This window comes from Actinoplanes sp. CA-142083 (genome assembly GCF_050942195.1).
Lineage (GTDB): Bacteria > Actinomycetota > Actinomycetes > Mycobacteriales > Micromonosporaceae > Actinoplanes.
In genome coordinates this window covers 3,665,889-3,720,819 of the sequence record NZ_CP192076.1, presented here as the reverse complement: position 1 = coordinate 3,720,819, position 54,931 = coordinate 3,665,889, and the positions used below count along the sequence as shown (strand labels likewise).

55 protein-coding genes (1 of these 55 running past the window's edge) are annotated in these 54,931 nt (G+C 71.9%); 33 read left to right on the top strand and 22 right to left on the bottom strand.

Translation table 11 applies throughout. From position 1 onward, the window contains the following. Both ACQPZX_RS17005 and ACQPZX_RS17000 read right to left on the bottom strand, forming a co-directional pair. Positions 1-947, bottom strand: the 5' portion of a protein-coding gene (locus tag ACQPZX_RS17005) for a HAMP domain-containing sensor histidine kinase (protein WP_433381386.1). It extends 229 nt beyond the left edge of the window; only the first 947 of its 1,176 coding nucleotides appear in the window; its start codon is at positions 945-947; the stop codon falls past the left edge of the window. Then, positions 944-1,591, bottom strand: coding sequence for a response regulator transcription factor (locus ACQPZX_RS17000; protein ID WP_433381383.1), 648 nt, complete (start codon positions 1,589-1,591; stop codon positions 944-946). Before ACQPZX_RS17000 ends, ACQPZX_RS17005 begins: the two co-directional genes overlap by 4 nt. Before the next feature lie 86 nt (positions 1,592-1,677). Between ACQPZX_RS17000 and ACQPZX_RS16995 the strand changes: the two genes are divergently transcribed. The 7 genes from ACQPZX_RS16995 to ACQPZX_RS16965 all read left to right on the top strand — a co-directional run bounded on the left by ACQPZX_RS16995 (position 1,678) and on the right by ACQPZX_RS16965 (position 7,103). Continuing rightward, positions 1,678-2,304 (top strand): hypothetical protein, encoded by a 627-nt coding sequence (locus ACQPZX_RS16995; protein WP_433381380.1) that lies wholly within the window; start codon positions 1,678-1,680, stop codon positions 2,302-2,304. Next, positions 2,297-3,349, top strand: coding sequence for a peptidoglycan-binding protein (locus tag ACQPZX_RS16990; protein WP_433381377.1), 1,053 nt, complete (start codon positions 2,297-2,299; stop codon positions 3,347-3,349). The genes ACQPZX_RS16995 and ACQPZX_RS16990 overlap by 8 nt, the downstream gene beginning before the upstream one ends. Beyond that, the gene (locus ACQPZX_RS16985) at positions 3,346-4,008 is read left to right on the top strand and encodes an ABC transporter ATP-binding protein (protein ID WP_433381374.1); all 663 of its coding nucleotides are present in this window, start codon (positions 3,346-3,348) and stop codon (positions 4,006-4,008) included. Before ACQPZX_RS16990 ends, ACQPZX_RS16985 begins: the two co-directional genes overlap by 4 nt. Continuing rightward, complete coding sequence (locus tag ACQPZX_RS16980; protein ID WP_433381371.1) at positions 4,005-5,189, top strand: ABC transporter permease; 1,185 nt, start codon at positions 4,005-4,007, stop codon at positions 5,187-5,189. The genes ACQPZX_RS16985 and ACQPZX_RS16980 overlap by 4 nt, the downstream gene beginning before the upstream one ends. Before the next feature lie 28 nt (positions 5,190-5,217). Beyond that, positions 5,218-5,850, top strand: a complete 633-nt coding sequence (locus ACQPZX_RS16975) for a hypothetical protein (RefSeq protein ID WP_433381368.1) — start codon at positions 5,218-5,220, stop codon at positions 5,848-5,850. Positions 5,851-5,923: 73 nt separating this feature from the next. Beyond that, positions 5,924-6,358, top strand: coding sequence for a nitroreductase/quinone reductase family protein (locus ACQPZX_RS16970; RefSeq protein ID WP_433381365.1), 435 nt, complete (start codon positions 5,924-5,926; stop codon positions 6,356-6,358). A 145-nt stretch (positions 6,359-6,503) separates the two neighbouring features. After that, on the top strand, positions 6,504-7,103 hold the full coding sequence (locus tag ACQPZX_RS16965) for a hypothetical protein (RefSeq protein WP_433381362.1): 600 nt from the start codon (positions 6,504-6,506) through the stop codon (positions 7,101-7,103). 27 nt (positions 7,104-7,130) lie between these two features. Here ACQPZX_RS16965 and ACQPZX_RS16960 read toward each other — a convergent pair whose 3' ends face one another. Continuing rightward, the gene (locus ACQPZX_RS16960) at positions 7,131-8,918 is read right to left on the bottom strand and encodes an ABC transporter ATP-binding protein (RefSeq protein WP_433385283.1); all 1,788 of its coding nucleotides are present in this window, start codon (positions 8,916-8,918) and stop codon (positions 7,131-7,133) included. A 184-nt stretch (positions 8,919-9,102) separates the two neighbouring features. On the opposite strand from ACQPZX_RS16960, the gene ACQPZX_RS16955 reads away from it, so the two are divergent. The 6 genes from ACQPZX_RS16955 (at position 9,103) to ACQPZX_RS16930 (ending at position 12,319) form a co-directional block, all read left to right on the top strand. Continuing rightward, complete coding sequence (locus ACQPZX_RS16955; RefSeq protein WP_433381359.1) at positions 9,103-10,350, top strand: MFS transporter; 1,248 nt, start codon at positions 9,103-9,105, stop codon at positions 10,348-10,350. Between the two features lie 18 nt (positions 10,351-10,368). After that, positions 10,369-10,821: a DUF6518 family protein gene (locus ACQPZX_RS16950; RefSeq protein ID WP_433381356.1), complete on the top strand. Its 453-nt coding sequence runs from the start codon at positions 10,369-10,371 to the stop codon at positions 10,819-10,821. 9 nt (positions 10,822-10,830) lie between these two features. Beyond that, positions 10,831-11,208, top strand: a complete 378-nt coding sequence (locus ACQPZX_RS16945) for a nuclear transport factor 2 family protein (protein WP_433381353.1) — start codon at positions 10,831-10,833, stop codon at positions 11,206-11,208. 81 nt (positions 11,209-11,289) lie between these two features. Then, positions 11,290-11,670, top strand: coding sequence for a hypothetical protein (locus tag ACQPZX_RS16940; RefSeq protein ID WP_433381350.1), 381 nt, complete (start codon positions 11,290-11,292; stop codon positions 11,668-11,670). Then, a complete protein-coding gene (locus ACQPZX_RS16935; protein ID WP_433381347.1) occupies positions 11,667-11,867 on the top strand; it encodes a DUF6186 family protein in 201 nt (66 codons plus the stop codon). The genes ACQPZX_RS16940 and ACQPZX_RS16935 overlap by 4 nt, the downstream gene beginning before the upstream one ends. 53 nt (positions 11,868-11,920) lie before the next feature. Next, positions 11,921-12,319, top strand: coding sequence for a VOC family protein (locus tag ACQPZX_RS16930; RefSeq protein ID WP_433381344.1), 399 nt, complete (start codon positions 11,921-11,923; stop codon positions 12,317-12,319). An 11-nt stretch (positions 12,320-12,330) separates the two neighbouring features. Here the strand turns inward: ACQPZX_RS16930 and ACQPZX_RS16925 are convergent, their stop codons facing one another. Further along, a complete protein-coding gene (locus ACQPZX_RS16925) occupies positions 12,331-13,179 on the bottom strand; it encodes an NAD(P)-binding domain-containing protein (protein WP_433381341.1) in 849 nt (282 codons plus the stop codon). Positions 13,180-13,217: 38 nt separating this feature from the next. Here ACQPZX_RS16925 and ACQPZX_RS16920 point away from each other — a divergent pair, with 38 nt between their 5' ends. After that, the gene (locus tag ACQPZX_RS16920; RefSeq protein WP_433381338.1) at positions 13,218-13,952 is read left to right on the top strand and encodes an NUDIX hydrolase; all 735 of its coding nucleotides are present in this window, start codon (positions 13,218-13,220) and stop codon (positions 13,950-13,952) included. A 40-nt stretch (positions 13,953-13,992) separates the two neighbouring features. Here ACQPZX_RS16920 and ACQPZX_RS16915 read toward each other — a convergent pair whose 3' ends face one another. Next, on the bottom strand, positions 13,993-17,955 hold the full coding sequence (locus tag ACQPZX_RS16915) for a discoidin domain-containing protein (protein ID WP_433381335.1): 3,963 nt from the start codon (positions 17,953-17,955) through the stop codon (positions 13,993-13,995). Between the two features lie 120 nt (positions 17,956-18,075). On the opposite strand from ACQPZX_RS16915, the gene ACQPZX_RS16910 reads away from it, so the two are divergent. Next, positions 18,076-18,822 carry an alpha/beta fold hydrolase gene (locus tag ACQPZX_RS16910; RefSeq protein WP_433381332.1) on the top strand — a complete coding sequence of 249 codons (747 nt, stop codon included), beginning with the start codon at positions 18,076-18,078 and terminating at the stop codon, positions 18,820-18,822. On the opposite strand, the gene ACQPZX_RS16905 is transcribed toward ACQPZX_RS16910, so the two are convergent. Continuing rightward, entirely contained in the window at positions 18,794-19,330 is a 537-nt protein-coding gene (locus ACQPZX_RS16905; protein ID WP_433381329.1) for an RICIN domain-containing protein, read from the bottom strand. The two genes, ACQPZX_RS16910 and ACQPZX_RS16905, sit on opposite strands and share 29 nt — an antisense overlap. Before the next feature lie 128 nt (positions 19,331-19,458). Further along, on the bottom strand, positions 19,459-20,304 hold the full coding sequence (locus ACQPZX_RS16900) for a GNAT family N-acetyltransferase (RefSeq protein ID WP_433381326.1): 846 nt from the start codon (positions 20,302-20,304) through the stop codon (positions 19,459-19,461). A 250-nt stretch (positions 20,305-20,554) separates the two neighbouring features. Between ACQPZX_RS16900 and ACQPZX_RS16895 the strand changes: the two genes are divergently transcribed. Both ACQPZX_RS16895 and ACQPZX_RS16890 read left to right on the top strand, forming a co-directional pair. Next, positions 20,555-21,514, top strand: coding sequence for an RNA polymerase subunit sigma-70 (locus tag ACQPZX_RS16895; protein WP_433385280.1), 960 nt, complete (start codon positions 20,555-20,557; stop codon positions 21,512-21,514). A 22-nt stretch (positions 21,515-21,536) separates the two neighbouring features. Beyond that, on the top strand, positions 21,537-22,226 hold the full coding sequence (locus ACQPZX_RS16890; protein ID WP_433381323.1) for an SDR family NAD(P)-dependent oxidoreductase: 690 nt from the start codon (positions 21,537-21,539) through the stop codon (positions 22,224-22,226). On the opposite strand, the gene ACQPZX_RS16885 is transcribed toward ACQPZX_RS16890, so the two are convergent. Beyond that, positions 22,187-23,176, bottom strand: coding sequence for an alpha/beta fold hydrolase (locus tag ACQPZX_RS16885; RefSeq protein ID WP_433381320.1), 990 nt, complete (start codon positions 23,174-23,176; stop codon positions 22,187-22,189). The genes ACQPZX_RS16890 and ACQPZX_RS16885 overlap by 40 nt on opposite strands. Beyond that, complete coding sequence (locus ACQPZX_RS16880) at positions 23,173-23,712, bottom strand: sigma-70 family RNA polymerase sigma factor (RefSeq protein WP_433381317.1); 540 nt, start codon at positions 23,710-23,712, stop codon at positions 23,173-23,175. Before ACQPZX_RS16880 ends, ACQPZX_RS16885 begins: the two co-directional genes overlap by 4 nt. Before the next feature lie 227 nt (positions 23,713-23,939). Between ACQPZX_RS16880 and ACQPZX_RS16875 the strand changes: the two genes are divergently transcribed. The 3 genes from ACQPZX_RS16875 (at position 23,940) to ACQPZX_RS16865 (ending at position 25,751) form a co-directional block, all read left to right on the top strand. After that, positions 23,940-24,515: a dihydrofolate reductase family protein gene (locus ACQPZX_RS16875; RefSeq protein ID WP_433381314.1), complete on the top strand. Its 576-nt coding sequence runs from the start codon at positions 23,940-23,942 to the stop codon at positions 24,513-24,515. Positions 24,516-24,606: 91 nt separating this feature from the next. Continuing rightward, positions 24,607-25,152 (top strand): peptide deformylase, encoded by a 546-nt coding sequence (gene def / locus ACQPZX_RS16870; protein ID WP_433381311.1) that lies wholly within the window; start codon positions 24,607-24,609, stop codon positions 25,150-25,152. Next, positions 25,152-25,751, top strand: coding sequence for a TetR/AcrR family transcriptional regulator (locus ACQPZX_RS16865; protein ID WP_433381308.1), 600 nt, complete (start codon positions 25,152-25,154; stop codon positions 25,749-25,751). Before def ends, ACQPZX_RS16865 begins: the two co-directional genes overlap by 1 nt. A 54-nt stretch (positions 25,752-25,805) precedes the next feature. Here the strand turns inward: ACQPZX_RS16865 and ACQPZX_RS16860 are convergent, their stop codons facing one another. From ACQPZX_RS16860 to ACQPZX_RS16840, 5 genes are all read right to left on the bottom strand, one after another. Then, positions 25,806-26,246, bottom strand: a complete 441-nt coding sequence (locus ACQPZX_RS16860; RefSeq protein ID WP_433381306.1) for a hypothetical protein — start codon at positions 26,244-26,246, stop codon at positions 25,806-25,808. Further along, positions 26,243-26,476 carry a hypothetical protein gene (locus tag ACQPZX_RS16855; protein ID WP_433381304.1) on the bottom strand — a complete coding sequence of 78 codons (234 nt, stop codon included), beginning with the start codon at positions 26,474-26,476 and terminating at the stop codon, positions 26,243-26,245. Before ACQPZX_RS16855 ends, ACQPZX_RS16860 begins: the two co-directional genes overlap by 4 nt. Positions 26,477-26,577: 101 nt before the next feature. Then, entirely contained in the window at positions 26,578-29,292 is a 2,715-nt protein-coding gene (locus ACQPZX_RS16850; RefSeq protein WP_433381301.1) for an ATP-binding protein, read from the bottom strand. A gap of 66 nt (positions 29,293-29,358) precedes the next feature. Further along, entirely contained in the window at positions 29,359-29,709 is a 351-nt protein-coding gene (locus tag ACQPZX_RS16845) for a response regulator (protein ID WP_433381299.1), read from the bottom strand. A 49-nt stretch (positions 29,710-29,758) separates the two neighbouring features. Next, entirely contained in the window at positions 29,759-31,702 is a 1,944-nt protein-coding gene (locus tag ACQPZX_RS16840; RefSeq protein WP_433381296.1) for a GAF domain-containing protein, read from the bottom strand. A 159-nt stretch (positions 31,703-31,861) separates the two neighbouring features. Between ACQPZX_RS16840 and ACQPZX_RS16835 the strand changes: the two genes are divergently transcribed. Next, complete coding sequence (locus ACQPZX_RS16835; protein ID WP_433385277.1) at positions 31,862-32,794, top strand: calcium/sodium antiporter; 933 nt, start codon at positions 31,862-31,864, stop codon at positions 32,792-32,794. A 1-nt stretch (position 32,795) separates the two neighbouring features. Here ACQPZX_RS16835 and ACQPZX_RS16830 read toward each other — a convergent pair whose 3' ends face one another. Next, the gene (locus tag ACQPZX_RS16830; protein ID WP_433381293.1) at positions 32,796-33,104 is read right to left on the bottom strand and encodes a hypothetical protein; all 309 of its coding nucleotides are present in this window, start codon (positions 33,102-33,104) and stop codon (positions 32,796-32,798) included. Between the two features lie 120 nt (positions 33,105-33,224). Between ACQPZX_RS16830 and ACQPZX_RS16825 the strand changes: the two genes are divergently transcribed. Then, positions 33,225-33,881, top strand: coding sequence for a uridine kinase family protein (locus tag ACQPZX_RS16825; protein ID WP_433381290.1), 657 nt, complete (start codon positions 33,225-33,227; stop codon positions 33,879-33,881). Here ACQPZX_RS16825 and ACQPZX_RS16820 read toward each other — a convergent pair. Further along, positions 33,868-34,416, bottom strand: a complete 549-nt coding sequence (locus ACQPZX_RS16820) for a TetR/AcrR family transcriptional regulator (protein WP_433381287.1) — start codon at positions 34,414-34,416, stop codon at positions 33,868-33,870. The genes ACQPZX_RS16825 and ACQPZX_RS16820 overlap by 14 nt on opposite strands. A 94-nt stretch (positions 34,417-34,510) precedes the next feature. On the opposite strand from ACQPZX_RS16820, the gene ACQPZX_RS16815 reads away from it, so the two are divergent. The 3 genes from ACQPZX_RS16815 to helR all read left to right on the top strand — a co-directional run bounded on the left by ACQPZX_RS16815 (position 34,511) and on the right by helR (position 38,854). After that, positions 34,511-35,866, top strand: coding sequence for a dipeptidase (locus ACQPZX_RS16815; RefSeq protein WP_433381284.1), 1,356 nt, complete (start codon positions 34,511-34,513; stop codon positions 35,864-35,866). Between the two features lie 74 nt (positions 35,867-35,940). Continuing rightward, positions 35,941-36,423 carry a hypothetical protein gene (locus ACQPZX_RS16810; protein ID WP_433381281.1) on the top strand — a complete coding sequence of 161 codons (483 nt, stop codon included), beginning with the start codon at positions 35,941-35,943 and terminating at the stop codon, positions 36,421-36,423. A 298-nt stretch (positions 36,424-36,721) separates the two neighbouring features. Further along, on the top strand, positions 36,722-38,854 hold the full coding sequence (helR, locus tag ACQPZX_RS16805; protein WP_433381278.1) for an RNA polymerase recycling motor ATPase HelR: 2,133 nt from the start codon (positions 36,722-36,724) through the stop codon (positions 38,852-38,854). Here helR and ACQPZX_RS16800 read toward each other — a convergent pair. Both ACQPZX_RS16800 and ACQPZX_RS16795 read right to left on the bottom strand, forming a co-directional pair. After that, entirely contained in the window at positions 38,843-39,934 is a 1,092-nt protein-coding gene (locus ACQPZX_RS16800) for a Gfo/Idh/MocA family protein (protein ID WP_433381275.1), read from the bottom strand. The two genes, helR and ACQPZX_RS16800, sit on opposite strands and share 12 nt — an antisense overlap. Then, a complete protein-coding gene (locus ACQPZX_RS16795) occupies positions 39,904-40,605 on the bottom strand; it encodes a ThuA domain-containing protein (protein ID WP_433381272.1) in 702 nt (233 codons plus the stop codon). Before ACQPZX_RS16795 ends, ACQPZX_RS16800 begins: the two co-directional genes overlap by 31 nt. Before the next feature lie 106 nt (positions 40,606-40,711). Here ACQPZX_RS16795 and ACQPZX_RS16790 point away from each other — a divergent pair, with 106 nt between their 5' ends. Beyond that, entirely contained in the window at positions 40,712-42,622 is a 1,911-nt protein-coding gene (locus ACQPZX_RS16790; RefSeq protein ID WP_433381269.1) for a rhamnogalacturonan lyase, read from the top strand. A gap of 98 nt (positions 42,623-42,720) precedes the next feature. After that, positions 42,721-44,238 (top strand): hypothetical protein, encoded by a 1,518-nt coding sequence (locus tag ACQPZX_RS16785; RefSeq protein ID WP_433381266.1) that lies wholly within the window; start codon positions 42,721-42,723, stop codon positions 44,236-44,238. An 8-nt stretch (positions 44,239-44,246) separates the two neighbouring features. Here ACQPZX_RS16785 and ACQPZX_RS16780 read toward each other — a convergent pair whose 3' ends face one another. Continuing rightward, positions 44,247-44,744 (bottom strand): hypothetical protein, encoded by a 498-nt coding sequence (locus ACQPZX_RS16780; RefSeq protein WP_433381263.1) that lies wholly within the window; start codon positions 44,742-44,744, stop codon positions 44,247-44,249. Between the two features lie 52 nt (positions 44,745-44,796). Between ACQPZX_RS16780 and ACQPZX_RS16775 the strand changes: the two genes are divergently transcribed. From ACQPZX_RS16775 to ACQPZX_RS16765, 3 genes are all read left to right on the top strand, one after another. Further along, positions 44,797-45,777 carry a P1 family peptidase gene (locus ACQPZX_RS16775; protein ID WP_433381260.1) on the top strand — a complete coding sequence of 327 codons (981 nt, stop codon included), beginning with the start codon at positions 44,797-44,799 and terminating at the stop codon, positions 45,775-45,777. A 79-nt stretch (positions 45,778-45,856) separates the two neighbouring features. Then, the gene (locus ACQPZX_RS16770) at positions 45,857-46,978 is read left to right on the top strand and encodes a flavin-containing monooxygenase (protein ID WP_433381257.1); all 1,122 of its coding nucleotides are present in this window, start codon (positions 45,857-45,859) and stop codon (positions 46,976-46,978) included. Positions 46,979-47,470: 492 nt separating this feature from the next. Next, entirely contained in the window at positions 47,471-48,463 is a 993-nt protein-coding gene (locus ACQPZX_RS16765) for an alpha/beta hydrolase fold domain-containing protein (protein WP_433381254.1), read from the top strand. Here ACQPZX_RS16765 and ACQPZX_RS16760 read toward each other — a convergent pair. Beyond that, positions 48,453-49,526, bottom strand: a complete 1,074-nt coding sequence (locus tag ACQPZX_RS16760; protein WP_433381251.1) for a hypothetical protein — start codon at positions 49,524-49,526, stop codon at positions 48,453-48,455. The genes ACQPZX_RS16765 and ACQPZX_RS16760 overlap by 11 nt on opposite strands. Then, positions 49,523-49,843, bottom strand: a complete 321-nt coding sequence (locus ACQPZX_RS16755) for a PadR family transcriptional regulator (RefSeq protein ID WP_433381248.1) — start codon at positions 49,841-49,843, stop codon at positions 49,523-49,525. The genes ACQPZX_RS16760 and ACQPZX_RS16755 overlap by 4 nt, the downstream gene beginning before the upstream one ends. A gap of 71 nt (positions 49,844-49,914) precedes the next feature. Here ACQPZX_RS16755 and ACQPZX_RS16750 point away from each other — a divergent pair, with 71 nt between their 5' ends. Further along, complete coding sequence (locus ACQPZX_RS16750) at positions 49,915-50,811, top strand: SMP-30/gluconolactonase/LRE family protein (protein ID WP_433381245.1); 897 nt, start codon at positions 49,915-49,917, stop codon at positions 50,809-50,811. Between the two features lie 26 nt (positions 50,812-50,837). Continuing rightward, positions 50,838-51,602 (top strand): PIG-L deacetylase family protein, encoded by a 765-nt coding sequence (locus tag ACQPZX_RS16745; protein WP_433381242.1) that lies wholly within the window; start codon positions 50,838-50,840, stop codon positions 51,600-51,602. Here the strand turns inward: ACQPZX_RS16745 and ACQPZX_RS16740 are convergent. Next, on the bottom strand, positions 51,599-52,531 hold the full coding sequence (locus ACQPZX_RS16740; RefSeq protein ID WP_433381239.1) for an MBL fold metallo-hydrolase: 933 nt from the start codon (positions 52,529-52,531) through the stop codon (positions 51,599-51,601). The genes ACQPZX_RS16745 and ACQPZX_RS16740 overlap by 4 nt on opposite strands. A gap of 78 nt (positions 52,532-52,609) precedes the next feature. Here ACQPZX_RS16740 and ACQPZX_RS16735 point away from each other — a divergent pair, with 78 nt between their 5' ends. Further along, positions 52,610-54,400: a diguanylate cyclase domain-containing protein gene (locus ACQPZX_RS16735; protein WP_433381236.1), complete on the top strand. Its 1,791-nt coding sequence runs from the start codon at positions 52,610-52,612 to the stop codon at positions 54,398-54,400. The last annotated feature ends 531 nt before the right edge of the window (positions 54,401-54,931 follow it).

The following is a 54,931-nucleotide window of genomic DNA, read 5'->3' as shown; positions in this document are numbered from 1 at the left end:
TCCGCCTGGAGCCCGGTGCTGACCCAGACCGCACCGTCCGGCACGTTGTAGCGCAGCGCGTTGTCGACCAGGTTCGCCGCGAGCCGTTCCAGCAGGATCGGGTCGCCGCTGGTCGGTGCGGGCGCCAGCGCCGCGTGCACCCGCGGCGACGCGCGGCTGTCGCCGATGATGTCGATGGCGTCCTCGGTGACCGTGGCGAGGTCGACCTCCTCCCGGTCGACGTGGCCGCGGTCGGTGCGGGCGAGTGTGAGCAACGCGTCGATCAGCGCCTGCGCGTGCGCGACGGCGGCCCGGACGTCGCGGCCCATGCCGATCAGCTCCTCCGGGGTCGGCGCGGGCTTGGCCAGCACCACGTCCACGCTGGCGCGCATCACGGCCAGCGGGGTGCGCAGCTCGTGGCCGGCGTTGGCGATGAACCGCCGCTGACTCTCGAAGGCCGCCTCCAGCCGGTCCAGCATGTCGTCGAACGTGTCGGCCAGCTCCCGCAGCTCGTCGCGGGGGCCGGTCATCGCGAGCCGGTCGGTGAGCCGCTTGCCGGAGGCGTTCCGCGCCGCCTCGGTGATCTGGTGCACCGGGCGCAGCACCCGCCCGGCCACGATCCACCCCATGGCCGTGGCCAGCAGCGTGACGGCGAACAGCGTGCCGGCCGAGTACCGGAGCAGTTTGTCGAGGGTGGCCTCGCGCTGGGTGGTGGCGCCGGTCTCCAGGCCCTGCTCGTACGCGGCTTTGCATTTCTGAATCAGCGCGGGATCGGCCTCGGGATCGCCGGACGCCCGCGTGCAGCTGTCCGCGAACCCGGCCGGAACCGTGGTCTTGGGATCGGCCTGGGGAAAGTTCGCGGCCAGCAGGCCGTAGGTGAACGCCACCAGGATCACGCCGCAGGCCGCGAAGAGCCCGCTGTAAAGCAGCGTCAGGCGGGCCCGGACGGTCAGCCGGGGACGTCTCACATCCGGTACCCCCGTCCGACCACGGTCTCGATCAGCGGCGGCGTGCCGAGCTTGCGCCGCAACCGGGCCAGCGTCACCGACACGACGTTGCTGAACGGGTCGGCGTGCGCGTCCCACACGTGCTCCAGCAGCTCCTCGGCGCTGACCACCGCGCCGTCGGCGGCGATCAGCATCTCGAGCACCCCGAACTCCTTGCGGGTCAGCGACAGCGCGCGCCCGGCCCGGCTCGCCCGGTGCCGGGCCCGGTCGACGGTCAGGTCGCCGCGGCGCACCAGCGGCGGGGCGGAGGGCGCGCGGCGGGCCAGCGCCCGGACGCGGGCCACCAGCTCCGGGAACGCGAACGGCTTGCCCAGGTAGTCGTCGGCGCCCAGCTCGAGCCCGTCGACCCGGTCGTCGACCGACGTCGCCGCGGTGAGCAGCAGGATCCGGGCGTCCGCGCCGCCGGCCAGGGTGCGGCACACGTGGTCGCCGTGCACCACCGGCAGGTCGCGGTCCAGCACCACGACGTCGTAATCGGCGCCGGACGCGGCCGCCAGCGCGGCGGCGCCGTCGTGCACGACGTCCACCGCCATCCCCGCGTCGCGCAGCCCTTCGCCGACCCGCGCGGCCAGGGTGACGTGATCCTCGACCACCAGCACCCGCATGCCGACATTCTGCCCCCGGCGAGGTGACATCCGTCCAACATGGCGCGTAGCGCTGATGTCACCGCCGTCCCGATAGACCGATCCCCATGAGGAAAACTCTTCTGGTGGCCGCCGCGGTCAGTCTCGCCCTCGCGGCCTGCTCGAACGATCCCTCCACACCCACCGTCCCGCGGCTGCCCGGCGCCAGTGCAAGCGCGGCCCCACCGGGCGGAACCGACGAGAACCCCAACGCCGTCGCCGGGGACTCCAGCTCCGAGCGCCGCGCCAAGCTGCACGCCGCCGCCCAGTGCGTCCGCGAGCACGGCGCTCCCAACTACCAGGACCCGATCCTGACCTCGGACGGCTACGTCTACACCGACGAGGTGGCGCTGCGCAGCCTCGACGGCCCGCAACTGGACGCCTTGACAACGGCCTGCCAGCAGCTCATCCACGCGGCGAACTTCGCCATCCGCGACCAGGGACCTCCGCCGCCCGAGCTGATCCAGGCCGGCGTCCGGTCGGCCCAGTGCATGCGCCAGCACGGCCTGCCCAACTTCAAGGATCCGACCGTCGACAGCAACTTCGCGCCGGGCAAGGGCTTCGGCCTCGACCCCGAATCGGTGCCGCCGGGCGGCAAGGAGAACCCGACGCTGCGCCGGGCCATCGACGCGTGCCGGCAGGTCCTGGACGAGGAAGCCTCGCTGTCCAGCCTGGGAAACCTCGGCCATGCGTAGGCGGACGGTGCTCATCGGCGGGGCACTTCTGGCCGGATCGGCGGGCGCCGCGCTCGGCCTGCGCCGCGCTCCCGCCGCGCCGGCCGTGGCCGGGGTGCCGACCGGCACGGCGACCGTGCAGCGCACCGACCTGTCCACCACGACCGTCGTCCAGGGGTCCCTGGGCTACGCAGGCGCCTATCCGATCTACTGGCCGGGCGCCGGCGGCGTCGTGACCTGGCTGCCGCGGCCGGGCCAGGTGATCAGCCGCGGCGAACGGGTCCTCGCGGTGGACAACCGGCCGGTCCGGCTGCTCTACGGCGACCGGCCGGCATGGCGGGCGATGGCGCTCGGCGTCACCTCGGGGCCGGACGTGCGAGCCCTGGAGGCCAACCTGGTGGCGCTGGGCCACGCGGGTCCCACCGTCGACGGCCGCTTCACCCGGGCCACCGCCGCGGCCGTACGCCGATGGCAGCGCGCGACCCACCAGAGCGTCACCGGCCGGATCGAGCTCGGCGACGTCATCTTCCAGCCCGGCCGGCTGCGCGTCACCACCCTGGCCGCGCAGGTCGGCGGTCCGGTGGCCGGCGGGCCGCTGCTGTCCGCCACCTCCACCACCGTGGCGGTCACGCTCGCGATTCCGGTGACCGACAGCCACGTCGTCCACCTGCACGACGCCGTCACGGTCACCCTCCCGGCCGGCGAAACCGTGCCGGGCCGGGTCACCCAGCTGTCCACCGTCGCCACCGCGGCCAACCAGGAGGACATGGGCCGCGGCGAGCAGCTGCCCACGATCGCGGCCACGGTCACGCTCGCCCGCCAGGTCGCCGGGGCCGGCCTCGACCAGGCGCCGGTGGAGGTCCACGTCACCGACGCCTCGGCGAAGAACGTCCTGGCCGTCCCGATCACCGCCCTCGTCGCGCTGGCCGGCGGCGGTTACGGCGTCTATCTCCTGGACGGCGGCCGCCGGCTCGTCGGCGTCACGCCGGGCCTGTTTGCCGACACCCTCGTCGAGGTCTCGGGCGACGGCCTGCGCGAGGGCGCGATCGTGGAGGTCCCGGCATGATCACGCATGCTCTCGAGCTCTCCGCGGTCAGCAAGGTCTATCCGCCCCCGACCGCGGTCACCGCCCTCGACGGCATCGACCTCGTCGTCGAGTCCGGCGAGACGGTCGCCATCACCGGCGAGTCCGGCGCCGGCAAGTCCACGCTGCTGAGCATCCTCGGCACCCTCGAACGACCCACGGCCGGCACGGTCCGGATCGCCGGCACGGACACCTCGGCGCTGTCCGACGCGCAGCTCTCCGAGGTGCGCGCGACCCACCTCGGCTTCGTCTTCCAGCAGTTCTTCCTCCTCGAGCACCTCAGCGTGCTCGACAACGTCGCGACCGGCCTGCTGTATCGGGGGGTGCCGGCCCGGATCCGGCGCTCGCGGGCCGCCGAGGCGCTGGACGAGGTGGGTCTCGCGGGCCGCATCGGCCACCGCGCCGGTCAGCTCTCCGGCGGCGAGCGGCAGCGCGTCGCCATCGCCCGCGCGATCGTCGGGCGGCCGGCCGTGCTGCTGGCCGACGAGCCCACCGGCAACCTCGACTCGGCCACCGGCGCCGAGATCACGTCGCTGCTCTCCGGGCTGGCCGGCACCGTCGTGCTGATCACCCACAACCCCGACGTGGCCGCCGCGATGCGCCGCCGGGTGCACCTGCGCGACGGGCGGATCGTCCGATGAGCGCCCGGCTGCGCCTGCCCGACGCGGTCGCCGTGGCCACCGCCGGGCTGCGGGCCCGCCGTACGCGTACGTCATTGTCCGCTCTTGGCATCGCCATCGCCGTCGCCGCCGTCGTCGCCGTGCTCGGCATCGCCGAGTCGGCGAAGGCCGACCTGCTCACCCAGCTCGGCGAGCAGGGCAATCTGCTCACGGTCGCCTCGGCGGAATCGGTCAACGGCCGCACGGTCTCGCTGCCGGTCACCGCCGCGCCGATGATCGCCCGCATCCCACCGGTGCGCACGGTGACCGCCGTCGGATCGGTCGACAACATCGCCGTCCGCCGCAGCCGGGCCATCCCCAAGGAGCAGACCGGCGGCATGAACGTGCTGGCCACCCAGGCCTCGCTGCCGACGACCATGTCGGCGCACATGCTGCTCGGCCGCTTCCTCGACGCGACCGCCGAGCGCTATCCGGTGGTGGTGCTCGGGTACGAGGCGGCGAAGATCCTCGGCATCGCGTCGCTCGCCGTGCCGACCCCCATCCTGCTGGGCGACCACTGGTTCACCGTCGCCGGCGTGCTCGCGCCCGTCGCGGTCGCCCCCGAGATCGACGTCGCCGCGCTGATCAGCTTCGGACAGGCGGCCCAGGTCTTCGGCCGCACCGCCGGCCCGAGCCGCATCTATCTGCGCGCCGACCCCGACCAGGTCGCCGACGTGGCCGCCGTGCTCACCGCCACCACGGTCCCCGACGGGAAGGACGACGTGCAGGTACGCCACCCGTCCGACCTGCTGGTCGCCCGGATCGCCGCGAAGGGCGCGTTCGTCGGCCTGTTCCTCGGCCTGGGCGGGATCGCGCTGCTCATCGCCGGCGTCGGCGTCGCCAACATCATGGTGATCTCGGTGCTGGAACGCCGCGGCGAGATCGGCCTGCGCCGTGCGCTGGGCGCCCGCCGCGGGCACGTGGCCGCCCAGTTCCTGCTCGAGTCGACGCTCCTGACGGCGATCGGCGGCGTCCTCGGCGTCGGCCTCGGCGTCCTGGCGACCGCGATCGCGGCCCGGCTCGGCGGCGACCCGGTCGCCATCCCGCCGGAGGCGCCCCTGGCCGGCCTGGCGGCCGCCCTGCTCGTCGGCGCCTTGGCGGGGTGGTACCCGGCGCTGCGGGCCGCTCGGCTGTCCCCCGTGGAGGCGCTACGCACCCTCTGAATCCCGCCGGCCTGTACCCTGCCTCGCTGTGGGCATGCATTTCGGACTGCTGGCGGCCTCGGCGACCCAGCAACAACTCCTCGCCGAGCTGGAACGCCACACGGGCGATTTCCGGCTCGGCGACGAGGCGGCGGCTCCGTTCGAGGTGGGGCTGGCGAGCGACGACGACGGATGGGTGACGGCGATCGGCGAGCGGGACGGCCGGTCGTTCCTGCTCGACACGTCGTATGTCCTGTCCGACTCCCCCGACATGATCATTTCCATGTCCGAGCGGCTCGGCGTCGTGGTCGGCGGCGGCGCCGAGACAGTGTCCGGCTCCTACTACCTGACCGTGGCGCGCGACGGCGACCTGCTGCGTCACGTGTTCGTCCTGCATGCCGGCATGACCCGCGGCATGGCGATCGGCGATCCTCTTCCCACCGAAGCCGAGCACCCCGTCGAGGACCCGGACGGCGACGGCCTCTTCGCCGTTCTCCAGTGGCTGGATCTCGACGCCTCCGCATGGCTGGAGTCGGGTCCGGCCCACAGCCTGCGATACAGCGGAACGCGGAGGCCCGAGGGCGGCCGGGCCGAGCAGATCAGGTCGGAACACTACCGGCGGCACGCCCGGCCGGAGGGCGAGTGGCTCTCCGAGATCCAAGCCGTCGAACGCGAGGCCTAGACAACGCGCGGCCGATTCCTTTGGCGTACCGCGGCGGTCAGTACTCCGAGTCTCATCAGAGCCAAGGAGAGCCATGCCTGACGTGCCATCCGACGAGGAGTTCCGGAGCTACAACGAAGGCGTCATCACCGAGTTCCGCGCCAACCACGGCACCGTCAGCCGGCCGCCGTTCCCGATCCTGCTGCTGACCACGACCGGGGCGCGGACGGGACGGCAAACGACCGTGCCGCTCGGCTTCGGAGTCGACGACGAGGGCCGGGTGTTCGTGGTCGGCTCGAAGGCGGGCGCCCCCCACCATCCGTCCTGGTTCCACAACCTGCGAGCCAATCCGGCCGTGACGGTCGAGCTCGGCGGCAGCTCCTACCAGGCCCGGGCCGTCGTCACGACCGGCGAGCTACGCGAACGGCTCTACCGCAGGGTTTCCGACGGCACCTCCGCCTACGAGCAGAACACCAGTCGGGCCTTCCCGGTCATCCTTCTCGAAGGCGTGCCCTCGCCGCGCCGGTAGGGCGGCCGCTACTCTCCGCTCGGCGGGAAGGCGGCGGGAAGGCGGCAGGAAGGCGGCTGGGGATATGGATTCACGGCTTCGGGTTGCGGTCGATGCCAGCGTCGGATGGTACGAAGACCTCTGCGCCCTGCATGGGGTCGATTCGATGTTGGCTGACGGGCTGTGGAGCGCGCTCAGCACGCCGCCGCCGCTGCATTCGGACGCGGTGGTCGTCGAGCCCGCGGTGACCGCGGATCAGGTCCTCGCGCGCCTCGACGGCCGGGATCGCGGCGGGGTCAAGGACAGCTTCGCGACCATGGACCTCTCCGGTGCGGGCATGGAGCTGCTGTTCGCGGCCGCCTGGATCCACCGCGAGCCCGAGCAGGACCGGCGGCGACCGGAAGCGCCGACCAGCTGGGTCGCGGTGACCAGCGTCGGCGAGCTGGCCGAGTGGACCAGCCGGCACGACACCCGCGACGTTCTGTTGCCGCCGCTGCTGCGGCGCGCACATTTCCGCATCCTGGCCCGGTACGCCGGCGATCGCATCGTGGCCGGCGCGGTCGCCCGGCTGGGCAGCGGCGCCGTCGACGTTTCGAACGTGTACGCCGTACCCGGTCATCGTGTCGATTGGGCGGAGCTGGCGGACGCTGTCGGCGCGTTCTTCCCGGGGCGCCCGCTTGTCGGCTACGAGCGCGGCGAGGCGCTGGAGGCCGCGCTGGACGGCGGTTTCGCCCCGGTCGGCGATCTGCGCGTGTGGGTCCGGTAAGGCGTCCGTCAGCGGACAGCGACGGCATTACGCCTGGTAGCCCGAGGCCTGCAAGGTGAACAACTCGGCGTACCGCCCGCCGGCCGCCATCAGGTCGGCGTGCCGGCCGGCCTCGACCAGCGCGCCCTCGTGCATCACGTAGATCCGGTCGGCGTGGATGATGTTGGCCAGCCGGTGGGTGATCAGGATGGTGGTCTTGCGGCCCTGGCGGCCGCGCAGCGCCTGGAACAGCGCGTCCTCGGCGCGCGGGTCGAGCGCCGACGACGGCTCGTCCATGATCAGCAGGTCGGCGTCGCGGTAGAAGCCACGGGCCGCGGTGATCCGCTGCCATTGGCCGCCGGACAGGTCCTGGCCGTCCTTGAAGGTGCGGTCGAGGAGCGTGTCGTAGCCGTGCGGCAGCTCCATGATCATGTCGTGCGCGGCGGCCAGGCCGGCCGCCGTCTCGATGCGGGGGCTGTCCGCGTCGGCGCCGACGTCGCCCATCGCGATGTTGGTGGCGGCGCTGAACGGCCATTTGTGATGGTCCTGCAGCACCACCGCGATCTGCCGTTGGAGCACAGCGGCGTCCCAGTCGGCGAGCGGTCGGCCGTTCCAGGTGATCTGGCCGCCGGTTGGCCTGCGGAGCCCGGCGATCATCGCGGCCAGGGTGGACTTGCCCGAGCCGTTCTCGCCGACCAGCGCGATCGTCTGCCCGGCCCGCAGGGTCAGCGACAACTCGTCCACCGCCGGCCGGTCCCGGTCGGGGTACCTCAGCGACACCCGGTCCACACCCAGTTCCAGGAACCCGTCCGGGGCCGGACCCGAGGCCGCCACCCGGCGGAACGACGTGGCCGCGCCGAGGAACTTCACGTACTCGTTGAAGAACTGGCCGCTCGCGTACACCCGGTCGATCTGGAACGTCAGCAACGACAGCGCCCGCTGGGCGGCCTGCACCGCCACCACGCAGGTCGCCGCCGCGGCCAGGGGGATCTGCCCGTCCAGCAGCAGCACCCCGAGCAGCACATACACCCCGGTCAGCGCGATACCACCGACCGCCGCGCCGATGCTGGTGGTGGTCGTGACCCGCCGTGCCACCGCGAGCTCCACGGCGATCTGCGCGCCCATGACGCGGTCGTAGAGACCGAGAAGAAATTCCCGCAATCCGTACGAGCGCAGCTCGGCGGCCGATTTCCGCTCGGCCATCAGCGTCTGCAGGACCCATTGGCGACGGCGCCGGGTCGAGCTGGCCAGGTAGCTCTTGAACTTCTCATGGCCGGCCCGCAGCGCGGCGTACCCGGTCGGCACGGTCGCCACCAGCAGTGCGATCAGCAGCAGCGGGTTGATCGTCACCACCGCCACCGTGACCGCGAGCAGCGAAACCACCCCGGCGAACAGGTTCATGGTGTCCTGAACGAGCTCGATCGCGGCCTCGGTGCCCCGGGTCGCCCGCTCCATGCCCTCCGCGAACGCCTCGTCGTCGTACGCGGCCAGCTCGACCGCCGTGGTGTGCTCGAACAGCTGCCGCTCGACGGCCTGGTGGACCCTCGGCGTGAGCCCGTTCAACGCGTACCCGACGGCCATGCCCAGCCCACCACGGATCGCCGTCGCGGCAGCCAGAAAGACCAACGCCGGCAAGGCGGCTCTGACCCGGTCGGGCGTCGGGCCGCCCGCGAACAGCTCGATCAGCACACGCTGCGTCGCCAGCAGGCCGAACGCGGCCATCGCCCCCGAGACGAGGGTCGCCGCCGTCGCGGTGCCCGTGCGCCACCGGTCGGCACGCCACGCCACCCGCACCGCCTTGGCCACCAGGCCGGGCAGCGAGGTGAACACGCCCATCAGGCCGGTCTCGGCGCGGGCCCGCAGACCCGTCTCCCACCACGACGGCCGGAACTCCGGCAATACCGGATCCCGCAAAAGAACCACCCCCGGGCATTGACTTGTCCAATTACTCTGCCCCGCCGGCATCCCCAACACGTAGACCTTTCAACGGCCTACCAGACGGCGAGAGGGGTACACGGGGATGCTGGTGTCGTGGCGGCCTCTGGCCGGGTTGCTGGTCGCGCAGACCGGCGCGGTCACCGCCAACCGGATCCTGCTGGTCGCTCTGCCCTGGCTGGTGCTGACCGCGACCGGCAGCCCCGCGCAGACCGGGCTGGTCGCGTTCTGCCAGGTCCTGCCGTTCGTCGTGATCCAGGCCCTGACCGGCCCGATCCTCGACCGGGTCAGCCCGCGCCGGGTCAGCACCGCCGGCGACCTGACCTCCGCCGCCGCGATCGTGATCCTCACGCTGCCCGGCGACCGTCCGTTGTGGCTGCTCATGGCCGTCGCCGCCCTGATCGGCGCGGCCGACGGCCCGGCCACCGCGGCCAAGGCCATCCTGCTGCCGACCGCGACCACCACCGCCGGCCAGCCCCTCGAGCGCGGCGCCGGCCTGGCGACCGCCGCCGAGCGCACCGCCACCGCGGCCGGTCCCGCCCTCGCCGGGCTGCTGATCGCCGCGTACGGGGTCCACGCCGCCCTGTGGTCGGCGATCGCGACCCTGATCCTGGCCGCCGCGGTCCTGCCCGCGATGACCGAGGCCACCACCTATCCGCCGGCCACCGGCGACGCGTACGTGGCCCGCCTGCGCCACGGCGCGGCGTTCCTGCGCGGCGACTCCTCGCTGCGCGCGATCGTCACGATGATCGTCATCACCAACTTCGCCGACCAGGCGTTCCTCACGGTCCTGCTGCCGGTCTGGGCCCGCAGCACCGGCCACGGCGCCGCCCTGGTCGGCCTGGCCATCAGCGGCTTCGCCACCGCCTCGATCGGCACCGCGCTGGTGGCCGCCTGGATCGGCCACCGCCTGCCGCGACGGATCACCTACCTGGTCGGCTTCGTCACCAGCGGCGTCTCCCGCATCGTCGCGCTGGCCGCCGGCCTGCCGCCCGACATCGTCCTGATCGTCTTCACCATCGCCGGCCTCGGCTCCGGCCTGGTCAACCCGATCATCAGCACGCTCACCTACGAGCGGATTCCGCCCGAGCTGCTGGGCCGCGTGCAGACCCTGATCACCGCGTGGGCGTGGTCCGGCATCCCCTTCGGCGGCCTGGCCGGCGCCGCCATCCTCGCCGCCACCGGCCTCACCACGTCCCTGTGGGCCTGCAGCGTCGCGTATCTGATCGCCGTCGTCCGCCCCGGCTGGCGTGTCCAATGGCACACGCCCGCCGTGACACCCACCACCTTGCCCGCACCGCACCGCCACGAGCCCTGCACGGAGGCCGCCTGATGGTTGATCATGGATCCCATGCGCGGGCTCAGGCTGTTGGGGGCGGCCCTGGCCGGCCTGCACACGCGTTCGCTGCCGCGCGGCGCCCTCCTGGGCCTGGCCACGACGGCAACTGCCCTGTGCGGCTTCTACCTCGTGGTCGCCCTCATCACCGACGACCCGCACGTGCTGTGGTCAAACCGTCGTTGGTTGCTCTCCGGAGCGGTCAGCGGTCCGCTTTTCGGCGCTTTTGGTGCTTTCGTACGCCGTCGCGCGCCGGACTTTCGTCGTGTCACCGCCCTCGTCGCCGGCATCCTGCTGGCGCTGGAGCCGATCGTGATCTTCTCGGCCCGCGTCGTCCCGGGCTGGCGCCACGTCATCCACTGGACCCTCGACCCTGGACCGTATGTCGCCGAGGCTGTGCTGGGCCTGCTGGTGCTCTTCTTCGCGTGGCGGCGCGTCCGGCTAAGCCCGAACGACCAGCATCGATAGCATGGCCCGATGGATTCGGAGGACGAGGTCCGCGCGCTGTCGGCGGCGTGGGATCAGGCGCTTGTCGCCAACGACCCGGAACGGGTGGCGGCGTTCATGACCGACGACTGGGTCTACGTCGGCCCGGACGGCCCGACTTCCAAGTCGGACATCATCGGCTGGATCGCGTCCCGACGCCTGCGGCACGACCGCATGACAACGGCAGGCCCGCAGCATGTGGTCCGTGTCGGCGGCATGATCGCTCTGACCGCGCGCAAGACCAGCGCCGGCGCCTGGGAGGGCAACCCGTACACCGCGGATGAGTGGATCACCGAGGTCTACGTCCCGGCGGGCGACAGTTGGCGTTGCGCGCTCAGCCAGAAGACGCCGGCCGCGTCCGGTCCTTAGCCCAACCGGAAGGCGACATCTTCCACGACCTCACCGGCGAAGGCGTCGCCGTTCTGCGCGACCGGGGTTGACAATGCGGGAGTGGAACCGGCCTCGCTCAACGCGCGCCGCCGCGCCGCGGTCATCGCCGCCGTCGTCGCGTACGCGCTGGTGGCGGCCCTGTGCCGCCCCTTGACCACACCCGCCCTCGCCGCCGTCCTTCTGGTCGGGGCGCCACTGTTCCTGGTCGGCGTGCTCCGCCGGCCGCGGCGCGCCGAACCGGCCGGTCGCCGTTCGGCCGGCGTGTGGCTGGGCTTGGGCGTGCTGGCCTGCCTGTTCGAGCTCGGCGTATGGCTCGGGCCCGACGACGTCGCGCACCCCACCCTGAGCACCCTCGCCGACCCCGCGCTGAACACCTACCCGGGCCGGGTCATCGGGTATGTGCTCTGGATCGGCGCCGGACTGTGGCTGGTGACCCGATGACCCCACGCGCCGCCATCATCACGGGCTTCGCCACGATCCTGGTTCTGCTGATCGCCACCGACCTGCTCGCACGACGACCGGGATCACGCGTACGGCCGCTGCCCGCCACCCTGACCGCGGCGCTGAACTCGCGCGCCGGGCGCGTGGTCGTCCTCGCCGCCTGGCTCTGGCTGGGCTGGCATCTCCTGGCCAGATAGCCGCGTTAGGCTCGCGATGCGAGCCGAGACTTCCGAACCGGAAGGGAGTGCCGATGGCCACGGTCAGCGTTCGGTACATCGTCGACGACGTCGATGCCGCCATCGCCTTCTACTGCCAGCAGCTTGATTTCCACGAGGACATGCACCCGGCGCCGTCGTTCGCCATGCTCTCCCGCGGCGACCTGAGGCTGGTGCTCAGCGCCCCGGGCGGCGGCCCGGGTGGCGGGCAGGCGATGCCGGACGGCACCCGCCCCGCGCCCGGCGGCTGGAACCGATTCCAGCTCGAGGTCGCCGACCTGGACTCCTTGGTGGCGACGCTGCAGCGGCATGGCGTGCACTTCCGCAACACCATCGTCGAGGGTGTCGGGGGCCGGCAGATCCTGGTCGAGGATCCCTCCGGCAACCCGGTCGAGCTCTTCGAGCCGGTATTGCCCGAGGCCCGCCTCTCGTAGGGGGTCTCGTTTCAGGACCGCAGGCCGTCGGCGACCTGGCGGGCGGTGACGTCGCGCGTGAGGTCTTCGGGCCGGCCGTCCGCGAGGGGCTGATCGGCGACGTCGGCCCAGATCTCGGCGAACGCTTCGAAAAGCGCCGGCGTCAAGCCTGCCCCGGCCTGGGCGCCGGCGATTTCCCGCATCTCGGCGACGTAGCGATGGGCCTTGGTCGCGGCCAGGGCCACCTCGTACGGCGTTCCGTGGCCGTCGCCGAGATCGGCCATGACCGGCTCGAGGACGCCGTACGCCGCGGCCGACCTGATCGCCTGCGTCATCAGGCCCATCAATCCCTTGTAGACGGAAGCGGTGGACATCTTCACCGCGCTGGCGGCCCCGGCCCGCTCGCCGACCACCACCGGGGTGGCGCGGGTCCACCGCAGCTCCGCGACCTCGGCGGCGCGAAGGCCGGAAAGGTACACCCTCGCTCCCGGCCGCACGGTCGGTGGCGGGCCGGAGATCGAGCCGTCCACGAAGTCGAAGCCGGCGGCGGCGAGCACCTCCGCGGCGGCGACGGCCGTGGTCGGGGACGTGGCGTTCAGGTCGGCGACCAGCGGACGCGCGGCAACGTCGGCGGCCAGCGCGGCGATCCCGGCGGCGGCGTCGAGGGCGGCGCCGGGCGGGGTGACCACGAGGATCACCTCGGCCTCGGCGAGCACGTCGGCCGGGTGGGCGGCGACGCGCAGGCCGGCCTCCTCCGCGAGGCGCGCCGTCCGGGCCGATCGGCCCGCCAGCGAGGTCACGACGTCATGGCCGCCCTCGCGCAGGGCCCACCCGAGCCCGGAACCCATGTGCCCGGCGCCAACCAAACCGATGGTCTTCATTCCCGGCAATCTAGTCCGGGTCGATTAGAGTCGTGGCGATGAGTGAGGACGTGTCGCCGCGGCGGCGGGACCGCATCTTCGTGCAGGTCACCGTGGACCTCGCGATTCTCACCGTGCGCGACGGGAGCCTGCAGATCCTGCTGATCCGGCGGGGCAACGAGCCTTACAAGGATCACCTCGCGCTGCCGGGCGGGTTCATCCGCGAGGGCGAGGGTCTGCTCGAGGCCGCCCACCGCGAGCTGAACGAGGAGACCGGCATCGACAGTGCCCTGCCGCACCTGACGGAGCTCGGCGCCTACGGCCACCCGGATCGCGACCCGCGCGGGCGGATCATCAGCGTGGCGTTCCTGGCGATCGCGCCGAACCTGCCGTCGCCGGTGGCGGGGTCGGACGCGGTCGGCGCGCGGTGGATGCCGGTCGAGTCGGCGCTGGCCGATCGCACGTTTCTCGCCTTCGACCACTACGAGATCGCGACCGACGCGGTGGAGCGGGCGCGGACCATGCTGGAGCAGACGATGCTCGCGCCGGTCTTCTGCGCGCCGGAGTTCACCATGGGTGAGCTGCGCGAGGTCTACGAGGTGGTGTGGGGCATCCCGCTGGATCCCCGCAACTTCAGCCGCAAGGTGAAGAACACGCCGGAGTTCGTGAAGGAGACCGGCAACAAGCGCAGCCCGGCGATCGGCCGCCCGGCGATCCTCTACACGGCCGCCTCCCCCAGCGACACCACGCTCTACCCGGCGATGCTCCGCCACACGATGCGGGAGACCGAGTGAGGGGCGCTGCCCGGAGGGTGGCTCCGGGCAGCGCCCCACCTCACCCCGTGACCCGGCCGGCGTTGTACGCCTCCGCGGTCACGTGCACGCCCCGGCAGCCGTTCAGCCGGGACGGCCAGGACACGGTCACCCGGCGTGATTCACCGGGCAGCAACCAGAAGTAGTTGTCGTCGTAGCGCGCGGGCAGAACGCGATCGCCGTTCTCGTCACGCAACGCGAGGCGCACCAGGGCCGCGACCGCCGGGCCACGGTTGGTGACGGCCGCGCTGATCGCGCTGCCGCCGGCTCTGCCCGACGACAAACCCAATCTCGTACGGGTCATCGCGGTCAGCGCCCGCATGTCGGTGTCCTTCTCGTACCGCCAGTAGGTGTTCTCCGAGAGGACGTGTCCCCCGGCGTCGCGCAGCTCCAGGCGTACGAGATGAAGAGGGTGACCCACCGGCGCCGCGAGCGAGAACGCGGGTCTGGTCGCCGAAGGCGCGACCTCGACGCGCTGCCGCAGGGTGGTGCCCAGCTGGCGGCCGGCGAGGTCGTAGTGGCGGGCCGTGATGTCGCCGGCCAGCGGCGTCGTCGTGTGGTTGACCGCGCGGACCTGCCACGTCGCGGGATCGGCCTGCACATGGCGCGGTTCGCAGGCCTTGCGCGAGCCGTAGTAGGCGCCGTTCACGTCGAGGTCGTAGTCGTAGGTCTGCCACACCGTGCTGTACCAGGCCGGATGCGACATCCACAGCAGCAGCGCGGTGGCGTCGTCCCAGAGGTTCGCGTTCCAGGCCTCGAACATCGCCCGGTGCGACTCGTAATTAACAAACTGGGCACGGGCCGCGAACTGCTCCAGCGACGCCGACTCGCCGAGGCGCGCGTCGATGGCCGCCCGGTACGTGTCGGTGCGCTGGTTTCCGCGTTCCGACCAGTCGTGGTAGTTCCAGACCGCCGAGATCGGCCAGCCGGGCTCGTCGCCGACCAGGTTGCGCATGGTCTCCACGTGCGGGATCACCGGCATACCGATCTCGGTGTGGAAGCCGAACGCCTGGGTGTCGTAGGTGTTCTTGTCGTTGTAGGTGGCCGGGTCGATCCACCGGTAGGGGCCGTGTCCGCTGACGATCCAGCCGGCCGAGTTCTGGATGTAGAGGACCTCGGGGTCCTCGGTCTCGACCGCCTGCTTGAGCCCGGCGTCGACGATCGGCGGCGGGAAGGCCTCGTTCGCACCGCACCACACGACGATGCTCGGGTGGTGGCGGAAACGGCGGATAACTTCGCCGGCGATGTCGACGTATCCGGGCGGGTTCGGCTGGAAGCCGCCGGCCTGCCAGAAGTCGTTCCAGACCAGGATCCCGTTCTCGTCGCAGGCCGCGTAGAGCTCGTCGCGGTTGCTGCTGCCGAGCCAGTTACGGATCATCGTGAAGTTCATGTCGCGGTGCATCGCCACGGTCTCGGCGGTGCGGTGCGCCGGCACCCGGCGCAGCAGCTCGTCCCAGCCCCAGTTGCCGCCGCGCACGAAGACCGGCACGTTGTTGACGCTGATTCGCAGCTGCCGGATCGAGTTGTCCACAGCCTTCACGTCGGTCCAGTCGTCGCCGTCGTCCGACACCTGGATCCGGTAGGCGCGCGCGTAGGCCTGCTCCCAGGCGATCGCGACCCGGTCGAAGGTCACGCCGTCCCCGAGGTCGACCCGCAGCCACTCCCCGTCCTGATAACGCGAGGACCACCGGGTACGGGGGTTGCCGTCCACCGCGTTCGAGCCGGGATTCCCGTCGTCGCCGGACGTGGCGACCGGCCTCCGCAGCGCCAGATCGGGCCCGCCGTCGCCGTTGCCGACCGTCAGCGTCCACAACGAAATGCCCCACTCGGTGGCGCGCCGGTCACCGACGATCCGCACGTAGCGTGAGCTCTGCGGCGCGAACGTCTCCACCTGCAGGCCGGTGTCGCCGATCGGGGTCTCGTTGCTGACCGCCTTGACGTCGGTGAACGGCCCGTCCGGCGCCGAGGCGATCTGAATGCGGTAGTCCAGCGCGTAGGCAGTCTCCCACGCGATGGTGACCTGGTCGAACTCCTTGTCGGCGCCGAGGTCGACCTGGATCCACTCGTTGTCCTGATACCGGGACGACCAGCGGGAGCCGGGGTTGCCGTCGACCGCCTGCGTGGCGGGACTGCCGTCGTCGCCGCTGGCCGTGACCGGCTGGCGCAGGGCCAGGTCGGCGCCGGTCGCGCCGTCGGCGATCGAGAGCGACCACATCGAGATGCCCCAGCCGGTCGCGCGCTGCCCGCCCTGGATCCGCACGTAGCGGGCCTTCTGCCGGGCGAAGGTGACGTTCTGGATCGCGACGTTGCCGTCGAAGACCAGCGGCGGCTGCGGCGGCGGGGAGATCACGACCGGGGCATCCCAGTCGTACGAGAACTCGCGGATCCCGAATCGGGTGGCGCGCTCGTCGCTGCGCTTGCCGGCGACGCTCGCGGTCAGCGTCAGGTCGTACAGGTTGGGGTCGCCGTAGCCGTTGGGCCACCAGAGCCGGGGCTTGCGCACGGTGACGGGGTCGAAGGCGACGGTCACCGATTGTCCGGGCGCGACGGTAGCCGTACGCGTCAGCCTGGTTTTGTCGAAGGATGCCTGGACGGTGACCGTGGCCGGGGTGGCGCCGGCGTTGCGCACGGGCACGGCGATGGTGACCGTGGCGGTGTCGCGGGACGGCACCTTGGTGGTGATGTGCGGGTCGCCGATGACCGCGACGCCGGTGCTGCGCAAGCGGATGTGATCCCAGATTCCGGCCACCCGGTCGCGGACGGCGGGCATCCAGTCCCAGCCGGAGGCGGCGAGGTAGGTGGGCGAGTCCAGATGCAGATGTCCACTCTGGACGAAAGTGTTGCCGTCAGGGCCCTTGTCGCCCGGTGTGCCGGGGTGCGGCATCGGGGTCACCTTGACCGCGATGGCGTGGTCCTTCTTGCCGCGGAGGGCCTCGGTGATGTCGAAGGCGGCCCGCGCGAAGGGGTGAACGACGGTTCCCACCTCGGCGCCGTTGACCCAGGCGATCGCCGCGTGGTTGACGCCGTCGAGCTCGAGCCACACGTGTTCCCTCAGCGCGAAGCCCTTGGGGAGGCGGAGCTCGCGGCGGTACCACCAGGCGTGGCGGGAGAGGGCCTCGGGGATGTGCAGGTTGGCGAAGCCGGCCACCGGATCGGGAAGGTGTCCCTGGTCGACGAGGGTGGCGAGGACGGTGCCCGGGACGGTGGCGGGCAGCCAGTCTCGGACGTCGACGTCGTCGCCGATCGGGTTCTGCGTGAAGTCGTCGAGCGTCAGCGACCAGCCGGACTCCAGCGGGACGGTGCCGTCGCCGGCCACGGTCAGCGCGGGGGCGGGACGGGTGTTGCGGCCGGCCCAGTCGGTCCAGCCGGTGCGGTGCGGGCGGCGCGCGGGCGGGGTCCCGTACACCTGGAAGCCGTTGAGGCCCACCGGGTTCGTGGTGCTGCGGCGGGTGACGCCGAGCCGGACCCAGCGGGCGGTGACCGCCTGCTCGAGGGTGATCGCCTGCACGCCGCCGGCGCCGGCGGACTCCTCGTGGACCTTCTGCCAGCTCCGGCCGTCGGTGGAGATCTCCAACGCGTACGCCGTGGCGGCGCTGGACCGGATCTCGGTGCCGTCGGTCTCGCCGTAGTTGCCGTTGAACGCGGGATCGGCGGCGGTGGCCTCGAAGGTCAGGGTCACCGCCTCCACCCGGCAGGGCGCCTCGAGATCGACCGAGATCCACTGGGCGTCGCCGGGCGCGGCGCGCCAGCCCGAGCCGCGCACGCCCGGCTGGGCCAGCCCGTCGACGGCGAACTCGGCCGGGGTCGGTGCGTAGTCGGTGGACGAGACGGCGACCGGGCGGTAGAGGGCGAGGTCGGTCTTGTCCGACGGCGCCGCCGCCGCGGCCGGGGCGCCCGGCAGGGTGGCGCCGACGCCGATCGAGGCCAGCAGGGTGGCGCCGGTGGAGAGGAACGTCCGCCGGGACATGGGGAGCGGCTCAGGCATCAATGCCTCCAGAAGTGACAACGTTGTCAGGCTTCCGGCACGTATCGAAAAAATCAAGACTTGAAATGTAAGTTGATCTCACAGAAACTGCGCGACGCCGCCGGATGGCAGACTCCGGGCATGGACACGGCGTTGCGGGTGACCGGCGGCGGCGAGGACGAGCCGCTGCTGCTGCTGTTGCACGGGCTGGGCGCAACCGGCGACGTGTGGGCCGGGTGGGCGCCGGTGCTCGCGAGCCGGTGGCCCGGCCGCTGGCTGGCGCCGGACCTCCCCGGTCACGGCGGGTCGGCGGCGCTGCCGGAGTACACGTTCGACGCTCTCGCGGAGGCGGTGAGCCCGCTCGTCTCGCGGCCGGGAAGCACCGTCGTGCTGGGCCATTCGCTCGGCGGGGTGGTCGCCCTGGCCCTGGCCGCTCGCTTGCCGATGGCCGGGGTGGTCGGCCTCGGCATCAAGGTTACCTGGAGCGATGAGGAGCTCGGCCGCGCCCGGGCGCTGGCCGAGCGGCCGGTGACGTGGTTCGGCTCGCGCGACGAGGCCGTCGCCCGGCACCTGCGGGTGTCAGGCCTGGCCGGCCTGCTCGCCGACGACGACCCCGCGGTGCGGGCCGGCGTCCGCGAGCAGGACGGAAGGTGGCGGCTGGCGCTGGACCCGCGCGCTTTCGGCGTGGGCGCGCCCGACATGGCCGGGCTCGTGGCGCGGTCGGCGGCGCTGGTCACCCTGGCCCGGGGCGAGCACGACCCGATGAACACCGGCGAGCAGCTGGCGGAGCTGGGCGTACCAGTCGCCACGCTGGCCGGGCTCGGCCACAACGCCCACGTGGAGAGCCCGGACCAGGTGTTCAGTACAACCGTGACCAGGCCTGGTTAGGCGCCAGGTTGCAGGTGAACAGGATGACCGCGGCGCCGCGACCCCAGTCGGAGACGTCCAGGCACTCGCCCGGGTAGCGCACGTTCTCGAAGACCATCGCCCCCGGCTCCGAGCCGCGCTGCTTGAAGCGCTGCCCCGTGGTGCGGTCGCAATTCCACACCGTGAGCTGCTGGCCGTGCCCCGCCACCCCGTCGAGGCACTTGTTCACGCCGTTGTAGGTGTAGAAAATGTCGAACGTCCCGTTGCCGTAGCCCTTGTACAGCGTCCAGAACTGGTTGGCCCCGCCGTGGCACGGGTACATCTGCACCCACGGCCCGGCGCCCCAGTTGTAGGCGTCCAGGCACTTGCCGGCGGCGTCGGCGTCGAGGCTGCGGATGACCGGCACGGAGAAGGCGGCCGCTGCTCGGGCCGAGTCGGCCGGCACACTTGGCGGCGCGGCCGCCGCCGGCGTGGCGAAGGCGAGCGATCCGAGGATCGCCAGCGCGGCGAGGAACCGAGGAACACGCATGATGAAGCCCCCGTTCGTGACGCGGCGGGTGGGTTCCCGCCGTGTGGTCGCAGCGTGCGGGCAACCACTTCAAGCGGTCAACGAACGCGCCACCGGGCGAACGGATTTGCGGGTTCCCGCAACGGCCGTCACTTCGTACGGCGGAAGTCGGTGACGTCCGGAAGCTGCCGAAAACCCGCCGACACGTACGCGCCCACGCCACCGGCGTTGTCGCTAGGGGTACACACAGTCGCGCTGGACGACCCCATCTCCCGCAGGGCGGCGGCCGCGGCCAGGGTGATCGCCCGGCCGTACCCATGCCCGCGGTGATCGGGATGAACGCCGAGCGGCTCGAGCAGACCCGGCCGCCCTTCCCCCGCCGACCACACCGTCACCGCTGCGACCGCGGCGCCGTCACCGTCGTAACCGACCAGGCACCGGGCCCGGCGGTACGGCGGGGCGGCGGCCATCGCGCGCCAGCGCTCCAGGGTGAACGTCGAGGTCGGGAACATGGCCCGCCCCACCGCGACCCGATCGCCGACGTTGTGCCCGCCGACGACCTCGACCCGGAGCCCGCCGTCCGGCACCGGCTCGGTCAGCTCGCGAGCCAACGGGGTCCACGCCTCATCGGCCACCCAGCCGCTGCGACGCAGGAGATCGCGAAAGGCATCCCCGAAACGAGCCTCGACGGCCCGCACCGGATCCGCCAGGCCGGCCAGCACGCTGGCGGCGAACGCGGCGTCGCCGCCGACGCTCGGGGCGATACCCATGCGGATCAGCCCCGCTTTGTCGTCCACCATGCCGACGGCCAGGATCTCCCCGCCACGGCGCCACACCCGGACGGCGCCGGCCAGCGCCGGGGCGCCATGGCTCCAGTTCCATCCCAGGTCACCAGGGTGAAGCTGCACCGGCCCGCCGGTGTGCTGCCAGCCCGCCACCGCCTCGACGACCTCGCCCAGAGATTCCGGCGTCGCACGCTCCATCGAGATCGACATACGCCGACCCCATCACACCCCAGCGCCAGCGCAACCGGTTTTCACCCCGATTCCCGGCCTGGCCCGACCACCCGGCCGTCATCCAGCAATCCGCCGCGATACCGCGCGAGTCCCCCCGCCCGGCGCTGGCCACCCGCTCGGGGCGCCTGTTCCCGGGCGGCACCTTTGCTTCTGCGAAGCCGGTGAGTTCCGCTGCGCGCGCGGATCCAAACCGGTACGAGGAGGTGCGCGCGTGGTGCGTAATGTCGGGATGGTGGGGGACGAGACCAGCTTCGCGGCGGCTGCTGGGCCGCTTCGGCGGGAGATTCTCGCGCATTGTTATCGGATGCTCGGGTCGGCGGCCGACGCCGAGGACGCCGTCCAGGAGGCGTTCGTGCGGGCCTGGCGGGGCTACGACCGGTTCGAGGGGCGGTCGTCGATGCGCACCTGGCTGCATCAGATCGCCACCAACGTCTGCCTCCGGTTCCTGGAGCAGCGCGGGCGGCGTTTCCTGCCGGCCGGCCTGGGCGATCCGGAGCCCGACTGGCTGCCGCGCGCCCGGTCCGCGCCGGCGGAGACCCCGTGGGTGGGTCCGTTGCCGATGGATCCCGCCGAGGCGGCCGGGAACCGGCAGCGGGTGCGGCTGGCGTTCGTGGCGGCGCTGCAGCATCTGCCGGCCCGGCAGCGGGCGGTGCTGATCCTGCGGGACGTGGCGGAGCTGCCGGCCGACGAGGTGGCCGGCATTCTCGGCACGACGACCGTGGCGGTGAACAGCGCCCTGGTGCGCGCCCGCGAGCGCATCTCGCGGGAGGCGCCGGATCCCGACGAGATGAGTGAGCAGGTTGGTCCCGGCGTTCAAAAGCAGTTGCTCCGGTACGTGGAAGCGTTCGAACACGCCGATATCGGTGCGCTCGCCACGCTGCTCCGGGAGGACGTGACCCTGGAGATGCCGCCCCACGCCACGTGGTTCGCCGGGCGCACCCCGGTTCTCGGATTCCTCGGCCACCATGTGCTCCGGCAAGCGGGTCGTTTCGCGATGCTTCCGGTGACACCGGGCGCCAACGGGCAGCCGACCTTCGCCATGTATCTGGGCCGGGAGGCCCACGCGCTGCAGGTGCTCGAGCTCGATCGCGGCGGGGTCCGGCGGATCCACATCTTCCTTCAGCCCGAGTTGTTCCCGATGTTCGGGCAGCCGGTGATTCGGCCGGCCGCCCCGGATCTACCCAGCTGACCAACACACGCTGGGAGGAACGATGAAGTCGGTAGTTGTGGTCGGTGGAAGCCGGGGCCTGGGTCGCGGCGTGGCCCTGGCGGCGAGCGAGGCGGGCGCCCGGGTCACCCCGGTGGCGCGGGATCTCGACGGGATCGACGGGGTGTCGGGCGACGCCACCGATGAGGGCCTCGCCGAGAAGGTGCTGGCCGAGCACCGCCCGGATCTGCTCGTGATCACGGCGGGGGCGGTGCCGGAGATGCGGCCGTTGACCGCGCACACGTGGGAGAGTTTCTCGGCGAACTGGCACACGGATGTGCGGATCGCCTTCGCCTGGTTGCGGGCCGCGCTGCGGCTGCCGCTCGCGCCGGGCTCGACGGTCGTGATGTTCGGCAGCGCGGCCGAGCTGCGCGGTTCACCGCTGAGCGGCGGTTACGCGGGCGCGAAGGCCACCGTACGGCTGATCACCGGCTACGCGGCGGCCGAGGCGAGAAACCTGGGCATCGCGATGACGACCGTGCTGCCCGTGATCACGCCCGGCACGAAAATCGGCGATACCGCGATCCGGGCGTACGCGGGGAAATCGAATTTGACCTTGGAGCAGTTCACGGCGAACCTGCCGAATGCGCCGACTCCCGCATCGATCGGGCGCGGTGTAATGGGCTTGGCCGGGGCGAAGGAGCTGGCGAGCGCCTACGTCGCGGACGGGGCCGGTCTGCGGCCGCTCGAATAGGATCCGGCGTGCTGCTCTCCTAGCTGGGGCACCTTGACGACATGCCGTGCCGGCACGGTCGTGACCAGCCCCTCCGCGCCCCGCACGAAGCCGGCGATCCCCTCGGCGAACCGCTCCGGCTCCTCGACGTGGCCGATGTGCCCGCTGTACGCGAGAACCAGCAGCCGCGCCCCCGGGATCAGCGCGTGCAGCTCCCGGCCCCAGCGCAACCCGCCGTAGATGTCGTAGCAGCCGGTCACCACCAGCGCCGGCACGCCGATCGCGGGCAGCAGCGCCCGGTCGTCGATGACCTCGGGCAGCCCGACCGCGTCCAGGCCGGAGACGTGCGTCATCCGCAGCCGCGCCCGCAGCGGGCCGAGCTCCCGCTTGCGCGCCCAGTAGTGCGCCACGCAGGCCGGGAACAGCCCGCGCACGGCCGCGCCCAAGCGGTCGTCGTCAGCGAGCCCATCCAGCGACCGGATCGCGTCGAGCACCGCCGGCAGCTCCGGGTTCCACTGGTTGCGGCGGACGAACTGGCTGAGCTGGCGGGAGGTCTCGGCGATGTGCTCCGGGCCGTTGACCGGGGTGCTCGCATACAGGACCAGGCCGGCCAGCCGTTCGGGGCGGCGCGCGGCGTACAGCTGGGCGACGTTGCCGCCGTAGCCGTGGCCGAGCAGGAACACCTTCTCCCGGCCCAGGTGGTCGAGGAGGCGGTCGAGGGCCTCGGCGTACACGTCGCGGGTGTAGCCGTGCGGGTGGCCCGGCAGGCGGCCGGACTGTCCGGTGCCCAGCGGCTCCACGTAGACGACCGTCATGCGCTGCTCGACGGCCGGCATCCGCAGGTACTCCCAGCCGACCCCGGGCCCGCCCGGCATTGCCACGAGCACCGCGCCGCCGCGGCCGCGCACGTGGTAGCGCTGGGTGAGGCCGCCCAGCTCGACCGTGTGCGAGCCCACCTTCAGCGGGTTCATCGCGCACCGACGATGGCCAGGCGCAGTGACCGCAGCGCGTAGTGGGCGCGGGACTTCACGGTGCCGACCGGCACGCCGAGCCGCTCGGCGGCCTCGGCGGTGGAGCTGCCCTTGAGGTAAAGCTCGGCGAGGATGGCGCGGTGGTCGGTGCTGAGCGAGCCGAGCGCGCCGCGCAGCGAGTCGAGCGCGACCACGGTGTCGGTGGTCTCGTCGGCGTGCTGGGCGGGGACCGTGTCCAGGGCGTCGACCTCGACGGGCCGGGCGCGGCGGCGGCGGATCGCGTCGATGGCCACGTGCCGGGCGACGGTGAAGAACCAGCGCCGGGTGTGCTCGGGCTCGGTCGGCAGCGAGCCGAGGTTGCACCAGGCCCGGATCATCGTCTCCTGCAGGAGGTCCTCGGCGGCCGGCCGGCTGCCGCCGGTGAACCCGGCGAGGTAGCCGAGGAGCACCGGCGCGTACTCCTCGTGCAGCGCGGTCAGCCGCGCCTCGTCGGCCGCGGCGGCGCTGTCTGGAGAGCTGGTCACTGCAAGGCTCACGTCGATCCCCCCAAGGTCTTCTCTTGATGGAGTCCACGTTTGCCCACCAGGGGGTACGGGCGAGCCCGTGCGGCACCCTGGTGGACTCCCTGGGACGTACCGGGGATGCCCGCGCCAGGGTGTCAGCGGTCACGCGGCAGTTGCTGGATCAGCTTCTCCGTTACGACTGCAATGCGATCCGGCGATGACTCTCGACAAGCTGCGCGGTCTGTCTGTTCATGACGGAGATGACAGGCAAGATTCGGGTGGACATGACGGTGTCGCTGGACGGCTTCGTCGCGGGTCCGGACGACGGGCCGGACGCGCCGATGGGCGCCGGCGGGTTCCGGCTGTTCAACTGGCTCGACAAACGCAACGACCCCGGCCCCAGCGGCGAGGTGTACGCGGAAGCCATGGCCACCCGGGCGCTGATCTCCGGCCGCCGGACGTACGAGCTGGCCGGCCACTGGGGCGGCGACCACCACGACGGTGTGCCGATCTTCGTGCTGACTCATCAGGTCCCTGACCAGACGCCGCCGGGCACCGTCCGGTTCGTCACCGACGTCGCCGAGTGTGCCGCGCTGGCCCGGGCCGCGGTCGGGGACGGGGTCGCCATGGTGCACGGAGCGGGCGCGGCGCAGGCGCTGCTTCGCGCCGGCGAGGTCGACGAGCTGGACCTGCATGTGGTCCCCGTGCTGCTCGGGCAGGGCCGTCGCCTGTTCGACGGCCTCCCGGCGGAACCGGTGGAGTTCGAGCTGGTCCAGCCCCGGGAGGCCTCGGACGTCCTGCACCTGCGCTACCGCATCAAGCCGTCGACGGAGTAGCGGGCATCACGGCCGGAAAGATGGACGGAAACGCCCAGCCTCGCCATCGTTGGACTATACAGTCCAGTGAGCGGAGAGGAGACTTGTCGACATGACTGTGCTGGACATCCGCAAGGTCGGCGACTCGGTGCTGCGCAAGCCGGCGGCCGAGGTCACCGACTTCGACGCCGAGCTGCACCGCCTGGTCAAGGACCTCAACGAGACCCTGGCGGCCTCCCGCGGCGCGGGCCTCGCGGCCCCGCAGATCGGCGTGAGCCTGCGGGTCTTCGCGATCGCTCCCGAGCTGCCGGGCAACGACCTGAAACTCGACCACCTGGTCAACCCGGTGCTGGACTTCCCCGACGAGGAAACCCAGGACGGCTTCGAGGGCTGCCTGTCGATCCCCGGGATCTACCTCGACACTCGCCGCCGGATGAACGTGCTGGCCAAGGGATACACCAAGCACGGTGACCCGGTGCAGGTGGTCGGCGACGGCATCCTGTCGCGCTGCATGCAGCACGAGACCGACCACCTCGACGGCATCCTGTTCATCGACCGGCAGGACGCCGCCGGCCAGCAGCGGATCCTCGACACCGTGCGCGAGGCGTCGTGGTTCGAGGGCCTGGCCGCCCCCACCGTGAAGCTGAGCCCCCACTAGTGACGGGCCTGACCGCCAAAGGGGCCGCGACCAGGGACCGGATTGTGCGGGCCGCCACCGATCTGATCCTCGACCGCGGTGTCGGGGGCATGACCCTCGACGACATCCGGGCCGGCACCGCCACCAGCAAGAGCCAGCTGTTCCACTACTTCCCCGGCGGCAAGAGCGACCTCGTCTCGGCGATCGCGGCGTTCCAGAGCTCGCGGGTCCTCGAGGCCCAGCGCCCGTGGATCGACCACCTCGACACGTGGGAGTCCTGGCAGGGCTGGCGCGACGCGGTCGTCGACCACTACCGCGGTCTCACCCACAAGTACTGCTCGATCACGGCGCTGGTCAACGAGGTGGCGCCGGCCGATCCGCAGCTCGCGGCCGACGTCGCCGGGCACGCCGACCGGTGGTGCGAGCTGCTGGCGGCCGGGCTGCGGCGGATGCGGGCCGGCGGCCTGCTGCGCGCCGACGCCGAGCCGGATCGGCTGGCGCTGGCGATGTTCGCGACGCTGCAGGGCGGGCTGCTGGTGATGCAGGCGAAGGACTCGATCGAGCCGCTGGAGGTGGCGCTCGACGGCGCGCTGGTCATGCTGCGGGCCTACGCCGCGTAGAGCTTGACGAAAGGCGCCCCTCGTGGCGGTCTCAAAGGTGGCGCGCGCTCGTGCTCAGTTGTCGGCTGAGGTGATCAGCTGTTCCAGCCGATCGACGTCCTGTTGCGCGAGCCAGGTCTCGTCGAGCGCCGTGCCACCGACGCGGTGGATCGCCGCGCGCAGCGGCGCGGCCCACAGGTGCTCGATGAGCGCGACGGCGGCGGTGGCGCCGACCGGGATCGCGTCGGCCAGTGACCAGGTGGGGACTTCGCCCGATGCTGGGGCGTCGTCCTGTGGCCCGCCGAGGATGGCGGTCACGCGCGTGCCCATATCCGAGGGAGCGCCGGCCGGCGCGGGCAGCGTATGGATCGTCCCGTCCTCGGCCCGCGTCACCAGCAGGACGTCGAGCAGCCGTACGGTGCCTTCCCGGCGCAGCCGCTCCAGCTCCGCCATCACCTCTCCGGTGTGGACGAACTCGGCGAATCCGACCACCAGGACCTGGACCGGGCCTGTCACCGGCCGATCCGCCCGAGCAGCTCGTCGTACTCGGTGGCGGTGAGCACCCCGGAATCGCGCAGGTGGTCGAGCGCCGCCCGGTTGGCCGGCCCGGCGGCCGGTGGCGCGGTCGTCGGCGCCCCAGCCGGGTGGGAGGCCGCCCAGGCTTGGGCCGGCGTGAAACGGCCACCGTAGTAGGGCACGTTCCCGGTCATCCCGGAGCGGAGCAACTGCCTGGGTACCAGCAGCATTCGGGCCTCCTCCACGCGTCGCACCCACTATAGGGCGCGGTCGAGCTCGGCCAGCGTCACATTCCTCGCCCGCTCCGCGAAGCCCGCGGCGTGAGCAGAGGTCAGCTCCCGCCGATCGCGCCCGGCAAGTCGCGGCGCGACAGGATGCCGAGCTTCGCGAAGATCTTCCGCATGTGCCACTCGACCGTCCGCGGGCTCAGGAACAGCGCCTCCCCGATCTCCACATTGGTCTGCCCCGCCGCCGCCCGCCGGGCGATCACCGACTCCTGCGACGTCAGCGTGGTCCGGTCGCGCACCACCTGCCGCGGAATCCGGGTCGGCTCCCCCGCCGCCGCCAGCTCCCGGCCCGCCCGGTCCGCGAACGCCTCCGCCCCCATCGTGGTGAACGCCTCGTGCGCCGCCCGGAGGTGGGTTCGAGCCTCGGCACGCCGCGAGGCCCGCCGCAGCCACTCCCCGAACAGCAGCCGCGCCCGATACCCCTCGATCGCCGTCTCGGGCGCCGAAAGCCGCTCGATCGCCTCCCGATAGCTGTCCTCGGCTTGTTCCGCGGGCCCGGCGAGGGCATCGGCGATCGCTTGCGCTCCGAGCGCCCAAGACGTTCCGGCGATTTTCGTACGGTCGCCGAGCCGTTCCCGGGCGTCGGCCGCGATCTGGTGCTCCCCGGACCGGGCGGCCGCCTCGATCAGCTCCCCCAGCGTCCACGAATGCAGCCCGAGGTCCTCGTGCCGGCCCGCTTCGAGTGCCGCGTCCAGCGCCGCTCGGTGGTTGCCGAGTCCGTTGTAGAGGACGGCCTTGTGGTGGTGGGCCAGCGTGTGCAGCCGTCCGTTCCCGGTGGCCTCCGCGTCGGTCAGCTTCGCCGAGATGGCTTCCAGGGCGGGCTTCTCGCGCCCGCGGTAAGCGACCAGCAGCAGCCCACCGGCCTGCTGCACCGATCCCCCGGTGAGCTGGGCGACGGCGTCGACCTCGTCGAGGACGATCGCCGCGTCGGCCAGGCGTCCGGCGTACACGAAACTGCCGGCCCGGACGGCCAGGGCGGTCGGCAGCACCGAGAGTGTCCCCGTGTCCCGGGCGAGCCGGACGGCTCGCTCGCTCATCCGGCCCAGCAGATCCATCCGGAAGAGCTCCAGCGCCACGAACGGCGTCAGCCAGGTCAGCCCCAGGTCGTCCGGCCCCAGCATGTCGATCGCCTGACAGAGCAGCGGCGCCGCCTGCGCGCGCCCGTCGAGCACCCACGAAACCAGCCCGGCCAGCAGCAGGTCGGGGGCCTCCCGCCCGGTCCACGCGCCGCGGGCCGCCTCGGCCGCCCGCCGCAGGTCGTCCCCGCCGAACCGGCCCGCGTACACGGCCACGCCGACCGCCGACAGGAACGTGTCGCGTGCCGCCGCCGGGTCGAGCTCGCGCAGCCGGGTCGCCGCGGCCAGCAGCGGCCGGCCCGCCTCCCGGCCGTGCGTGGTCGCGAACGCCACCTGCGCGCGCAGCCGCTCGATGCGGGCCCGGTCCAGGTCGCCGGGCCGGCCCACCTCGGCCGCCGCCAGCAGGTCGGGCACCAGCGCGAACGATCCGGCCAGGAACCGGGCCCGGGCCGCCGACACCAGCAGCGAGCTGCGCCGGCCCGGGTCGCGGGTCAGCGCCGCCGCCCGTTCCAGGAACGCCGCCGCCGCGGAGCGTCCGCCCCGGTCGAGGGCCCGGCCGGCGGAGAGCTCCAGTTCCCGGGCAACCTCCTCGTCCGGCCCGGCCGCGGCGTGCGCCCGATGCCAGGCCCGCCGGTCGGGGTCCTGGGCGTGGTCGGTGACCTCGGCGAGCGCGGCGTGCACCTCGCGCAGCTCGGCGGCGCTGCCGGAGCGCCACGCGGCCGAGCGCACCACCGGGTGCGGGAACCGCACGCACGCCCCGATCTCGATAAGCCCTTCGCTCTGCGCCACCACAGCCGCTTCGTCGCCGACGCCGAGCTTCTCCATCGCCCGGCGCAGCAGCGGCGCGTCGCCGATCGGCTCGACCGCGGCGGCCAGCAGCACCTTGCGGGTGTCGGCGGGCAGGGCCGCGATCCGCCGGCGGAAGCCCTCCTCGATCCGGCCCGCGAGCGGCCGGGTGCTGAAGCCGCCGAAGCCGAACGCCAGCTCGGCCGGCGACAGGCCCTTGGTCAGCTCCAGCAGCGCCAGGGGGTTGCCGCTGGTCTCGGCCACGATCCGGTCGCGTACCCGGGCGTCCACCGGTGACGTCAGCACGGCGTCGAGCAGCTCCCGCGCGTCCGCCTCGGGCAGGCCGTCGACCCGCAGCTCCGGCAGCCCTTCGAGCAGGTCCTCGCCGTCGGTGTCGCGGGCCGCGAACACCAGCGCCAGCGACTCGGCGCCCAGCCGCCGGGCCACGAACGCCAGGATCAGCTTGGAGAGCCGGTCGAGCCACTGCGCGTTGTCGATCACGCAGACCACCGGGCGGGCCGCGGCGGCCTCGGCGAACAGCCCGAGCGTGGCCATGCCCAGCACCATCAGCTCGGGCACCACGCCGGCGCTGAGCCCGAACGCGATGCTCAGCCCGTCCCGCTGCGGCGCCGGCAGCCGGCCGAGGCCGTCGAGCAGCGGCGCGCACAGTTGCTGCAGCGCCGAGTAGGCGATCTCGGATTCCGACTCGACGCCGGCGGCGCGCAGCACGCGGTGGCCGTCGGCCCGGCCCGCTAGATGGTCGAGCAGCGCGGTCTTGCCGGCGCCGGCCTCGCCGCGCAGGATCAGCACCCGGCTGTGCCCGGCCCGCACGTCGCGCAGCACCTCGTCGAGGTCGTGCCGCTCTCGCCGGCGGCCGAGCAGGTCTGGTGTTCCCACGTGACACAGCCTTGCGAACGGGACCGGGCCGGCACATTGCCGCCAGCCCGACTTCTCCTCTACCGGCTAGCCGGTAGTGGGGAGCAGATCCCGGACGGCGCGGGCCGACAGAGCGATCTTGGAGACGAAGCCGATCGCGGGGCTGGCCTCGATCAGGTCCTCGTAGTCGTCGCCGGCATGCGTCGAAATCATGATCACCGGGGTCGGGTGCAGGCGCGCGGCCAGGTCGAAGCCGCTCTCGCCGCCCAGGTTGATGTCGACCAGCGCGACGTCGGGCCGCAGCTCGGCGGCGAGCGCCACCGCCTCGTCGATCCGCCCGGCGGTGCCGGCGACGACCAGGCCCTCCCGCTCGAGCAGGTCACGAGCCGCGGCGAGGAAATGCTCGTTGTCGTCGACGAGCAGGCAGCGCAGTGTCACCGGATCAGGGTGACAGCGCGTATCTGCTCGCGCATGCCTGCTAGCCCCACTAAACCGGCACCCGGCAGGTGATGGTCGTGCCCCCGCCGGCCGGGCTGCGCACCGCGATCGTGCCGCCCAGCGCCTCGATGCGGTCCATGAGCCCGACCAGGCCGGAGCCGCGCGACGGGTCCGCGCCGCCCGAGCCGTCGTCGCTGACCACCAGCACCAGCCGGCCGTCCTGCACCGACGCGTCGACGGTGACGACCGTGGCGCCGGCATGCTTGACCGCGTTGGTGAGCACCTCGGAGACCACGTAGTACGCGCCGATCTCCACCGGCTGCGGGAGCCGCCCGTCCAGCCGTACGTCAATCTCCACCGGAAGCGGCGAACGGCGGCCCAACGCCCGCAATGCCGGCCGCAGGCCGGAATCGGACAGCACGGCCGGGTGGATGCCCCGGGACAGCTCGCGCAGCTCGTCGATCACGACGAGCAGGTCGGCGGCGAGGTCCGGAAGATCGCCCTCCGCCGCCGTGCGCAACCGCAGCGCGAGCGCGACCAGCCGCTGCTGAGCGCCGTCGTGCAGGTCCCGCTCGATCTGCCGGCGGGCCTCGTCGGCGGCGGCCACGATCCGGGCCCGGGAGCTGATCAGCTCGGCGCGGCTCTGCGCGTTCGCCACCGCGACCGCCACCAGGTCGGTGAACTCGGCCAGCCGCCCTTCGAGGTCGTCCGGCAGCCGCCCCTCGCCCGAGCCGACGGCGATCATCCCCCAGAGCCGGCCGTTCGCGTGGATCGGCATCCCGACCGCCCAGACCAGCCCCTCCTCGGCGTACTTCTCGCCGCCCGGCAACTCCTGGAAGTTGTGCACCCGGGCGGTCTGACCGGTGCGGTGGATCGTCGCGGTGATCCCCTCCGGCGGGTAGCCCTCCCACACATGGCCGACCCGTACGTGCGGCCCGGTCGTCCCCTCGTTGGCCAGCAGCGTCGCCGACCCGTCCAGCTCGTAGCGGATCATCCGGGCGGTGCCGCTGCCGAACTGCCGCAGCACCTCCTTGGTCACCGCCGCGAACACCAGCTCCGGCGCCGAGTCCTGGGCGATCAGCACGGCCAGCCGGCGCAGCGACGCCTGCTCCTCGACCAGCGCCCGCAGCTGCTGCACGGCCTGCGCGTTGCCGATGGCCAGCTGCGCGAGGTGGATGAAGTCGCCGACCCGCGCCTCGGTGCCCTCGGGCAGCGCCGTCCGGGCCGTGCCGGCGACCACCACGCCCCACAGCCGGCCGCCGACCACGATCGGGGCGGCGAACACGACCCGGATGCCAAGCTTGGTGACCAGCGCGCCGAACGGCCCGTCCCGCAGCGCCGGCCCAGTCAGCTGCCCCGCCTCGCCGGTGGTGACCACCCGGTTCAGCAGCATGGCCTCGGTCAGCACGATCCGGTGCCCGACCGGCAGGTCCTCGGTCAGCCCGCCGAACGAGCCCACCACGGTCACCGACTCCGGGGGCTCGTTCAGCCGGGTGACGAACGTCGACTCGGCCCCGATCAGCCCCGCCAGCTCGTCGGCGATCGCCCCGAACACGTCCTCGGGCGCCGAGCCGCCGGCCACGAGCGTCGCCACCCGGCGCAGCGCGACCTGCTCGTCCAGCAGGTCGCCGTGGGCCCGCTCGGACAGCACGGCCCGGCGGGTCGCGGCGGTCGCCACCGAGCCGACGATCACCGACATCACGATGAACAGCCCGAGCAGGATCGCGGCGGAGTCGTCGAAGTCGCGCAGCGGCGGCAGGAAGAACCAGTCGAACGCCTCGATCGCCGCCACCCCGACCGGCAGCGCGTAGAGAATGCCCAGCGCCCGGGCCGTCGCCAGCACTCCCGCGAGCAGCACGAGGCCGAGCGCCACCGCCGGCACCTGCGGCACATGGTCGCGCAGCAACGAGCCGACGACGGCGGTGAGCACGAAGGCCGCGACCCCCGCGACGAGGGCGAGCGCGGTCTCGGCGTACAGGGGCAGGCGGCGCACCTTCACGAGGCTGCCACACGCCGGACGCCAGGCGGATCCTGATGGGCAGGATCACAGCGCGTCAATCGACAGACACCGTTGCGCGCAGCGGATATGGTGACCGCAGGTGTGCCGGGAAGCCTGGTCGGCGTGAGTGTTCGCCGTCGGCTGGGGGCCGCCATGGTCGTGTACGTCCTGCTCACCGCAATCGGCCTGGTCCTGCTGACCTGGGCGGCCGACCACCTCATCCTCGGATCGTCGCGCCTGGGCCGCCAGCTGCGGGTGAGCCCGGTGGTGATCGGGGTCGTCGTGATCGGGCTCGGCACCTCCACGCCGGAGCTCCTGGTGTCCGGGCTGGCCGCGGTCCGCGACGAGCCCGGCCTGGCCGTGGGCAACCTGGTCGGCTCGAACATCCTGAACCTGAGCCTTCTGCTCGGCATCGCCGCGGTCATCGCTCCGGTCCCGGTCGCGACGTCGGTGATCCGGCGGGAGGTCCCGCTCGCCGTCGCCTCGGTCCTGCTGTTCGGCCTGCTCACCCTGTCCGGACTCGACGTCCGCGCCGCCGTCGTGCTGGCGGCGGCCTGCGTCGTCGCGCTGTGGTTGCTGATCCGCTGGGCACGAGCGGACCAGCCGGAGCCGGCGCAGGACGTCCGCGAGCCGGCCGGCCGGTGGTGGGTGGAGCCGCTCCGCGCCCTGCTCGGCTTGGCCGGCGTCCTGGCCGGCGCGCAGATGCTGGTCGTCGGCGCGTCGGCGGGAGCGGCCGCGCTCGGCGTGTCACCGGCCGTCATCGGCTTCACGCTGGTGGCGATCGGCACCTCGCTGCCGGAGCTGGTCACCACCATCCAGGCGCAACGCCGCGGCGAGTCCGACCTGGTGGTCGGCAACCTGTTCGGGAGCAACCTGTTCAACGGCCTCGCCGGCGGCGCGGTGATCGGCTTCGCCGACCGGGCCGGGGTGGCGCACGGTCAGGCGACCCTGGTGATCGTCATGATGTCGGGCGCCCTCCTCGCCGGAGTGCTGCTGATCCGCGGCCGGCGCCTCACCCGCCGCGACGGTCTCGTCCTGGGCGTGGCCTACCTGGCGGCGTTCCCCCTGCTGCTCTCCGCGACCTGACCTACCGCGAGCTCACGTCGCGGGCCCAGGAGGGCCTCGGCCTCGATCCCGTCCGATCCCGCCCCGGATCGGTGACGAACGGCGCGGCGGTGCCCTCGTGTTCCACCCGCCACGGCGCCGGCTCGCCGTGCCGCACGTACCGCCACCAGTGCTTGGACCCCGCCGCGGCGAACGTCAGCACGAAGCCGGCCCAGTGCACCACCGAGGCCACCGCACCCGTCGTCATGGCCGCGACAGCAGAGCTCGCGGCGACCAGCAAAAGGACGGCGCCAACCCGTGGCGCCGCACGGCGGAACATCCCGGCGATCACCCGCGACATCGTACGGATACCACAGGCACCCGGTATTCAGCCGATATGCCGGAATACCCCGCACCGAACAGCCAGCCGCCCGCGGGTGTGCCGCGGCTCTTACCCGGGTAGTGCGGGGCGATGAAGCTCGGGCCGGGTGAGCCGGCGGCTGGTCCCTGGCGCGTCGAGTCGCTCGATGCCTTCGCCCGCTCGCTGGCCCGGGAAGCCGGAACGCCGGCCGGCCGCCCCCGGGTCATCGCCGTCGACGGCCGCGGCGGAGGAGGCAAGACCGCCCTGGCCCAGCGTCTCCACCGGGCGATGCGTCCGGCTGCCGTCGTGCATTCCGACGATGTCGCGTGGGCGCATTCGCGCTTCGGCTGGGACGACTTGATGATCGCCGGCGTCCTGGAGCCGCTGCACACCGGCAACACGGTCCACTACCGCCCGCCCGCCTGGGACAGGGACGGCCGCGCGGGCCACATCGACGTGTCTCCCGACGCGACGACGGTGCTCATCGAGGGCGTCGGTGTGTCCCGCCGGGCGCTGGCACCCTTCGTCGACGTCATGGTCTGGGTGCAGTCCGACTTCGCCGAGGCCAAACGCCGCGGCATGGACCGCGACATGGCCGAGCTGGGCCGGGATGTCGACGAGGCGTTGCGTCTCTGGGACGAGTGGGAGGCCGAGGAAGTGCCGTTCCTGCTGGACGACCGGCCGTGGCAGCGGGCGCACTTCATCGTCGGCACCGCTTCGGCGCTACCTCACGACGCGGAGACCGAAGTGGTCGTCAGCCGCGGCTGAACAGGGCCCGGTGCAGCATCTCCCGCAGCCGGTCCCCCACCTCGGGCCGCCCCGAGAAGGCATGGTCGGCGAGCGCCCCGCCCGCCATCGAGAACGCCAGCATCACGTCCTCCACTCCGACGCCCGGATGCAGCACACCCGCCTTCTGAGCCCGCGCGACCAACGGCACGAAGGCGGCGACGGTCCGCTCCGACAGCGACGTGAACAGCTCGATGTCCGCCGCCGAGAGAATCCGGGTCAGGCTGCGATGCTCGCCCTGCATCCCCAGCACGAAGTCGAACAGCACCACGACCCCGTCGTCCCGCTCCCGCAGCGAAAGGGCCAGCCGCTCGATCCGCGCGACGTTGTCCTCGTGCACCTCGGCCGCGAGTTCCTCGCGGCTGGCGAAGTTCCGATAGATCGTCGTCCGGCTCATCTCGGCCGCCCGGGCCACCTCCTCGAGCGGCACGTCATGCCCCCGCTCGGCAAACAGCCGCCGCGCCGCGGCAAGCAGACGCTCCCGGTTGCGGGCAGCATCGCGGCGCTGAGGCGGCATGACCGCACCCTACTGGGTTCATTTCCGGGCCCGTGCCGATGGTCACGCGCGATCGGCGTGCCAACGACCTGGGCTGCGGGAATCAAGGCTCGCCATGACCCTCTCCGAGCAAGACCTGCGGGCCGCCGTCGCCCGTGAGCTGCCCGCCGCCCGCGCCGGCCTCGAACAACTCGTCCGGATCCCCAGCGTTGCCTTCGACGGTTTCGACCCCGCGCCGGTCGACCGGTCCGCCGAGGTAGTCGCCGGCCTGCTGCGCGATCTCGGCCTCGACCCGGCGATCGTCAGCGCCGGCGGCCGGCCCGCTGTGATCGCCCACCGGCCGGCGCCGCCGGGGGCGCCCACCGTCATGCTCTACGCCCACCACGACGTGCAGCCGGCCGTGGACCGCCGAGGCTGGACCAGCGACCCGTTCGAGGCCGTGGAGCGCGACGGCCGCCTCTACGGCCGCGGCACGGCCGACGACCGGTCCGGCATCATGGCCCACGTCGCGGCGCTGCGGGCGTTCGGCGAGGACCTGCCGGTCGGCGTCGTCGTGTTCGTCGAGGGCGAGGAGGAGTACGGCTCCCGCACCCTCCCGGCCATCCTTCGCGAGCACGCCGGCGATGTGCGTGCCGACGTCATCGTGATCGCCGACTCGACGAACTGGGACATCGGCGTGCCGGCGCTGACCACCTCGCTTCGCGGCGAGGTCAACTGCTACGTCGAGGTGCGCACGCTCGAATCCGCCGTGCACAGCGGCATCTACGGCGGCCCGGCCCCGGACGCGCTGACCGTGCTGGCCCGCCTGATCGCCACCCTGCACGACGCCGACGGCTCGCCCGCGGTGGCCGGCCTGACCGGCTACGACCACACCGGCCTCGACTATCCCGAGCAGCGTTTCCGCCGCCAGTCGGGCATGCTCGACGGCGTCCGCCTGATCGGCGCCGGCAGCATCGCCAGCCGCAACTGGACCCAGCCCTCGATCTCGGTCCTGGGCATCGACGCGCCACCCACCGACGCCGCGCCCAACGCATTGGTGCCGACCGCAAAAGCCAAGATTGGCGTACGGGTCGCGCCCGGCGACGACGCCGAAGCGGCTTGGCAGGCCCTGCGCACCCACCTGGAACAGCACACCCCGTGGGGCGCCCAGGTGACCGTGACCCTGGAGTACGCCGGCCAGCCCAGCAGCCTGACCACCTCCGGCCCGGTGCACGAGGCCGCCCGGGCCGCCCTGCGCGCCGCCTGGGACGGCGCGGAGCCGGTCGACATGGGCCTGGGCGGCTCGATCCCCTTCATCGCCGACCTGCAGGCCCTCTACCCCGGCGCCACCATCCTGGTCACCGGCGCGGAGGACCCGTACTCCCGGACCCACTCCCCGGACGAGAGCCTCGACCTGCGCGAGTTCGGCCGCATCTGCCTGGCCGAGGCCCTGCTCCTGCGAAACCTGGCCGACGTGCGCTTTCACCCCTGACGAAGGAGGTGCGGGCCGAGATCGGGAACAAGACTGGGCGCTTGGCTCCGGATCGACGGCACGAGGGGGACAGCATGGACGCGCTGCTGGGGACGCTGGCCGAGAACGAGCTCGCGGTGGTGCGGGAGCTGAGGCCCGACCGGCTCACCAGCATGGACGAGGACGAGCTGATCGACCTGCACGCCCGCGCCCGCCGCCAGCGCGACAAGTTCGTCAAGCAGTACCGTCGCCAGGCCGCCGCGAGCATCGAGGGCGCCGGCGGGCGGGGCAAGGCCCACGCCCGCAACGCCCGGGCCCGCGCGAAGGCCGAGCTCTTCGAGAACATCCTCGCCGGCGTGAGCCGTCAGCTCGCGGTGGCCGCCCAGGCCAGCGCCGACGCCCTGCACGCCGAGCGCGTCGCCGAGGAACTGGCCGTCCCGGCCCCGCTTCCCCCGCCAGCGCCGCGCCTTGCCCCGCAGCGCTCAACCTCCCGCCCGAAGTCCCCCGACCTCCAGAAGCGCCGAGCCTCGACCCGCGCCACCAACGCCCGCCGCCAGGCACGCCGCGACAGCGCGTGAGCGTCAACGAGGCAACCCGCCGGCCGCCGCAGAGCCGCGCCGCCGCTGCTCTGCTGATCTGCCGTTCGCGGCGAACGGCAGATCATCAAGATCCGAAACGCCGACAGGGCACCACCCACCGGGCATCCTAGGAGGCTAGGCCAAGACGTGGGCAGCAAAAAAGCGAGGAGCCGAACTCCCCGCCACTACTAACGTATATCGCAACCCGGGGCTTGCGGCAAGACCCCGGTGATGGCTCAGAATCGTCGCCTAGGCCAAGAACCTGCGTAAATAGGAGCTTCGCGTAGTGCGACCGGAAATGACCACCAGCGTCTTCGACCTTCCCGCACGTCTCGCCGCCAAGGCGGACCCCGCGCTCACCACCGCGGACGAGAAGCACTTCGCGGCGATCGCCGCCAGCCTCGAGCACTCGATCGCCGACCTCACCCAGCGCCTCGACGCCGAGAAGAAGGCGCCCGGCGGCATCGGCCGCCGCGCCCTCGACCGCGACCAGGAGGTCCGCCGCCTGACCGCCCGCCTGCGCACCCTGAGCCGCTACAGCCTCGACCTGTGCCTGGGCCGCATGGATCCGGCGGACGGCGGCGACCCGGTCTACATCGGCCGCCTGGGCCTCACCGACAGCGACGGCGCCCGCCTGCTGGTCGACTGGCGCTCCCCCGCCGCCGAGCCCTTCTTCGGCGCCACCCACGCCAACCCGATGCGGCTCAAGGCCCGCCGCCGCTACCGCTGGACCCGGGGCCGCATCACCGACTACTGGGACGAGGCCTTCACCGCCGAGGGCCTCCGGAACAGCGCCGCCCTCGACGACCAGTCCGCCTTCATCGCCAGCCTCGGCGTCAACCGCTCGGGCCGGATGCGCGACGTCCTCGGCACCATCCAGGCCGACCAGGACGCGATCATCCGGGCCGGTTCGAGCGGCGCCCTGGTCGTCGACGGCGGTCCCGGCACCGGCAAGACCGTCGTGGCCCTCCACCGCACCGCTTACTTGCTCTACTCCGACCCGCGACTGGGCGAGCGCCACGGCGGCCTGCTCTTCGTCGGCCCCCACGAGCCCTATCTGGCCTACGTATCCGATGTGCTCCCCAGCCTCGGTGAGGAAGATGTGCAGACCTGCACGTTGCGCGATCTGGTCCCCGAGGGCGCCGTCGCGACCGAGGAGACGGATCCGGCAAGAGTCCGGCTCAAGTCCGATGCGCGCCTGGTCAAGGCGATCGAGGCCGCCGTTCGCTTCTACGAGGAGCCCCCGGCCAAGCCCATGACGGTCACGGCCGGCGATGCCGACCTCCGGCTGAGCGCCGCCGACTGGGCGGAGGCGTTCGAGGTCCCCGGTCCGGGCACGCCCCACAACGAGGCTCGCGACGAGGTCTGGGAGGAGTTGCTGACCGTCCTTACCGACCGCTACGAGGGCGAGGAAAACCACGATTCCGTACGGGCGGAGCTGGCGCGAAACCGAGAGTTGGCGACCGCCTTCAACCGGGCGTGGCCGCTGCTCGACCCCGAGGACATCGTCGCCGATCTGTGGTCGGTGCCGGCTTACCTGCGCAAATGCGCCCCCTGGCTGAGCGGCGACGAGATCCGTGCCCTCCAGCGCGCCGACGCCCGCGCCTGGACCGTCGCGGACCTGCCCCTGCTCGACGCGGCCCGGCAGCGCCTCGGCGACCCCGGGTCGTCCCGCCGCCGGCAGCAGCAGGACACCGCGGCCCGCCGGCACCGCGAGGGCATGGCCCGGGTCATCGACGACCTGCTGGAGGCCAACACGTACGACGACGGTGAGGGCCTCTGGACGATGCTGCGCGGCGAGGACATGCGCAACTCCCTGGAGGACGACACCGTGCTCCCCCGCGCCGAGCCCGACCGGCTGGCCGGCCCGTTCGCGCACATCGTCGTGGACGAGGCGCAGGAGCTGACCGACGCCGAGTGGCAGATGCTCCTGCTGCGCTGCCCGTCGCGCAGTTTCACCATCGTCGGGGACCGCGCGCAGGCCCGGCACGGCTTCACCGAGACCTGGCAGGAGCGCCTGGAGCGCGCCGGCCTCGACCGGGTCACGATGGCGTCGCTGACCATCAACTACCGGACCCCCGAGGAGGTCATGGCCGAGGCCGAGCCGGTGATCCGGGCCGTCCTGCCCGATGCCAACGTGCCCACGTCGATTCGGCGGAGCGGCCTCCCGGTCGTACGCGAAAGTGTCCTTGAATTGCGGAACATCGTGGACGCCTGGCTGGCCGAGCACGCCGAAGGCGAAGGTGTCGCGTGCGTCATCGGCGACGAAACTTTCCCGGGGACCGACCGCGTCCGGTCGCTGACGCCCGAGCTGGCGAAGGGCCTCGAGTTCGACCTCGTGGTCCTGGTGGATCCGCAGAGGTGGAGCGCGGTCGACCAGTACGTCGCGATGACGCGCGCCACCCAGCGGCTGACCATCCTAACCAGCTGACCACTCGTCGGCGGTTAGAAGCGGCACCGGATCGGGGCGCTCGACCGTAGTGCTCAGATCGATGCGGCGGCCCTCTTCGGCCGAACGAAGCAGCGCCGTCATCGCGTCGAGCACGTGCAGGGCGAGCGCGCCCGAGGCCCGGGGTGAGGATTCATTGATCTGATCGATCAGGCCGATGCCCCGGGCCGCGTCCACGTAGCCGGCCGCGATCGGAATCGGTTGCCACTCGGAGGCGCCCAGGGGGAAGACGCGGACCTCGCCGTCGAACCTGTTGGGGTCGGGGACCGCGAGCGTGCCGGTCTCGCCGTGGATCTCGATGGGGGCGGCGGTGGTGCGGACGGCCTCGAAGCTCGTGGTGATCGTCGACAGCGCGCCGCCGGCGTGTTCGAGCACGCCGGAGATGTGCGTCGGCACCTCGACCGGGATGCGCTCCCCGGCCCGCGGGCCGGTCTGGATGGCGCGGGCGTCGCGGGGGCGGCTCGCGGCGCCGGTCACCGACTGTATCGGGCCGAGCAGGTGGACCAAGGCAGAGAGGTAGTAGGGACCCATGTCCAGCAGCGGGCCGCCGCCGGGCTGGTAGTAGAAGTCGGGGTTCGGATGCCAGCGCTCGTGACCGGGCGTCACCATGACGGCCGATGCGGCGACGGGCCGTCCGACGCCGCCGCCGTCGATGAACGCCCGCGCGGTCTGGATCCCGGTGCCGAGGACGGTGTCGGGGGCGCAGCCGACGGTCAGCCCGGCGGCGGCCGCCGACTCGAGGATCGTGGACGCGTCAGCCAGGGACGCGGCGAGCGGCTTCTCGCCGTACACGTGAAAACCATGACCGATGGCACCCAGCGCAACCGACGCGTGCGCGGCGGGAATCGTCAGGTTGAGCACGGTCTCGACGCCGGTTTCGCGGAAACTTTCGAGCGGCAGGGCGCGCGCCGAGGGCAACTCGGCGACCAAAGCCGCCGAGCGGGCGGGATCCAGATCGGTCACCGCGGCGATGGTCACCCGGGGGTGGCCGGCGAGCGTCCGCAGGTACGCCTGGGATATGTAACCGACGCCTACGATCCCGACGCGGTGCGGGTCGCCCACAGCATGCCCCTCTCGATGACGGTGCGGACGTTCGGGTTCGCGAGGACGTCGAGGCTGTGGCCGGGGGTGGTGACCACGATGCGGCCGTCGCCCCAATGGCGGGTCCAGATCGCGGGCGAAGTGATCGGGCGATGCCACGGGTGCCACGGCCGGACCGGGTGGGTGGTGGTGGCGAGGACGTCGATCAGGTCGTCGTGCAGCACCCAGTACTGCTCGGTCTCCAGCTCGAAGTCGCCGATGCCCTCGGTGATCGGGTGCGCCTTGCCCAGTTCGGTAACGGTCACCGTGTATCGCAGAAAGTTGTCCTCCTCGGTGCCGCCGCACTGCGCCGGCTCCTTGCTCGGATGGGTGGCGAACTGGCCGCCGATGAGCTGCAGATAGTCGGAGGAGGCGCGGTAGGAGTCGGCGATGCCGCCGTGCCAGCCGGTGAAGCCGGTCCCCCGCCGCACCGCCGCCCGCAGCCCGGCGACCTGGTCGCGCTCGATCGTGGACATGGTCATGCACTGGACGATCAGATCGGTTTCGGACATCTCGGCGTCGTCGGCGTAGATCGCCGGGGACTCCTCGATCCGTACGTCATAGCCGTTGTTCTCGAGAAAGGGGACGAACAGCTCGGTCGCCTCGACCGGCCGGTGCCCCTCCCATCCGCCGCGTACCACGAGAGCTTTCACTCCTCCTGCCTACCAGATCTTCCCATAGATAGACATTTCTCGATGCGAGGACTACTTTGCCGGGAAAGCGCTTGCCTATCACCCACCGAGTAGGGGAACGCGAGAAATGAAACGTGTCAGCATCCTCGCCGCCGCGGTCGTCCTCGCCGCGGCCGGCTCCACCGCCGTCGCGGTCGGGCCCACCGCCTTCGCGGCCACCACCGACGGCCTCGCCCCCAAAGGCCTCGCCGCCGGGACCACCACCGGCCTCGCCGCCGGGACCACCACCGGTCTCGCCGCCGAGGCCACCACCGGTCTCGCCGCGGGAGCCTCCTCCGCGGGGACCACCGAAAACCTGGACCGCGGCCTGATCAGCATGCGGTCCACCAAGGGCAACTTCCTGTCCTGGCGACTGCTCGCCTCCGATCCGGCGGGCGCCTCGTTCGACGTCTACCGCGACGGCGTACGCGTCACCACGACAACCCGGACGAACTTCACCGACGCCGGCGGGGCCGCCTCCGCCGCCTACCGCGTCGTGCCGTCCGGCGCCTCCACGCTGGCGGCCGCCGCGCCCACCGCCACCCTGGCCGCGAGCTCGATGGACGTCCCCATCCAGATCCCGTCCGGCGGCACCACCCCCGACGGCGTGTCGTACACGTACTCGGCCAACGACGCCTCCGTCGGCGACCTCGACGGCGACGGCGCCTACGAGATCGTGCTCAAGTGGGACCCGTCCAACGCCAAGGACAACTCGCAGTCGGGCTACACGGGCAACGTGTTCGTCGACGCGTACAAGCTCAACGGCACCCGTCTTTGGCGCATCGACCTGGGCCGCAACATCCGGGCGGGCGCCCACTACACCCAGTTCCAGGTGTTCGACTACGACGGCGACGGCAAGGCCGAGGTCGCCATGAAGACCGCCGACGGCACCAAGGACGGCACCGGCGTGGTCATCGGCAGCTCGTCCGCCGACTACCGGAACTCCTCCGGCTATGTGCTTTCCGGCCCCGAGTTCCTGACGGTCTTCAACGGCCAGACGGGCAAGGCGATGTCGACCGTCAACTACCTGGTGGCGCGCGGCACCGTTTCGGCCTGGGGTGACTCGTACGGGAATCGGGTCGATCGTTTCCTGGCCGGCACGGCCTATATCAACGGCTCCTACCCCAGCCTGATCACCGCCCGCGGCTACTACACGCGCAGCACGATCAGCGCCTGGGACTTCCGCAACGGCACGCTGACCCGCAAGTGGACCTTCGACAGCAACTCGTCCACCAACGGCTCCAAGTGGACCGGCCAGGGCAACCACCAGCTGTCCATCGCCGACGTCGACAGCGACGGCCGCGACGAGATCATCTACGGCTCGATGGCGATCGACGACAACGGCGCCGGCCTGTGGGTCAACGGCCAGGGCCACGGCGACGCCATGCACGTCGGCAACCTGATCCCGTCGCGCTCCGGCCTGGAGGAGTTCCACGTCGACGAGAACACCGGCAGCCTCGCCGCGTGGATGGCCGACGCCCGCACCGGCGCCATAATCTGGTCGAACCCGTCCTGCGGCTGCGACAACGGCCGCGGCGTCTCCGACGACATCTACGCCGGCAGCCCCGGCGCCGAGTCCTGGTCGTCGGCGGTCTCCGGCCTCTACAGCAGCACCGGCCAGAACATCGGCCGCAAGCCGTCGAGCGCCAACTTCGTCATCTGGTGGGACGGCGACGCCCAGCGCGAGCTGCTGGACGGCACCCACATCGACAAGTACGGCACGAGCGCGGACACCCGCCTGCTCACCGCGAGCGGCGTCCACTCCAACAACGGCACGAAGTCCACCCCGAGCCTGCAGGCCGACATCCTCGGCGACTGGCGCGAGGAGGTCATCTGGCCCACGACCGACAACACCAAGCTGCGCATCTTCAGCACGACGGACGCCACGAGCATCTCCCACGTGTCGCTGATGCAGGACCGGATGTACCGCGAGGCGGTGGCCTGGCAGAACACCGCTTACAACCAGCCCCCGCACCCGTCCTTCGCAATGAGCAACTGACGCCTATCGCACACCGGCGGGGCAGGGACGACCAATCCCTGCCCCGCGCGCGGGGTGGCATCGGCCTATGCTCGCCAACGGCTGAGCGGAGGAACCCGATGCCCGAAAGCCCAGAAGAAGATTCACGCTCGTCCACCTGGGAAGAGGAACATCGGGCGGAGAACGAAGCGGACGCACGGCATGTGGAACGCAATCGCCGGTTCCGCGAGCGGTTCAACGGCGGAACCCCGAGCGACGCTGTCGTTGCCGAGCTCACGCGTGGCGATCGCGGAAGCAATATCGGAAATATCCTGCTGGACGATTCGACCTTCCGGCACGCCTTACTGTTCGCCGGCTGCGAGGAATCCAACTCGTTCGACCGCGTCGAGCTGACCGAGAATCGAGAACTGGCCTTTCACGCGATCACCTCTTTGGTCGAGGCGCTCGTTCTTCACGACCGAGTGGTGATCGGAGCGGACCTCGAATTGGCGACCGTGCCCGTCGGCGGGATGTTCGGCCTGGGGATCGACGTCTTCCGGTCGCTTCCACCGACAACCGAGAACGCACGCTTCTGGCTCCTTAGCGCCGCCCGGAGGATGTCCTTCGAAGCGGTGACGGAGATTCCGGAGCTGGCAGAGATCATGACCACCAGCATCGGTGAGGAAGTCACGACCGCCGGGATCGCTGCGAATCTGGAACGGATCACTGTGCGCGGATCGGAACAATCCATTCACAAGATCCTTCATTTGATCGAGAACGACAGCTTCTACCTTGACGGCATGGCCGGCCGACTCGAAGACGATCTGGATTGGCACACGCTGGGCCTCCGCGGCGCCGACGTCGTTGAAGAGGCCGACAACGCCATCAATCTCAATCTGGGCAGGTTTCACAGTGTGCCGCGCGACGGTGTGGGCGAGTTCTTCGCAGCGCACGCGCTTCTCCGGGCCATCTACTACCTGCTGATCGCCGACTATCGAGGACTTTCCTACCATGGCGACCACGTCCGCGCGGGCACCGTTCGTGCATTACTCGCCGGTGAGCGGCGGCGGTCCTTCGCCGAGACCATCGTCCGGGAAATCGAGGCCACCGAGGCCCGGCGCGACGAGGCGGTGAACGCAGCGCTCCGATTCGAAGCGTTCCCTGTGGCCCTGCCGCTGGTTGCCAACGCCATCCTGCAGCGCGCACGAAGCCGCCGCGAATGCATTGCCATCGCGTTGGAGGTGCGAGCGAGCCGGCAAGCGATCCAGTTCCGGCAATACTGCAAGGTTGTCGACAGGGCGATACTCGACGGCGATCGCCGGCGGATCGAACGGTCGATCGCCGAGCTGCAACGGTACGGTGTCCGGCTGTCGGATTCCATCGGCGTGGGTCCGGCCGGTAGTGAGCAGGCCGCGGTCAAGGAACTGGTTACCTACGCCTCGCCTCTGGCAGGCGCCATGTTGTCCGTGTTCCGCGCTCCGCTGCAAGAGGTGGTCAACCGAGTTCGTGATCGGAAGTTCGCCCTCCTCACAGAGCTCCGGGCATCGCAGCGAGGCGCGGTGGCGCGTCGCCGGTTCGACGACCTCTGGGCGTCGCTTCCTCCGTCGCCGCCCGGATGGCCACGTGGGCGAGACTTCCGGAAACGCCGGGGATGGTAGGAAGCAGGTCAGTGGGGCCGCCTCGCTCCGCCGTAGAGATGCACGCGGTCGTCGACGTCGAAGTCCGGCCCGCCGGGCTCGTTGCCGACCCGGATCACCCAGTCCTCGTAGAACCAGCTCGGGTCGCATTGGCATTGAGTGACCCTGAACCGGAAGTTCGCCCGGTAGCGCCCCACCTGCCCCGGCGCCAGCGTGAACAGGCGGCCCTTGCCGCGATCGCGGGGGTAGGCCGCCTGGCTGGGCAGACGTTCCACGATCACGGCGGAGTCCTCGATCGTGAGCCACAGGCCGATCTCGCGGGCCGCCTCGACCCCACCGCCGAGCGTCCTGTCCTGCCGCCGATAACCAACCGCTTCATCGAACAGCACATCGTGTACGGCCACGTCGCCCACCGGGAGCGCGGCCGGAAGGACCACCGAGCGATTCAGGCCACGGCGAAGGTTGGCGTGCTGAACGCCGCGTGACGCCGCGCCCCACCGCACCCGTACGCGCTGAATGGTGATCACGTTGCCACGATGACGTGTCGGCGGACCGTTCGCCAGCTCTTATCCTGATCCGATGCAGGCGCCGCGACGCGCCAGGGAGCTCGGCACAGTCGTGGGCTCGATGGCGACCGGGCCGCTCAATGCCATCAGCGACGTCGAAGGCGTCCGGGTCGGGCACACCACGCTTGTCGAGGGCGACAGCATCCGGACCGGCGTCACGGCCGTCGTGCCCGACCGGCTGGCCCTGGCGGCCGGCCTGTTCGTCGGCAACGGGTACGGCAAGATGGTGGGGTCGACGCAGCTGGCCGAGCTGGGCGAGATCGAGACGCCGGTGCTGCTGACCGCCACGCTCTCCACGTTCCGGGTGGCCGACGCGGTCATCACCTACATGCTCGGCCGGCCGGGCCGCGAATCGGTGCGGTCGCTCAATCCCGTGGTGGCCGAGACCAACGACGGCTTTCTCTCCGACATCCGCGCCCGGCCGATAACCGCCGAGCACGTGTTCGCCGCGCTCGACGGCGCCACGGACGGCCTCCCCGCCGAAGGGGCCGTCGGCGCGGGCACCGGCACCGTCGCGCTCGGTTTCAAGGGCGGCATCGGCACGGCGTCCCGGCTGGCGCCGACCTCGCACGGCCCGGTGACGGTCGGGGCGCTGGTCCAGTCGAACTTCTCCGGGGTGCTCCGGGTGCTCGGCACGCCCGTACCGTCGCAGGCCCCGCACCCGGACGGAAACTCCTGCGTCATCGTCGTCGCCACCGACGGGCGCTTCGACGCACGGCAGCTGGGGCGGCTGGCCCGCCGCGCCGTGTTCGCGATGGGCCGGGTGGGCGCCGACTTCGCCGGCGGCAGCGGCGACTACGCGATCGCCTTCACCACCGCCCCGCGCGACCAGCCCGCGGCGCCCGAGTCCGACCTCGAACCCGCCTTCGCCGCCGTGCTGGAGGCCGTCGAGGAGGCCCTGCTGAATTCCCTGTTCATGGCAACAACGACGACCGGCTTCGCCGGCCACATCCGTTACGCGGTGCCACACGCCCGCCTCACGCCAAGCGCCTGAGCCGCGTGGCGGTCCGGCAACGGCGGATAGCAGCCACCCGGCGTAGCCAACGAACGGATCGTCGCGCACACTTCTGCGCATGGCGGATGTGATGGTGCTCGGGGCCGGCGCGGCGGGTCTCGCGGCGGCGGCTCAGCTGAAGGCTCGCGGCGTGGACTGCGTGGTCCTGGAGCGTGGCCCGGGGGTGGCCGCCAGCTGGCGGGGCCGCTACGACCGGTTGCGCCTGCACACCATCCGCAGCCTGTCCGGCCTGCCCGGTTTCCCGATCCCGCGCCAGTACGGCCGGTGGGTGCGGCGCGACGACCTGGTGCGCTACCTCGAGGCGTACGCGGAACGCTTCAAAATCGACGTGCGCACGGGCACCACCGTGGCGGCGATCAAGCCGGGCGGCGATCGCTGGTCGCTGCGGCTCGAGGACGGCTCCGAGCAGTCGGCGCGGACCCTGGTCGTCGCGACCGGTTATCTCCACACGCCCGAGCTGCCGCAGTGGCCCGGCCGCGAGGACTGGACCGGAAAGCTGATCCACTCGGCGGAGTACCGCAACGCCAAGCCCTTCCGCGGCCAGAACGTCCTCGTCGTCGGCCCCGGCAACAGCGGCGCCGAGATCGCCACCGACCTGGCCGAGGGCGGCGCCGCGTCGGTGAGCCTCGCGATCCGCACCCCGCCGCACATCGTGCGCCGCGAGACGGCCGGCTGGCCCGCCCAGATGAACGGCCTCCTGCTGGGCCGCCTGCCGGAGCGCGTCTTCAACCCGATGGCCGCCATGATGGCCCGGGTCGAGATGCCGGACCTGCGGCCGTACGGGATCGACCGCCCCTCGGAGGGCCTGAAGACCCGCCTGCGCACCAAGCGTTACGTGCCGCTGCAGGACGTGGGCATCGTCCGCGACGTCGTGGCCGGGCGGGTGCGGCCGGTCGCGGCCGTGCAGAGTTTCACCGAGACATCAGTACGGCTGGCGGACGGCACCAGCTTGGAGCCGGATGCCGTCGTCGCCGCCACCGGCTACGGTACCGGCCTGCGCGACCTGTTCGACGACACGTCGCTGTTCGACGAGACCGGCGTGCCGCTGGTGCACGGCGGCGAGCCGGCCCGCCCCGGCCTGTTCTTCATGGGTTACGACGTGACCCTGGGCGGGATGCTCCGCCAGCTGGCGATCGAGTCCCGCCTCGTCGCCCGCGCCGTGCAGCGATCCCGCTCCTGAGGCGGCGCCACCCCTGCCGGACCAGGTCGGCGGCGGCGACGGCGGCCACCGCGTAGCCGGCCAGCCGCAGCCACAGATTGTGGTTCTGGGCGGCAAAGTCCGTACCGACCACGATGTAACAGAGATCGGCCCACCACGGAAAGAGGCGCCGCGCGGCCCTCACCTGCTTGAACGGGTCCCGGCCGATCGCCGTACGGAAGGCCGCCCCCAGCTGGACGCGGCTGAACTCGCCACGCCGCACCACCTCGGCGACCTCCGGCAGCACCGCGGCGACGGACGTCATCTCGCCGGCGGTCAGGGTGGCCACCAGCGGGCGCGGCGGGCCGGATCGCAACGTAAGGGTCACCCTCCCCGCCGCGTCGCGCGGCGAGATGGCCCACACGTCCTCCATGTGTCCGCCCATGAGGAGAAACCGGCTGTGACAAACGGTCATTCTGCCGGATGGCCGCGAGTTGCGCCGACCCGTCATGATCGGTCAAAGGGGGACAGGTCATGGCGCGATACAAAATATATTTCGGCCTGATAGCCGTCCTCGCCCTCCTTGCCGCCGCCGATCCCGCGCCCGCGCGCTCCGGCGGCGGATTCACCACCTACACCGACATCTCGTACGCGTCCGCGCAGCCCACCTGGTCCCGCGGCCATCTGCTCGACCTCTACATCCCGGACCGTTCCCGCGGCTCGGCGCGCCCGCTGCTGATCGTCATGGGCGGCAGCGGCTGGTATGGGGACGACGGCAAGGCGTACGCGAAAGATCTTGCGCCCTTCTTCACCGCCGCCGGTTTCGTCGTCGCCGGCGTCTCCACGCGCTCGAGCCGTCAGGCTCGCTTCCCCGCGGAGCTCTACGACGTGAAGGCGGCGATCCGCTGGCTGCGCGCCCACTCCGCCGCGTTCGGGATCGACCGCCGCCGCTTCGCCGTGATGGGTGACTCGTCCGGCGGCTGGACCGCCGCCATGGCCGGCCTGACCGGAAACGATCGCGCGCTGGAGGGTCGCGTCGGCGTCACCGGGTACCCCAGCGACGTCCAGGCGGTGATCGACCTCTATGCCCCCATCGACTTCCTGCAGATGGACGCGCACATGATCCCGGGCGCGTGCACGTCGTTCAACAGGTCTTTCGGTCTCACGTCCTGCCACGCCGACCCGCGTTCCCCGGAATCGGCGCTCCTCGGCTGCCCCATCGTCACCTGTCCGGCCAAAGTGCGAAAGGCCAATCCCATCTCGTACGTCTCGAGCACCGCACCGCCGTTTTTGATCGCCCACGGCGACCAGGACCAGCTGGTGCCGGTCCAGCAGAGCGAGCTGCTCTTCGACGCGCTGTCGGCGGCCGGCGTGCCCGCGACGCTCTACGTGACCCCGGGCGTCGGGCACAGCAAGGGCATCGTGTCGCCCTCGCACCCGCCGGCCGCGGTCTCGCCCGGCCACACCACCGGCCGCCCCACGCTGGAGACGATCGAGGTCTTCCTGCACCGCGCGCTCAGGCTCTGATCTCGCGGCCCTCCCCCGCCGGCCGCGCTGCCGCGACCGCGATGACGATGGCGAGCAGCCCGACGACGGTGCAGAAAAGGGTCACCCGGCCGTCGTCCGGGCCGTCGACGATGTACGGGTACGGCGAGCCGTGGGCATAGACCAGCACCTGATAGGCGTCGCGGTAGAGCTCATAGACGGGTACGGCCAGCGCGGCGAGCCCAGCCGCGGAAAGCACCGTCGCCAGCCACCGCCGGGGTCGCCCGGTGCCGCGCAGGCGATACGCGGCGGCCGCCGCCAGCAGCCACCCCGCGAGGACGCCGACCACCGCGCCGGCGACGGTCAGCGGCCGTACGGCGACGGCCTCCAGCGGCCACACCTCGGTGGCCCACATCGCCTGCCCGGTCAGGCCGAGCTCGGCGCCGCCGACGATGACGGAGCCGTCGCCCTGAAGCTTCAGATCCCCCTTGGTCGCCGTGTAGTCGAGGAACTTGGTCGGAATGGGCAGCAGCGCGTCGAACCTGGCCTTGGCGCTCAGATCGGTCTCGGGGCTCAGATCGGTGTCGGCGCCGGGATCGGGGTTGGCGAGGATCGCGCCGTCGGTCTCGCGGAACGACGTGATGCGCCAGCCGTCGGCCAGCAGCGCGGCCCGGGCGCGCTCGGCCGAGTAGTCGCTGGTGCCGTCGGCCCGCACCAGCGCGCCCGGCCCCTTCATCGCCGACGGCTCCCGATAGACGGCGGCCGGCGCCGGCATCCCGGTCATCGCCGCGTTGAGCGCGCGCAGCTCGCCGTCGGACGGGACGGCGACGGCCGTCTGCCAGCCCAGCCAGGTGCCCGCCGCGGCGCCGAACGCGCCCAGCGCCACCGCCGCGAGCAGGGCCGCCAACCAGGCGAGCGGCCGCCGGGCGGGCAGCCGGAACCGTTGCCGCAGCCCGCAGAGCACCAGGTGCGCGCTCAGCCCCAGGCCCGGCCGGCGACCCGACTCGGCCATGTCGAGCAGGGTGGTGACCATCTCGTCGCCGTGGCGGCTCCGATAGGCCCGCGGGTATGCCCAGAGCAGCCGGCGGTAGTGGCGCTCGCTCACCGCGCACCCCCGAAGGAGATGCGCAGCCGGGTCGCCGCCGCGTCCGCGTTGCGCCGCAGCCGCCGCACCTGCTGGGTGAGCGCCGCCGCGCCGGAGTCGGTGAGCCGGTAATACCGCCGCAAGCGCCCGCCGACCGCTTCCTCCCGCTCGACCTCGACCAGGCCCTGCTCGGTGAGCCGGTCGAGCGCGCCGTAGAGCGTGCCGGGCCGCAGCACCACCTCGCCCTGCGACAGCTGCTCGACGGCCCGGATCACGCCGTAACCATGGGCGGGCTCGGCCGCGAGGGCGGTGAGGATCAAGAACGTGGGTTCCTGCATGACCGAGGACACTATCTTCGGCGGTATATAACGTCAACCGTAGTATGCGCCGGGCCCCTAGGATCTCCGCTGTGGAGAAGGTCAGGGCACGGTTCGAGGTTCTCGACGAGCGCTTCGCGCGGGTCGGCGGCGACGAGTGGATGGAGCGCGTCTTCGCGGACGGGCGCTGGACGGAAGGCCCCGCCTACGTGCCGGCCGGGCGCTATCTGGTCTTCAGCGACATCCCCAACGACCGCGTGCTGCGCTGGGACGAGACGACCGGCGCGGTCGGCGCCCTGCGCGAGCCGGCCGACTACGCCAACGGCCGCACGCTGGACCGGCTCGGCCGGCTGGTCAACTGCGAGCAGGGCACCCGCCGGGTGACCCGGGTCGAGCACGACGGGTCGCTCACCGTGCTGGCCGATCAGTACCAGGGCAAGCGATTCAACAGCCCCAACGACGTGGTCGAGCACTCGGACGGCGGCATCTGGTTCACCGACCCCAGCTACGGCATCGACAGCGACTACGAGGGCCACCGCGCGGACCCCGAGCTCGACGGCTGCCACGTCTACCGGATCGCCCCGGACGGCGAGGTCCACCGCGTCGCCGACGACTTCGACCGGCCGAACGGGCTGGCCTTCAGCGCCGACGAGGGCACGCTCTACATCGGTGACTCGCGGCGCAAGCACATCCGCCGGTTCACCGTCACCGACGGCCGGGCACTCTCCGGCGGCGAGATCTTCGCCTCCTGCGACGCCGGCACCTTCGACGGCCTGCGCCTGGACACCGAGGGCCGCATCTGGGCCGCCGCCCACGACGGGCTGCACTGCTTCGCCCCGGACGGCACCCTGCTGGGCAAGCTGCACGTCCCCGAGATCGCCTCGAACCTGGTCTTCGGCGGCGCCCGGCGCAACCACCTCTTCATCACGGCCACGACGTCGGTCTACGCCCTCAAGGTGAACGTCAACGGCGCGACGTACCCCCGCTGAGGGCCGGCGGCGAGCAAGATGGGCGGATGACTGGTGACGCTCCCACCGTGCCCAACCCGCTGCAGCCCGTCGACGAGAGCTGGCAGCGCGGCCTCGCCATCGTCGCCCATCCGGACGACCTCGAGTTCGGCGGCGCGGCCGCCATCGCCCGCTGGACAAGACAGGGCAAGCAGATCACGTACGTGTTGCTGACCAGTGGCGAGGCCGGCATCGACGGGATGGACCCCGACGAGGCGAAGGAGACCCGCGAAGCGGAGCAACGCGCGTCAGCCCAGATCGTGGGTGTCGACGAAGTTGTGTTTCTGGGGCTGCCGGACGGCGTACTCGAATATGGGGTTGATCTTAGAAGGGCTCTTACCCGGGTGATCCGGAAGTACCAGCCCGAAATCGTCATCACCAACAACTTCCGGGACAGCTGGGACGAGGACGGCAACGCCCTCAACATGTCCGACCACATCGTGACCGGCCGGGCCGTGCTCGACGCCGCGCGGGACGCCGGGAACCGCTGGATCTTCCGCGAGCAGATCGAGGAGGAGGGCCTGGAGAAGTGGGGCGGCGTCCGCGAGGTGTGGGCGGGCGGCTCACCCCGGTCGAAGCACGCGGTCGACACCACCGACACCTTCGACCTCGGGGTGCAGTCGCTCGAGGCGCACGCCGCCTACCTGCGCGGGCTCGGCAGCGGTGACTTCGACGCCGAGGAGTTCCTGGAGGGCTTCTCGCGGCAGACCGGCACCCGGCTGGGCACCAAATACGCGACCGGCGTCGAGGTCTTCAAGCTGATGCTCTTCTAGACCGAGGTGGACATGGGGCCGCCCAGCCAGGCGGTCGCGTCGGTGAAGGCCGCGATCAGGTCGATGTCGCTGCCGGCGTGGTCGGCGTACGCGCGGTGCAGGTTGAGCACCAGCCGCTCGGCGTCGGCCCAGCCGGCGAACTCGCCCAGCTCGGCCTGGTTGGCGGCCTCCAGCGGCGACAGGCTGCGGGCGATGCCGTCCTCGGCGATCGCGAGGACCAGGCGGTAGTAGCGGCGGTGCTCGTCGAGGACGTGCTCGATGCCGGCACCGGAGAGCACGGGGCCGTGGCCGGGCACCAGCGTCGCCGGGCCCAGGCCGGCCAGCCAGTCGATCGCGGCGAGCGCGCCGGTCACCGAGCCCATGAAGACCAGCGGCGTGAGTCCCGAGAAGACCAGGTCGCCGGCGTAGAGCAGCCGCTCGGCGGGCAGCCAGGCGATCAGGTCACCGGTGGTGTGGGCGGGGCCGCCCGGGTGCATCAGCTCGACCCGGCGGCCGCCGACGTGCAGGGTCAGTCCGGTGGAGGTGGTGACGTCGGGCAGGCGGCGCGTCACCGGGCCCCAGTCGGGCACCGGCTGCCAGAACGGCGGGCAGCCGTCTATGACGGGGTCGACCCGCAGGCCTTCCCGCATGCGCTCATGGCCGATGATCACCGTCTCGACAGGCAACAGGCTGTTCCCGTACGTGTGATCGCCGTGTTGATGGGTGTTGACCGTCATCTTGATCGGGGCGCCGCCGGTAGCCGCCCGCGCCGCATCGAGGAAACGCGTCGTGCGCTCGGCTGTCGCGCACGTGTCGACGAGCAGCACGCCGTCGTCGCCCGCGATCACGCCGGCGTTGTTGATCCACCACGTCCCGTCGGGCTGCACCCAGGCAAACGTCCCGGGCCCCAGTTGCTGAAGCTGCGCGTCGTCCGGCGCCGAGGAGGTCATCCGCCGAGGCTACCGACCGCTACGCAGCCGCGATCACCCTGCACCCGTCCCGCAACCGGGCCACCATGTACTGACCGGATGCGGCATATCCGGGGCTTGCCCGCCGATCCGGTCCTTCGCGCGCTGGCGGTGGCCGGCGTGCTGATGGTGCCGTGGTTCCTTCTCGGGCCGGGCGGCGCGCTCTCCAGCTGGCTGGTCCAGGCCGGCATCGACGTCTTCACCGTCACGCTGGCCGCGCGCCTGTACCGCATGCCCGGGATCGGCCGGCACGCCCGCCATTTCTGGGGCGCGGTCACCGTCGCCATGGGCTGCAGCACCGTCGCCGACACGTACCAGACGATCCTGGTGGCGACCGGGCGCCCGGCCGGCGACGTCAGCCCCGTGCAGACCGCCTTCGTCGTCGGCGGCATGGTCATCGTGGTGATCACCATGCTGTTCCATCCGCTCGGCGGCGCGGGCCGGCAGCGCCTGCGGCTGTGGCTCGACGCGGCAACGGTACTCACCGCCGTGGCCGCGTTCCTCTGGTACTTCCTGGTCGCGGGCCAGGTCGCCGACCGTCTGCCCGCGGCCGCCACCGCCGCCGTGATGCTGCTGGTGACGTTCGGCCTGATCAAGCTGATCTTCAGCGACTCCGCCCCGTTCCACCGCACCGCCGGCTTCGTGGGCACCCTCGGAGTGACCGGCACGGCGATCGGCGCGCCCATTGCCGCCCTGCTCACCGGCCATGCCGAGTCCCGTTTGATCTACCTGTTCCAGCTGATCCCCTGCCTGCTGGTGCCGGTGAGCCTGCGCATGCAGGAGGTCCTGAACCGCCGCCACGCCGGGCGCCGGGTCACGCCCGCCGGTCAGGGTTTCTCCCGGCTTCCGTACGCGGCGGTGGCCGGCACCCAGGTGCTGCTGGTGGCGGCGCTGGCCACCTTCGATCCCGACATGCGCATCTGGGGCGTGGCGGCGGGCGTGCTGGTCAGCACGGCGCTGGTGCTGGCCCGGCAGCAGGCCGCGTTCCACGACAACGAGCGCCTGGTCACCGAGATCAGCGCGAGCCGCGAGTGGTTCAGCGCGCTGGTCCAGCAGGCGTCCGACCTCACGGTGGTCGTCAACGAGGACGACACCATCCAGTACGTGAGCCCGGCGGCCGAACGTGTCCTGGGCGCCCAGGCCGGCGCCGTGGCGGCGACAGCCCTGGCCACCCGGGTGCACCCCGACGACCGCCCGATCCTGGACGCCCTGACGGAAAGCCTGACCGACGGCACCGCCGAGGCCGACCTGCGCGTGACCCACGAGGACGGCACCCACCGCTGGCTGCACGTCATCGCCACGGACCTGCGAGGCAACCCGAGCGTCCGAGGCGTCGTCTGGAACGGCCGCGACATCACCGACGCGAGACACTTGCAGGACGAGCTACGCCACCAGGCAACCCACGACGCCCTGACGGGCTTGGCCAACCGCGTGCTGCTCCAGGAGCGAGTACGCGAGACCCCGCCCGACCGCCAGATCTGCATGCTCCTGATCGACTTGGACGGCTTCAAACAGGTCAACGACTCCCACGGCCACCACGCAGGCGACGAGGTCCTGGTAACGGTGGCCCGCCGCGTAACGGCCCTGCTGGGCAGAGCAGGCACAGTAGCCCGCCTGGGCGGCGACGAGTTCGCGGTGCTACTGCCAGCAGCCGACCCAACGAGAGCCCAGATGCTGGCAGACCTGATAGCCGCCGCGGTAGCAGAGCCCATCCAACTCAACGACACGGCCGTAACGGTAGGCGCAAGCGTAGGCGTAGCCTGCGGCACTCCTGCCGACGCCGACCGCCTGCTACGAGACGCAGACGAGGCCATGTACCGAGCCAAACAGTCCCGCCGAGCCCCAGCCTGACCCCGACCGCTTCCGCGACCCTAAAACAATTCTTTCGCGACACCCGCCCCAGAATTTGAAGTCTTGGCGCGCCCTCGCATAAAATGCTGTCACCGATCGCGATTGAATGCGCACCGGCCCAACAAAAATACGACCGAAATCCTCGCCGACACCTCCCGAAACCGCTCGATTAGCGCGACCCACCCGACAACCGAATGCTGCCGGCGATACAGCGAATCCCGCCCCGCCGCAGATCCCCGAGGCCCGCGCGCCCCCGCACGTCCCACGAGGCCTCGGCAGCCGGCACGCGCGTCGGCGCGGGAGACAACGAGGGCGTGAGCACGGCGCCGGCTGTGAGGACGTGAGCGCACGCGGCGAGGCGCGCGGACGACATCGGCGACGCGGGCGCAAGGGCGGACGCATGAGCGGCGATGCGCGCGCGTCAGCGCAGGCGGTGACACGGATGCGGGCGGCGACGCGGGCGTGAGCGCGGACATGAGCGGCGACGCGGACAGCTGCCGGGCGCGGGCGGCAGCCAGGTGGCGACGCGAG

Coding starts and splice junctions, on each gene's coding strand:
- ACQPZX_RS16935 (WP_433381347.1), top strand. CDS start 11,667: ATGACCCCACGCGCCGCCATCATCACGGGCTTCGCCACGATCCTGGTT.
- ACQPZX_RS16755 (WP_433381248.1), bottom strand. CDS start 49,843: ATGCAGGAACCCACGTTCTTGATCCTCACCGCCCTCGCGGCCGAGCCC.
- ACQPZX_RS16930 (WP_433381344.1), top strand. CDS start 11,921: ATGGCCACGGTCAGCGTTCGGTACATCGTCGACGACGTCGATGCCGCC.
- ACQPZX_RS16890 (WP_433381323.1), top strand. CDS start 21,537: ATGAAGTCGGTAGTTGTGGTCGGTGGAAGCCGGGGCCTGGGTCGCGGC.
- ACQPZX_RS16925 (WP_433381341.1), bottom strand. CDS start 13,179: ATGAAGACCATCGGTTTGGTTGGCGCCGGGCACATGGGTTCCGGGCTC.
- ACQPZX_RS16740 (WP_433381239.1), bottom strand. CDS start 52,531: ATGACCTCCTCGGCGCCGGACGACGCGCAGCTTCAGCAACTGGGGCCC.
- ACQPZX_RS17000 (WP_433381383.1), bottom strand. CDS start 1,591: ATGCGGGTGCTGGTGGTCGAGGATCACGTCACCCTGGCCGCGCGGGTC.
- ACQPZX_RS16745 (WP_433381242.1), top strand. CDS start 50,838: ATGACTGGTGACGCTCCCACCGTGCCCAACCCGCTGCAGCCCGTCGAC.
- ACQPZX_RS16945 (WP_433381353.1), top strand. CDS start 10,831: ATGGATTCGGAGGACGAGGTCCGCGCGCTGTCGGCGGCGTGGGATCAG.
- ACQPZX_RS16815 (WP_433381284.1), top strand. CDS start 34,511: ATGACCCTCTCCGAGCAAGACCTGCGGGCCGCCGTCGCCCGTGAGCTG.
- ACQPZX_RS16950 (WP_433381356.1), top strand. CDS start 10,369: ATGCGCGGGCTCAGGCTGTTGGGGGCGGCCCTGGCCGGCCTGCACACG.
- ACQPZX_RS16810 (WP_433381281.1), top strand. CDS start 35,941: ATGGACGCGCTGCTGGGGACGCTGGCCGAGAACGAGCTCGCGGTGGTG.
- ACQPZX_RS16910 (WP_433381332.1), top strand. CDS start 18,076: ATGGACACGGCGTTGCGGGTGACCGGCGGCGGCGAGGACGAGCCGCTG.
- ACQPZX_RS16995 (WP_433381380.1), top strand. CDS start 1,678: ATGAGGAAAACTCTTCTGGTGGCCGCCGCGGTCAGTCTCGCCCTCGCG.
- ACQPZX_RS16735 (WP_433381236.1), top strand. CDS start 52,610: ATGCGGCATATCCGGGGCTTGCCCGCCGATCCGGTCCTTCGCGCGCTG.
- ACQPZX_RS16895 (WP_433385280.1), top strand. CDS start 20,555: ATGGTGGGGGACGAGACCAGCTTCGCGGCGGCTGCTGGGCCGCTTCGG.
- ACQPZX_RS16915 (WP_433381335.1), bottom strand. CDS start 17,955: ATGCCTGAGCCGCTCCCCATGTCCCGGCGGACGTTCCTCTCCACCGGC.
- helR (WP_433381278.1), top strand. CDS start 36,722: ATGACCACCAGCGTCTTCGACCTTCCCGCACGTCTCGCCGCCAAGGCG.
- ACQPZX_RS16785 (WP_433381266.1), top strand. CDS start 42,721: ATGCCCGAAAGCCCAGAAGAAGATTCACGCTCGTCCACCTGGGAAGAG.
- ACQPZX_RS16765 (WP_433381254.1), top strand. CDS start 47,471: ATGGCGCGATACAAAATATATTTCGGCCTGATAGCCGTCCTCGCCCTC.
- ACQPZX_RS16790 (WP_433381269.1), top strand. CDS start 40,712: ATGAAACGTGTCAGCATCCTCGCCGCCGCGGTCGTCCTCGCCGCGGCC.
- ACQPZX_RS16980 (WP_433381371.1), top strand. CDS start 4,005: ATGAGCGCCCGGCTGCGCCTGCCCGACGCGGTCGCCGTGGCCACCGCC.
- ACQPZX_RS16985 (WP_433381374.1), top strand. CDS start 3,346: ATGATCACGCATGCTCTCGAGCTCTCCGCGGTCAGCAAGGTCTATCCG.
- ACQPZX_RS16960 (WP_433385283.1), bottom strand. CDS start 8,918: ATGGGCGTGTTCACCTCGCTGCCCGGCCTGGTGGCCAAGGCGGTGCGG.
- ACQPZX_RS16900 (WP_433381326.1), bottom strand. CDS start 20,304: ATGTCGATCTCGATGGAGCGTGCGACGCCGGAATCTCTGGGCGAGGTC.
- ACQPZX_RS16905 (WP_433381329.1), bottom strand. CDS start 19,330: ATGCGTGTTCCTCGGTTCCTCGCCGCGCTGGCGATCCTCGGATCGCTC.
- ACQPZX_RS16855 (WP_433381304.1), bottom strand. CDS start 26,476: ATGCTGCTGGTACCCAGGCAGTTGCTCCGCTCCGGGATGACCGGGAAC.
- def (WP_433381311.1), top strand. CDS start 24,607: ATGACTGTGCTGGACATCCGCAAGGTCGGCGACTCGGTGCTGCGCAAG.
- ACQPZX_RS16965 (WP_433381362.1), top strand. CDS start 6,504: ATGTTGGCTGACGGGCTGTGGAGCGCGCTCAGCACGCCGCCGCCGCTG.
- ACQPZX_RS16835 (WP_433385277.1), top strand. CDS start 31,862: ATGGTCGTGTACGTCCTGCTCACCGCAATCGGCCTGGTCCTGCTGACC.
- ACQPZX_RS16970 (WP_433381365.1), top strand. CDS start 5,924: ATGCCTGACGTGCCATCCGACGAGGAGTTCCGGAGCTACAACGAAGGC.
- ACQPZX_RS16875 (WP_433381314.1), top strand. CDS start 23,940: ATGACAGGCAAGATTCGGGTGGACATGACGGTGTCGCTGGACGGCTTC.
- ACQPZX_RS16955 (WP_433381359.1), top strand. CDS start 9,103: ATGCTGGTGTCGTGGCGGCCTCTGGCCGGGTTGCTGGTCGCGCAGACC.
- ACQPZX_RS16820 (WP_433381287.1), bottom strand. CDS start 34,416: ATGCCGCCTCAGCGCCGCGATGCTGCCCGCAACCGGGAGCGTCTGCTT.
- ACQPZX_RS16775 (WP_433381260.1), top strand. CDS start 44,797: ATGCAGGCGCCGCGACGCGCCAGGGAGCTCGGCACAGTCGTGGGCTCG.
- ACQPZX_RS16885 (WP_433381320.1), bottom strand. CDS start 23,176: ATGAACCCGCTGAAGGTGGGCTCGCACACGGTCGAGCTGGGCGGCCTC.
- ACQPZX_RS16825 (WP_433381290.1), top strand. CDS start 33,225: ATGAAGCTCGGGCCGGGTGAGCCGGCGGCTGGTCCCTGGCGCGTCGAG.
- ACQPZX_RS16920 (WP_433381338.1), top strand. CDS start 13,218: ATGAGTGAGGACGTGTCGCCGCGGCGGCGGGACCGCATCTTCGTGCAG.
- ACQPZX_RS16990 (WP_433381377.1), top strand. CDS start 2,297: ATGCGTAGGCGGACGGTGCTCATCGGCGGGGCACTTCTGGCCGGATCG.
- ACQPZX_RS16770 (WP_433381257.1), top strand. CDS start 45,857: ATGGCGGATGTGATGGTGCTCGGGGCCGGCGCGGCGGGTCTCGCGGCG.